Source organism: Pseudoalteromonas sp. SG44-17 (assembly GCF_014164235.1).
Classification (GTDB): Bacteria; Pseudomonadota; Gammaproteobacteria; order Enterobacterales; family Alteromonadaceae; genus Pseudoalteromonas; species Pseudoalteromonas rhizosphaerae.
Map to the genome: position 1 here is coordinate 148,852 of NZ_JACJEV010000006.1, position 50,297 is coordinate 199,148.

Annotated in this window: 42 protein-coding genes (1 of these 42 running past the window's edge); 12 read left to right on the plus strand and 30 right to left on the minus strand. The window is 39.4% G+C overall.

The features are described 5' to 3' along the window. From H5182_RS06875 to H5182_RS06900, 6 genes are all read right to left on the minus strand, one after another. Nucleotides 1-202 carry the start of a LacI family DNA-binding transcriptional regulator gene (locus H5182_RS06875; protein ID WP_145239108.1) on the minus strand. The gene continues 818 nt to the left of window position 1, outside the view, so the window shows 202 of its 1,020 coding nt (coding positions 1-202); its start codon is at nt 200-202; the stop codon falls past the left edge of the window. 190 nt (nt 203-392) lie between these two features. Then, a complete protein-coding gene (locus tag H5182_RS06880) occupies nt 393-1,694 on the minus strand; it encodes a TRAP transporter large permease (protein ID WP_165742666.1) in 1,302 nt (433 codons plus the stop codon). Then, nucleotides 1,694-2,182 (minus strand): TRAP transporter small permease, encoded by a 489-nt coding sequence (locus H5182_RS06885; RefSeq protein WP_182759772.1) that lies wholly within the window; start codon nt 2,180-2,182, stop codon nt 1,694-1,696. The genes H5182_RS06880 and H5182_RS06885 overlap by 1 nt, the downstream gene beginning before the upstream one ends. 9 nt (nt 2,183-2,191) lie before the next feature. After that, nucleotides 2,192-3,169: a TRAP transporter substrate-binding protein gene (locus H5182_RS06890; RefSeq protein WP_257326635.1), complete on the minus strand. Its 978-nt coding sequence runs from the start codon at nt 3,167-3,169 to the stop codon at nt 2,192-2,194. A 41-nt stretch (nt 3,170-3,210) separates the two neighbouring features. Continuing rightward, on the minus strand, nt 3,211-4,053 hold the full coding sequence (gene kduI, locus H5182_RS06895; RefSeq protein ID WP_145239116.1) for a 5-dehydro-4-deoxy-D-glucuronate isomerase: 843 nt from the start codon (nt 4,051-4,053) through the stop codon (nt 3,211-3,213). 23 nt (nt 4,054-4,076) lie between these two features. Then, a complete protein-coding gene (locus tag H5182_RS06900) occupies nt 4,077-4,841 on the minus strand; it encodes an SDR family oxidoreductase (protein ID WP_182735178.1) in 765 nt (254 codons plus the stop codon). 185 nt (nt 4,842-5,026) lie between these two features. Between H5182_RS06900 and H5182_RS06905 the strand changes: the two genes are divergently transcribed. Genes H5182_RS06905 through H5182_RS06915 form a run of 3 tightly spaced genes read left to right on the plus strand, consistent with a single transcriptional unit; the run spans nt 5,027 to nt 8,930 of the window. Beyond that, nucleotides 5,027-6,484 (plus strand): tagaturonate reductase, encoded by a 1,458-nt coding sequence (locus tag H5182_RS06905; protein ID WP_182735179.1) that lies wholly within the window; start codon nt 5,027-5,029, stop codon nt 6,482-6,484. A gap of 1 nt (nt 6,485) precedes the next feature. After that, on the plus strand, nt 6,486-7,973 hold the full coding sequence (locus tag H5182_RS06910) for a UxaA family hydrolase (protein ID WP_182759773.1): 1,488 nt from the start codon (nt 6,486-6,488) through the stop codon (nt 7,971-7,973). After that, on the plus strand, nt 7,974-8,930 hold the full coding sequence (locus tag H5182_RS06915) for a sugar kinase (protein WP_182731228.1): 957 nt from the start codon (nt 7,974-7,976) through the stop codon (nt 8,928-8,930). Between the two features lie 240 nt (nt 8,931-9,170). Here H5182_RS06915 and H5182_RS06920 read toward each other — a convergent pair whose 3' ends face one another. Next, nucleotides 9,171-9,923: a siderophore-interacting protein gene (locus H5182_RS06920; protein ID WP_182759774.1), complete on the minus strand. Its 753-nt coding sequence runs from the start codon at nt 9,921-9,923 to the stop codon at nt 9,171-9,173. 110 nt (nt 9,924-10,033) lie between these two features. Here H5182_RS06920 and H5182_RS06925 point away from each other — a divergent pair, with 110 nt between their 5' ends. The 3 genes from H5182_RS06925 to H5182_RS06935 all read left to right on the plus strand — a co-directional run bounded on the left by H5182_RS06925 (nt 10,034) and on the right by H5182_RS06935 (nt 12,199). Next, complete coding sequence (locus tag H5182_RS06925; protein WP_145239134.1) at nt 10,034-10,453, plus strand: MarR family winged helix-turn-helix transcriptional regulator; 420 nt, start codon at nt 10,034-10,036, stop codon at nt 10,451-10,453. Between the two features lie 82 nt (nt 10,454-10,535). Further along, nucleotides 10,536-10,949 (plus strand): LexA family transcriptional regulator, encoded by a 414-nt coding sequence (locus H5182_RS06930; RefSeq protein ID WP_145239137.1) that lies wholly within the window; start codon nt 10,536-10,538, stop codon nt 10,947-10,949. Continuing rightward, entirely contained in the window at nt 10,937-12,199 is a 1,263-nt protein-coding gene (locus tag H5182_RS06935; protein ID WP_182759775.1) for a Y-family DNA polymerase, read from the plus strand. Before H5182_RS06930 ends, H5182_RS06935 begins: the two co-directional genes overlap by 13 nt. A 22-nt stretch (nt 12,200-12,221) precedes the next feature. On the opposite strand, the gene H5182_RS06940 is transcribed toward H5182_RS06935, so the two are convergent. From H5182_RS06940 to H5182_RS06960, 5 genes are all read right to left on the minus strand, one after another. Then, complete coding sequence (locus H5182_RS06940) at nt 12,222-12,686, minus strand: hypothetical protein (protein ID WP_182735182.1); 465 nt, start codon at nt 12,684-12,686, stop codon at nt 12,222-12,224. A 106-nt stretch (nt 12,687-12,792) separates the two neighbouring features. After that, nucleotides 12,793-13,311 (minus strand): DUF4240 domain-containing protein, encoded by a 519-nt coding sequence (locus tag H5182_RS06945; protein ID WP_145239146.1) that lies wholly within the window; start codon nt 13,309-13,311, stop codon nt 12,793-12,795. Next, complete coding sequence (locus H5182_RS06950) at nt 13,308-13,502, minus strand: YwbE family protein (RefSeq protein ID WP_145239148.1); 195 nt, start codon at nt 13,500-13,502, stop codon at nt 13,308-13,310. Before H5182_RS06950 ends, H5182_RS06945 begins: the two co-directional genes overlap by 4 nt. A 180-nt stretch (nt 13,503-13,682) precedes the next feature. Continuing rightward, a complete protein-coding gene (locus H5182_RS06955) occupies nt 13,683-13,964 on the minus strand; it encodes a hypothetical protein (RefSeq protein ID WP_145239153.1) in 282 nt (93 codons plus the stop codon). Further along, nucleotides 13,957-14,202, minus strand: a complete 246-nt coding sequence (locus tag H5182_RS06960; RefSeq protein WP_182759776.1) for a hypothetical protein — start codon at nt 14,200-14,202, stop codon at nt 13,957-13,959. Before H5182_RS06960 ends, H5182_RS06955 begins: the two co-directional genes overlap by 8 nt. Before the next feature lie 102 nt (nt 14,203-14,304). Here H5182_RS06960 and H5182_RS06965 point away from each other — a divergent pair, with 102 nt between their 5' ends. Both H5182_RS06965 and H5182_RS06970 read left to right on the plus strand, forming a co-directional pair. Further along, nucleotides 14,305-15,111 (plus strand): ion transporter, encoded by an 807-nt coding sequence (locus tag H5182_RS06965; RefSeq protein WP_182731243.1) that lies wholly within the window; start codon nt 14,305-14,307, stop codon nt 15,109-15,111. Nucleotides 15,112-15,302: 191 nt separating this feature from the next. Continuing rightward, complete coding sequence (locus H5182_RS06970) at nt 15,303-17,567, plus strand: GGDEF domain-containing phosphodiesterase (RefSeq protein WP_182759777.1); 2,265 nt, start codon at nt 15,303-15,305, stop codon at nt 17,565-17,567. 125 nt (nt 17,568-17,692) lie between these two features. Here H5182_RS06970 and H5182_RS06975 read toward each other — a convergent pair whose 3' ends face one another. Continuing rightward, a complete protein-coding gene (locus H5182_RS06975; protein WP_145235555.1) occupies nt 17,693-19,651 on the minus strand; it encodes a methyl-accepting chemotaxis protein in 1,959 nt (652 codons plus the stop codon). Between the two features lie 565 nt (nt 19,652-20,216). Between H5182_RS06975 and H5182_RS06980 the strand changes: the two genes are divergently transcribed. Next, nucleotides 20,217-21,962: a PAS domain S-box protein gene (locus tag H5182_RS06980; RefSeq protein ID WP_182759778.1), complete on the plus strand. Its 1,746-nt coding sequence runs from the start codon at nt 20,217-20,219 to the stop codon at nt 21,960-21,962. A gap of 115 nt (nt 21,963-22,077) precedes the next feature. Here the strand turns inward: H5182_RS06980 and asd are convergent, their stop codons facing one another. From asd to H5182_RS07045, 13 genes are all read right to left on the minus strand, one after another. Continuing rightward, a complete protein-coding gene (gene asd / locus H5182_RS06985) occupies nt 22,078-23,220 on the minus strand; it encodes an aspartate-semialdehyde dehydrogenase (RefSeq protein WP_182731235.1) in 1,143 nt (380 codons plus the stop codon). A 987-nt stretch (nt 23,221-24,207) separates the two neighbouring features. Beyond that, a complete protein-coding gene (locus tag H5182_RS06990) occupies nt 24,208-26,931 on the minus strand; it encodes a TonB-dependent receptor plug domain-containing protein (protein ID WP_145235564.1) in 2,724 nt (907 codons plus the stop codon). A 72-nt stretch (nt 26,932-27,003) separates the two neighbouring features. After that, nucleotides 27,004-28,623: a hypothetical protein gene (locus H5182_RS06995; protein WP_145235567.1), complete on the minus strand. Its 1,620-nt coding sequence runs from the start codon at nt 28,621-28,623 to the stop codon at nt 27,004-27,006. 311 nt (nt 28,624-28,934) lie between these two features. Further along, a complete protein-coding gene (locus H5182_RS07000) occupies nt 28,935-30,242 on the minus strand; it encodes a tetratricopeptide repeat protein (RefSeq protein ID WP_145235570.1) in 1,308 nt (435 codons plus the stop codon). Nucleotides 30,243-30,275: 33 nt separating this feature from the next. Next, nucleotides 30,276-30,881: an energy transducer TonB gene (locus tag H5182_RS07005; RefSeq protein WP_149980248.1), complete on the minus strand. Its 606-nt coding sequence runs from the start codon at nt 30,879-30,881 to the stop codon at nt 30,276-30,278. Nucleotides 30,882-30,891: 10 nt separating this feature from the next. Then, the gene (locus H5182_RS07010; RefSeq protein WP_145235576.1) at nt 30,892-31,302 is read right to left on the minus strand and encodes a biopolymer transporter ExbD; all 411 of its coding nucleotides are present in this window, start codon (nt 31,300-31,302) and stop codon (nt 30,892-30,894) included. A 50-nt stretch (nt 31,303-31,352) separates the two neighbouring features. Further along, complete coding sequence (locus H5182_RS07015) at nt 31,353-31,880, minus strand: MotA/TolQ/ExbB proton channel family protein (protein ID WP_145235579.1); 528 nt, start codon at nt 31,878-31,880, stop codon at nt 31,353-31,355. 3 nt (nt 31,881-31,883) lie between these two features. Further along, the gene (locus H5182_RS07020) at nt 31,884-33,251 is read right to left on the minus strand and encodes a MotA/TolQ/ExbB proton channel family protein (protein ID WP_145235582.1); all 1,368 of its coding nucleotides are present in this window, start codon (nt 33,249-33,251) and stop codon (nt 31,884-31,886) included. Nucleotides 33,252-33,260: 9 nt separating this feature from the next. Further along, entirely contained in the window at nt 33,261-34,013 is a 753-nt protein-coding gene (locus tag H5182_RS07025) for a DUF3450 domain-containing protein (protein WP_182759779.1), read from the minus strand. Nucleotides 34,014-34,228: 215 nt separating this feature from the next. Then, nucleotides 34,229-34,846, minus strand: coding sequence for a DsbA family protein (locus H5182_RS07030; RefSeq protein ID WP_182759780.1), 618 nt, complete (start codon nt 34,844-34,846; stop codon nt 34,229-34,231). Next, nucleotides 34,836-35,948 (minus strand): GGDEF domain-containing protein, encoded by a 1,113-nt coding sequence (locus tag H5182_RS07035; protein WP_182759781.1) that lies wholly within the window; start codon nt 35,946-35,948, stop codon nt 34,836-34,838. The genes H5182_RS07030 and H5182_RS07035 overlap by 11 nt, the downstream gene beginning before the upstream one ends. 33 nt (nt 35,949-35,981) lie before the next feature. Continuing rightward, on the minus strand, nt 35,982-37,871 hold the full coding sequence (locus H5182_RS07040; RefSeq protein ID WP_182735191.1) for a methyl-accepting chemotaxis protein: 1,890 nt from the start codon (nt 37,869-37,871) through the stop codon (nt 35,982-35,984). A gap of 421 nt (nt 37,872-38,292) precedes the next feature. Then, a complete protein-coding gene (locus tag H5182_RS07045) occupies nt 38,293-39,564 on the minus strand; it encodes a sugar MFS transporter (RefSeq protein ID WP_145235602.1) in 1,272 nt (423 codons plus the stop codon). A gap of 650 nt (nt 39,565-40,214) precedes the next feature. On the opposite strand from H5182_RS07045, the gene H5182_RS07050 reads away from it, so the two are divergent. Then, entirely contained in the window at nt 40,215-41,945 is a 1,731-nt protein-coding gene (locus tag H5182_RS07050) for a hypothetical protein (RefSeq protein ID WP_182759782.1), read from the plus strand. Nucleotides 41,946-42,016: 71 nt separating this feature from the next. On the opposite strand, the gene H5182_RS07055 is transcribed toward H5182_RS07050, so the two are convergent. From H5182_RS07055 to H5182_RS07065, 3 genes are all read right to left on the minus strand, one after another. After that, nucleotides 42,017-42,517, minus strand: coding sequence for an RNA methyltransferase (locus tag H5182_RS07055; protein ID WP_145235608.1), 501 nt, complete (start codon nt 42,515-42,517; stop codon nt 42,017-42,019). Beyond that, nucleotides 42,517-43,014: a YcgN family cysteine cluster protein gene (locus tag H5182_RS07060; protein WP_149980241.1), complete on the minus strand. Its 498-nt coding sequence runs from the start codon at nt 43,012-43,014 to the stop codon at nt 42,517-42,519. The genes H5182_RS07055 and H5182_RS07060 overlap by 1 nt, the downstream gene beginning before the upstream one ends. A gap of 95 nt (nt 43,015-43,109) precedes the next feature. After that, nucleotides 43,110-44,930: a DUF885 family protein gene (locus tag H5182_RS07065; protein WP_145235614.1), complete on the minus strand. Its 1,821-nt coding sequence runs from the start codon at nt 44,928-44,930 to the stop codon at nt 43,110-43,112. Nucleotides 44,931-45,076: 146 nt separating this feature from the next. Between H5182_RS07065 and H5182_RS07070 the strand changes: the two genes are divergently transcribed. Continuing rightward, nucleotides 45,077-46,345 carry an amidohydrolase family protein gene (locus tag H5182_RS07070; RefSeq protein WP_149980239.1) on the plus strand — a complete coding sequence of 423 codons (1,269 nt, stop codon included), beginning with the start codon at nt 45,077-45,079 and terminating at the stop codon, nt 46,343-46,345. A 208-nt stretch (nt 46,346-46,553) separates the two neighbouring features. Further along, nucleotides 46,554-48,965: a TonB-dependent siderophore receptor gene (locus H5182_RS07075; protein WP_182759783.1), complete on the plus strand. Its 2,412-nt coding sequence runs from the start codon at nt 46,554-46,556 to the stop codon at nt 48,963-48,965. 47 nt (nt 48,966-49,012) lie between these two features. On the opposite strand, the gene adhP is transcribed toward H5182_RS07075, so the two are convergent. Beyond that, complete coding sequence (gene adhP, locus H5182_RS07080) at nt 49,013-50,023, minus strand: alcohol dehydrogenase AdhP (RefSeq protein ID WP_182759784.1); 1,011 nt, start codon at nt 50,021-50,023, stop codon at nt 49,013-49,015. Nucleotides 50,024-50,297 lie beyond the last annotated feature (274 nt).

Genomic DNA, 50,297 nt, shown 5'->3' on the forward strand with positions numbered 1-50,297 from the left:
CATAAATTAAACCTAATAAGTAAGAACGACTTGATGCCAGCCCCCGTGCTTGTTTGTCAGGAGAAAAACCAACTTCGCTGATAATTTTAAGCACTCGCTCCCGCGTCGCTTCACCCACAGCGGGAGAACGGTTGATCACACGTGAAACTGTGCGCTTTGAAACACCGCACAGCTTAGCTACATCATTAATCGTTACTGACATAAAAGTTCCTATTTAGGATGATTGCAAAGTTTAACACTAACCGTAGATCCATAGAAGTAGTTAGTCAGCTCTTGTTATACATTGACTACTTTGATTTAAAAGAAAAATGGAGCTGTAGAGCTCCATCACAGATTTGTTTGATTAAGTTAACCTAAACGCTGACAAATAAATTATCCTAAGTTCAGGTTAGTTACTCGATTAAACCAAATAAACGCGGTAACGTTTCACTGATTGCCGGTACATATGTGACCAACATCAAGACTAAAAACATCACAGCATACAGCGGCATCATTGGCTTAATTATTTTATGTAACGATGTTTTCGCCACCGCACAACTGACAAACAGCACACTCCCAACTGGCGGAGACACCAAGCCAATTGATAAGTTTAATACAATCATAATACCAAATTGAATCGGCGACATACCAAATTGCTCAGCTACCGGTAAAAAGATCGGTGTAAAAATCAATACCGCAGGTGTCATATCAATAAACGCGCCAACCAAAATTAAAATCAGATTGATCAACAACAAGATTAAAATCGGATTATCACTGAGTGTTAAAAAGAACTCACTGACCAGCTGTGGAATATGTGTGTATGACAATAACCACGACATGCCCGATGACGCGGCAATGATCAGCATTACAATAGCCGTTGTTTCACAAGCTTTTAGTAATATAGCGGGCATTTCAGCTATATTGATTTCTTTGTAGATAAATACCGACAGTACTAAAGCATAAATAACGGCAATAGCGCCTGCTTCAGTTGCGGTAAATACACCGCCAATAATGCCGCCAATAACAATAAAAATAAGCAATAAGCTTGGCAAAGCTGCGAGTATTTTTTTCATCACAATGTTAAATGGCAGTCTTGCTGTTACAGGGTAATTGTTGCGAATAGAGTAAATAGCGCAAACAATCATCAACGCCAGCCCCACTAAAATTCCCGGTAAGTAGCCGGCAATAAATAATGCCGCAATCGACACCCCACCACTGGCGATGGCATAGATAATTAAAATATTACTCGGTGGTATTAACATGCCCGTAGTGGCTGCACTTGCGGTAACCGCCGCAGCAAAACTGGCACTGTAACCATGTTTTTTCATTTCTGGCACCATAAAACTACCAATCGCCGATGTGGCTGCAACGGCAGATCCTGATATTGCACCAAATAACATGCACGACATTACATTTACTAGTGCCAAGCCGCCGGGTAAAAAGCCTATCATCGCCATAGCACATTCAATCAGCCGTTTAGCAATGCCGCCTTGACCCATTATCAATCCAGACAAGATAAAAAATGGGATTGCCAATAATGCGAAACTATCAATGCCACCGGCCATTTGCTGGGCTATGGTCGTGGTGGCAGGCGTAAAATCAATGTGCATTAATAGCGCTGCTAATGTTGATAGCGCAATACACAAAGAAATAGGTACATTAATAAACAATAAAGCAAAAAAGCAAATAATTAAAACGATGGCTGTTAAGTCCATTACGCTTCCTCCGTGAATGTTTGCTGTGCATAATTGATCAGGTTTTCAATGCAATTAATCACAATCAACACCCCGCTTAGCGGTAAAACGACATACACATAACCCATGTTGATCTCAAGCGCCGCTGAGGTTTGCTTTAATTCAAAGCTCAACATCATCAATTGGCAGCCACCATAAACTAAAATACTTAATGCTGTGATCAGCACGCAGATTTCGATTAAAAATGAACACTTATACCTAAGTGACGGGATCATTTTTTGATAAAACAGATCAAGTCCTAAATGTGCTTTAGTGCGATACGCGTAAGATGCGCCCAATACCCCAATCCAAATCAGTATAAAACGCGCTAACTCTTCGGTGTATGAGCTCGGTGCACGTAAAATAAACCGTGAAAAAACTTGCCAACAAACAACGGTTACTATCGCTATCATGGCCAAAATAAGTAATCGCTCTATGATGCGATTTAAGTGTGTGTTTAGATGTCGCATTGTGTGCTCCTACATGCTTTTTATTTTTTTAATGTGATCTGCAACCGCTGTATTAGCGAACGAAGCATGAAAATCAGCCACTTTATCTTGAAACGCTTGTTTGTCTGGGTAAGTCACTTGTACGCCTTCTGCAATAACTGCTTTAAGCGCCTCATCAGATGCGTTTTGCCACAGTGAACGTTGGTACTCAACAGAGTCGGCCATCGCTTGGGTTAACCACTGTTGTTGTTCGTTGTTAAGTGAGTTCCAAACTTCTAAGCTTGCTAAAATTACATCTGGAACAAAGGTATGTTCGTCCAGCGAATAATATTTAGCGATTTCGTAATGACGAGATAAGTAATAACTTGGCGGATTATTCTCTGCGCCATCAACTACACCTTGTTGCAGTGCGGCATATAATTCGCCCCATGCAATCGGTGCTGCTGCGCCGCCTAAAGCTTGCACTGTTGCAACTGCTGTAGGGCTATTTAACACGCGAATTTTTTTACCTATTAAATCATCTGGGGTATTAATCGCGCCATTAGTGGTGTAAAAGCTGCGGCTGCCTGCATCGTAATATCCCAAACCTTTAAGCCTTGCAGTGCTTACTTTATTAAGTAGCTCGGTGCCTAAGTCACTTTTAAGTACACGCCAAAAATGTTCACTATCGCGAAACAAATACGGAATGCCAAACACTTTCATCTCAGGTACAAAGCCTTCCAGCGGGCTTGCCGATACTTTAGTGATTGATAAGCTACCTATTTGCAATAGTTCAATGAGTTCACGTTCAGACCCCAACTGACCACCTGGATAGATAACAATTTCCATTGTGCCATTTGAATAAAATGCCAAACGTTCAGCCATATATTCCATTGCTTGATGCACCACATGGCGCGTGTCTAATGTATGTGCCAAAGTTAATCGCACTGTTTTTTTGTCATCAGTGCAACTAGTTAGCAAAAATAACGACAAAACTAGCATTATCTTTATGAGAAGATTTCTATTCATTATTATTTCTTCTTATCGCTATATGATCATTAAAGAGCTGATTATCTCAGCTCGCTTGGTTGATATTTATCCATATCATCATAATCGAGGTTTTCACCAGCCATGCCCCAAATAAAACTGTAGTTTTGTGTGCCAGCACCTGAGTGAATTGACCATGGTGGCGATACCACTGCTTGCTCGTTATGTACCCAAATATGGCGAGTTTCAGTCGGCTCGCCCATAAAGTGACACACCGCTTGCTGCTCTGGCACTTCAAAATAAAAATACACTTCGTTGCGACGATCATGCTGATGAGCTGGCATGGTATTCCAGACGCTGCCTGGTTTTAATTCCGTTAGCCCCATTTGTAGTTGGCATGTTTGTACTACGGTATTGATCAGCATCTGATTAATATCGCGCTCATTGGAGGTTTCAAGCGCACCTAAATGCAATACATTGGCATCATTACGTGTCACTAACTTATTTGGATATTTGTGGTGAGCTGGTGCAGAATTAAGATAAAATTTTGCCGGATTGCCACTGTCATGACTAGTAAACAGCACCTCATTGGTATCTTTACCTAAATACAAGGCATCTTTATAGCCAAGCTGAAAATCTTCTCCATCAGCAGTCACCGTGCCGCTGCCGCCAACATTGATCACACCAAGCTCTCTACCCGTTAAAAAGTTTGCTGCTTTTAAGTTGTCTACCGTTTCTAACCTAAGCGGTGCGCTGGTTGGCACCGCACTGCCCACCATAAAACGCTCGTAGTGAGTGTATAACCAATAAATGGTGTTCTCTTGCATGAGTTTGTCGACCAAAAACTCATCTCTTAACTGTTGGGTGTCATAGCCTTTAACTTCATTTGGACCAACGGCATAACGTGACTCTATTTGTGTGCTCATAACATGCTACCTAAAATTAAAAATTATCGTGCTAACCAGCCACCATCAACCGCGAGAATATGGCCATTGACATAGTCACTGGCTGTTGATGATAAAAATATGGCTGAACCAATTAAGTCTTCTGCTTCACCCCAACGCCCCGCAGGGATACGCTTTTCAATTTCACTATTACGGGCGGCATCATCTTGTAATGCTTGGGTGTTATCGGTTCTAAAATAACCTGGCGCAATAGCATTAACCTGAATATTGTGTTGCGCCCATTCGTTTGCCAGCGCTTTGGTAAGACCCGCTACCGCATGTTTGCTCGCGGTATATGCTGGGACTGTCATACCGCCGCTGTATGACAGCATTGAGGCAATATTAATTATTTTGCCAAACCCTTGTTTGATCATGTTTGGCGCAACCGCTTGGGCCAATAAAAAACTGGCATCAAGGTTTACTTTCATAACATTCTGCCATTGCTCATACGGGTAATCCACCGCAGGGCTGCGAAATATAGTGCCGCCAACATTGACCAAAATATCAATCCCGCCATGTTCAGTTAACGCTTTGTTTGCTAATGCGTTAACTGAGTCTGCATTACTTAAATCAGCAGCATAATCAAAAGCTACACCGCTACGGTCTTTGATCATCTTACACGTTGCTTGGCAGCCATGCTCTTTACTACTACTGCAAATAACCTTTGCACCAGCAGCTGCTAAACCCAGTGCAATTTGTTGACCCAGTCCGCGGCTTGCACCGGTGACGAGTGCTGTTTTTGAAGTTAGATCAAACAAGGTGGCTGTCATTTAAAATTCCTGTATAAAGTATTTATTACGTAATTACTAACTCAATGTAAATTGAATTAACTAAACTTGTTAACACCCATTCTTCGCTACCGGTGGCAGTTTGTCAAATATTATTTGCCACCGGTGGCAAATGTGGCTAAGATGTAAAAATCAATCAGCCCATATAACGTTTATAGGTTCATATTATGCAAGCACTGAATAGAAAAAACTTTAATAAAAACAAATACCCAACAAAAATAATGCAATACGGTGAGGGGAATTTCTTGCGTGCCTTTATCGATTGGCAAATTGATAAACTCAACGAAACGAGTGATCTAAACGCCGGCGTTGCGGTGATCCGCCCTATTGATTATGACGCAATTCCTTTACTTAATGTTCAAGACGGTTTGTATACCACTATTATTCGTGGCTTAAACGAGCAAGGTGAAACAGTTGCCGATCACCGTATTATTAGTTCAATCAATGAAGAAATTCCTGTCTATAAAGATTTTCCGCGTTATATGGCATTAGCTGAGAATCCGGATCTGAAAATTATTTTTTCAAATACCACTGAAGCTGGTATTGAATATATTGATACTGATAAACTCGATAACGCACCCGCTAAAGCATTCCCAGCTAAATTAACGCAGTGGCTGTTCCATCGCTTTAATCACTTTAATGGCTCAGCTGACAGCGGCATGGTGATCATCCCTTGTGAGTTAATTGACTACAACGGCGAAAAACTCAAAGAAATAGTATTTCAATACTGCCAACTTTGGCAATTACCTGAGGCGTTTTCAACCTGGTTGAATGAAGCTAACCACTTTTGCTCAAGCTTAGTTGACCGTATTGTTACAGGCTTCCCCCGTGATGAGCATCAACAACTACAAGAATCGTTAGGTTATTTAGATAACTTTATGGTAACCGCTGAGTACTTTCACTTGTTTGTTATTCAAGGACCGCAGCATCTAGCAGAATTACTATGCTTACAAAACAGCGACCTAAATATAAAAATTGTTGATGATATTTCACCTTACAAACAACAAAAAGTCGGTATTTTAAATGGTGCTCATACGGCTTTAGTGCCACTAGCTTACATGGCGAACATTGATTCTGTGGGCGATGCGCTGGCCGATCCTTTGTTTGAAAAATACCTAACACAATTAATCTTTGCTGAAATTATTCCCACTCTTGATTTACCTGAAGATGAATTAAAGCGCTTTGCCAATGATGTACTGAACCGCTTTAGAAATCCGTATATTTGCCATTTATTACTGGCTATTTCACTCAACAGTATGACTAAATTTAAGACCCGTATTTTGCCGCAGTTGCACACCTATGTGAAAACAAATAACGCCGTACCGAATATGATGGCATTGGCTATTGCAGGGCAAATTTTGATGTATAAAGGCCTACGTAATGAGCAGCAAATTGAATTGAGCGATGCACCACAATGGCTAGAACTATTTAATACCCTGTGGCATGACTTTGATAACAACACCCTATCCTTAAACACGCTTGTTGAACAAGTACTAGGGGCACAATGGCATTGGGAAAGTGATTTAAATGAACTTCCTGAATTAACTGCCACCGTTACAGCTCACCTACGTAATATGCTCACTGAAGGTGTAGCTACTACGCTTACTAACCAGTTAGGCCAATAATATGAAACCATTAATTAAACTACACCCAACTGATGATGTTGCCATTGCAATGCGTAATATCACCGCTGGTGAAATATTGCCCGTTGATGGCGAAGAGATCTTAGTCAATGAGAACATTGATAAAGGCCATAAAGTGGCGCTGCGTGATATTAATAAACAAGAGAATGTTATTAAATACGGTGCCCCCATTGGCTTTGCCCTAGAGAATATTCAAAAAGGCGGTTGGGTGCATACCCATTGCGTTAAAACCACCCTCAATGATGAACTGGATTATCAGTATATTCCTGAGTTTATTGAGCAAAGTGAAGCGACCCCTTCGCCTGAAGTAAATATTTATCGTAGACAAAACGGTGAAATTGGCATTCGTAATGAAATCTGGCTGATCCCTACGGTAGGCTGTGTTAATGGCATGATCAACCAAATGATCAAAGAGTTTAAACTGCGTCATCCACAATTAGAAATTGATGGCATTTATGCGTTTCCTCACCAGTTTGGCTGCTCTCAGCTGGGCGATGATTTAGACACAACACGGATACTGCTACAAAACATGGCACTGCATCCAAATGCTGGTGGCGCTTTAGTCGTTGGCTTAGGCTGTGAAAATAATCAATTACCGGCATTTCGTGATGGCTTAGGGGATTACGATGAAGGCCGAATTAAGTTTTTGATCACCCAACAAGCGGATGACGAAATTGAAGAAGGCGTTGCGCTACTTGAACAAATTTATGCCCAAGTAAAACAAGATAAACGTCAACCGGGTACTTTATCTGAAGTAAAGTTTGGCCTTGAATGTGGTGGCAGCGATGGTTTGTCTGGTATCACGGCGAATCCGATGCTGGGTTATTTTTCAGATTATTTAATTGCTCAAGGTGGCACAACGGTATTAACCGAAGTACCTGAAATGTTTGGCGCTGAAACTTTATTAATGTCGCGCTGTAAAGACGAAGAGACCTTTAATAAATTGGTTAGCATGGTGAATAACTTTAAAGGTTATTACAAAGCGCATAATCAACCTATTTATGAAAATCCATCACCGGGCAATAAAAAAGGCGGTATCACCACCTTAGAAGATAAATCACTGGGTTGTACGCAAAAAGCTGGCACCAGCAAAGTACAAGCGGTATTACATTATGGCGAGCGCTTACAAGTGCCAGGGTTAAACCTCTTGGATGCGCCAGGTAACGACCCGATTGCCACCAGCGCGCTCGGTGCTGCAGGTTGTCATATGGTGTTATTTACCACTGGCCGCGGTACGCCTTATGGTGGATTTGTGCCAACGTTAAAAATTGCTACTAATTCAGAACTTGCCAATAAGAAAAAACGCTGGATAGATTTTGACGCTGGCGTTTTAATTAACGATGTCTCAATGGAGCAAGTCCACGGGGAGTTTGTTGAACTGCTAGTCAACATCGTAAACGGCCAACCAACTTGCAATGAAATAAACGACATTCGTGAAGTCGCTATTTGGAAAAAAGGAGTGACGTTATAAATGACACCTAAGTCCATCGCAATTATTGGCGAATGTATGGTTGAGCTTAGCGGCCAACCATTTACTGCTATGCAACAAAATTATGGCGGCGACAGCATGAATACCGCCATTTACTTAAAAAAACTCGCAGGCAATGAAGTAAACGTCAATTACGTCAGTGCCATGGGCACTGATCCACTAAGTCGTGCACTGATTGAAAAATGGCAAGCTCACCATATTAATACTGACAATGTGCTGCTCAGTCATAACAAACAACCGGGTTTGTATATGATTCAAAACGATGTGTCAGGGGAGCGTACTTTTCAGTATTGGCGTAGCGACTCAGCCGCTAAATATTTATTGCAACATACTGATTTTAAAAAAGTACTAACCAGCCTTGCCGAAGTTGATGCTATTTATTTATCGGGGATCTCGCTGGCAATTTTAGCAGAGCAAGATTGCCATACTTTACTCAGCCATTTAGCGTTACTAAAACAGCAAGGGATAAAAATTATTTATGATAGCAACTATCGCCCTGCATTATGGTCAAGCAAAATGCACTGCCACCTTGCCAATAATAAAGCATACGCACTAGCCGATTTAGCATTAGTGACCTTTGACGATGAAGCACAATTATGGGGAGATAGTAATGTTGCGCAATGTACCGAGCGTTTGCACCAACAAGGCGCTCACGAGGTCGTTGTAAAACTCGGCGCAGATGGCTGCCAATACAGTAAAAAACACCTTGATAATTCAATTTCAGTCGAGCTGTTTAATACTGTCGCTGTAGAAAAAGTGATCGACACTACCGCCGCAGGTGACTCATTTAACGCCGGCTTTTTAGCCCAGTGGTTAACAGAGCAACCTATAAAACAATGTGCACAAGCGGGTAATTTACTGGCCGCCCAAGTGATCCAAAAGCGTGGAGCAATTGTCGAGATAGACATTGCTACAATCAAACACACAATAAAGGCTTAGCTATTTTTTCTTGCTCTACATCAAAAACTACTAATACAGTGAGCGCTTTATTTAGCCCGCTAGAATGGTTAAATACTTAAATCGATTAGTTAAGACTCTTTAACGTCTCGACACCGAACCTGAGTGCATACCTAAGTTTACTTATTCTAAAGTAAGTGCTGTGAGACGCTTATTTTGTTTAAGTAAACTTCCTCTCATGGGTATGCACTCTAATTCCCTTACTTGCTGCTAATAATGTGATTAAACCGTTAGCTTGCCATCTGCATCAACACCTTGCTTCCAATACGCTGAGCAGACAATCTTCTCACGCGGTATTGCATATTTATCAATCGCTAAATCTTTAATGGTGCGCACAATAGCAGCTTCTAGCGCCATGAAAATCAATGGTTTTTGCGTATATTGATTCAATAGCACTGAAGCCTGATCAACCACATCTATTTGCGGCTGCATTGTAATTAACCAATTTATAGTGTGTTTGCTGTGTGCTTTGATTGTATCGAGCTCGATAACATCCTGCGCGTCAGCAACATGAATGATCACATCAACATCAGCTGTTGCAGGTAGTTGCTGTAAATACCCGTTAATAGCATTAACTGAGGTTAAATCAGCAATCATCAAATACTGCGACTGACTAAAATCATCAAGCTTTTTAGGGCCAGGGCCTGCAATTGCGAGTTTATCACCAGGCTTTGCTTGTTTAGCCCAATCAGTTGCGATACCACGATGCTGATTGACGACAAAATCAAGCGTAATTGTATGGTTAATAGTATCTATAGCTCTGATTGTATATGAGCGCTTAGGTGCAGGTTCAGCTGCTTTGAGGTCAATTTCAACCTCATCTTGTCCAGCATGTGGTAATAGTACTTTTACGTACGCACCTTGTTGATCCGCAGGAAAATCATGAAACTCATCTGAGCCAACAACCAGACGCTTTAAATGCGGGGCTATCGCTGTTGTGCTTATTACGGTTGCACGACGTACTTTTCTACTCATTTTGATCTCCTCAGAAGGTTTATTTACGTGTTTAATTGCACAACGCCCCATTGGTTGATAAAATCAACTATAGCAATTTAATTGACTTTGTCAACCATTATGGATTTATTATGAACTCTTCATTGGCCAATACATTATTTGCTTTAATGCAAAATTATCGCGTTACCATACGCGAAGCTATTAATGCAGGTGAGCTTGGGTTAAACGCAATGCATGTGCGTTGCCTACATATTATTGCAGCGACAACTCACTGCACTGCTAACGATATTGTGAATCAAACCCAGCGCGATAAAGCGCAAATTGCACGCTTAGTTAAAGAACTAATTACATTAAAGCTGATTGACAAAGATGCCAGTGAGCACGATAAGCGTTGCTTTATCTTATCGTTTACCTCTGAAGGTCATGCTCTTTATGACAAACTATTAAACGCCGAACAGCATGTTAATGAGCAAATGTGCAAAAACTTAAACTCTCAACAAATCAATGACTTTTTAGATACTGCTCAAAAAATGATTAAAAATATGCAGTGATCGCAGATCCATTACTTGGCATAAGTTAACTAAAACACATATACTGTACACTTATACAGTATATGTGTTTGGTTAATTATTTATGTTTGTTATTCCTATTTATATCGAAGCGGGCGTATGCGGGTTTGAATCACCTGCCGCTCAGTATAAAGAACTTGGTTTATCACTGGATCAGCTATTGATCAAACACCCCGATGCGACGTTTATTGGTGTGGCATCCGGCTGCTCAATGCAAGAGGTCGGTATTTTTGACGGCGATTTATTATTGGTTGATCGCGCCGAAGAAGCTAAAAATGGTGATGTCATTGTAGCTAACTTAAATGGTTTATTTGTTTGTAAATTATTAGATAAAACTAATGCACGGCTACTCTCTGCATCGGACTTATATCCCCCAGTGCAACTGACTGATAGTGATGAATTTCAATTAGAAGGTGTGGTTACTCGTTCGATTCGATTACATCGCTCTAGTGCAGAGCTGCGCCAATGTATTGCTTAGTGGATGCAGTGGCGTTTTACGCCAGCGCTGAAAAAGTATTTGATCCAGCGATCCGCTCAAAACCTGTTGTAGTATTAACCAATAACGATGGCTGCATTTGTGCGATATGTCCTATCGCGCGGCGCTTAAATATCCCTAAGTTTCAGCCCTACTTTAAAGTTAAACATTTACTGGCCAAACATAAGGTGGTTATTCGCTCATCTAATTATGAGTTGTACGCGGATCTAAGCGATAAAATGATGAATGTGATCAGCCGTTTTTGCGACACCCAACATGTATATTCGATTGATGAAGCATTTTTGCAGTTTAACGGCTTTACCCCACTCATTAATGACTGGCATCAGTATGGCCAGTTAATTCGTCGCACAGTTTGGCGCGAAACAAAACTCCCTGTTGGAGTTGGCTTTGGCCCTACACCAACCCTTGCTAAAGCCGCAAATCATGCTGCTAAAAAGCTCAACGGTTTTAATGGGATTGCAGTGATTGATAGCGAACAAGCACGACAACATATTTTAGCCGCGATGGATGTAGCTGATGTATGGGGCGTTGGCAAACGTTTAGCTAAAAAACTCAAACTACTTAACATTAACAGCGCGCTTGATTTAGCCAAACAAACACCAAAACGTATGAAACGTTTATTTAGCGTAGTGCTTGAGCGTACAGTTAATGAGCTAAATGGCATTGTGTGTTTAAATTGGGATGATGTACGCCAAGATAAGCGTGAAATTTTTTCGACCCGTAGTTTTGGTGAACGTTTAACTGATCCGGTTGCATTAAAAACAGCGTTGATCAATCACAGTATTATTGTCGCTCGCAAACTACGTCAGCAACGCTCCTTAACTAAACGCCTGTTACTATTTGTGGCAAGCTCGCCCCATGAGTCACATTACTATAAAAAATCATTAGTGTATGAGTTACCCGTATCTAGCGCAGATAGCCGTGTATTTGCTAAAGCAATTAGCGAAATATTTACGCAGCTATATCAACACAACGTCCGTTTTTATAAATGTGGTGTAGGTGCACTCGAGCTTAGTTCACAACAGTTTCAACAACCCGACCTATTTGCTCCTAGCCAAGACAACATAAAACTAATGGAGTGTTTAGATTCAATTAATAAGCGATACGGCTGCGACACGCTAACTCTGGCAAGTCAACAACAAAGCCAAGCATGGCATATGAAGCGTGCATTTTTATCGCCTCAGTACACAACGCGTTGGCAGCATTTACCGAAAATAAGTTGTGATTTATAAAAAACTCACATTATCGTTAAATTTAAAGTTGTAGTTCAAACTGACAACGAACATTACTTCTCTCTACACTGTACGCAAGCGTTGTAGGCGAAATAAAACGCAGCGTTTGGCTAGTGTCTAAATTATCTGTCTCGTTTTCACAGCGAGTATGGCGTAGTGACATGGTAATGCTTTGCGTGGTGTATTTATACTTAGTAGTGACCAAACAAAAGTTAGCGACTTTATTCGTTTGTGTGCCATGGTGTAAGTTATTAAAAATAATTTCATCACCGAGCTTAAAGCCAAGATCAGGCTCATTTGCATCAAGCCATGTTAACTGTCCACCAGCACACATTTTAGCCTCACCTGATACCAATTGATAACTACCAACCTTAGTATTGAATAAACTAATAAACTGACTCTTATTACTTGGCAGCTCAGTTTTAGCACTGACAACTGTACTTAAAAAAACCGACACTAAACACAGTAATACTTTACGATAGCGCATTAAATACCTGACATTTATTGATTTATATACTCAGCATAGCATAGCTACGGTGATTAAAATAAAAACCAGCCAGTATACTGAGTCATGGTTGGTTTTTAATATTATGTTACTGCCAATATTTAGCAAATAGTTGCGGATATGCCAACTTTAAAAATTTAGGCTTATCTTTAAAGCGCTTACCTTTGGGTTGATCAAGGCCTGAAGGAGCAAAGGGTAATTCGTCTTCATTACGCTGTTCATATAATAAACCAGCGATCAAGTCATACTCATCTAAGTAAGGATAAGGCTGCTCGTTTAAATGATAAACAGGAGTGCAATCAGCCAAAGAATCAGCATTTTCAAGCGCAGCATTAAAAGCTGCTTCACCACGAGAAATTAACCAACAACGAAATTCTGAGAAACCGTATTCATCATTGCAACCGGCCATTACAAACGCAGCACCGAATAGCTCCCAAGTATAACTTTGGCGCATACAAATGCTAAATTGCTTATCAAATTCAATGAGCTGTGCATCGCTTAAATCTGTAAGTAAACCTTTTAAACGTTCACTGACTGATTCTGGCTCTGCGGTTCTATCTGCAACGGTAACTAATTGCCAGAATTCGCTTAAAGTAAGTGCACTCATGACAAAATCTCTTTCACTCGCCCTACTTGACCATCCTCTAAGCGCACTTTAATACCATGCGGATGATTGGGTGATTTAGTCAAAAGGCGCTCAACAACACCTTGCGTTAATGTGCCGCTACGCTGATCTTGTTTTAAAACGATATTAACTTCGGTGCCTGGGGTGATTTGTGAACGAGTAGGAACTGCCATAATGGATCTCTTTTACTATTTTGTTGGATTATAGCTGTATGTCATCTTGATACCAAACTAAAGCACCGTAATCGTTGTGTTTTCACGCTCTGATAGTTAACCTGAGCTTTGCTTGTGCAATAAACAATCAGTCTGGATTTTGATTATTGATTACATTAGACACATCGATTTTCCTTAAATTTAATCAGCTAAAAACAGAACCTCTTGAGGGGTTAAGTTAATAACAGCCAGCTCTGTTACTATAATACTTTCGACTAACGCTAGCTGTTGCTTTTGTTTTGCCTGCTCAAGTGCAAGCGCATCAATAAAATAACATCTGACTTTAAGTGATGTAGCTGGTTTTTTTAAATCTATATGATGAGTTAACCAACTAAAGTCTGTTAGATGATCTTTGATCTGCTCGCATGCGCCAGTTAAAGTAGCGCGCAATAATTTATCGAGCTGCTTTTGCGTTTTAGTCATTTTTAGTGGTGTGCTCTTGGCTTAAGTCGTTCTCTGGGACTATATCTTGCTGCTGTTTAAATTCTTTGTAACCGTCTTCTTGGCGCTTTATACATTGATGGTATTCTTTATCTGCCATATGACTACATTCGCCTAAGCGAGCAGCTTGAACTTCGTGATAGCGGGCATCAGTACTACAAGCGGTTAAAAACAGAACCACGAAGGCACTTACAACCCATTTTAGCCTATTGAAAAGCATTAAAAATTCCTTACATTTTAAACTGGAAAAGTAATTCATCCGTGACGATTTTGCTGTATATTGCAAACGTTTTATATCTATAACCGTTAAGGGCTAATTATGATGTTGTCGCAGTTACAAGAGCTGTTCCAGCGTATCGATAAAAGTAAACTATTTCAATCATTTGTTATCGCCGTTATTGTCGTATCAGCGCTCACTGTTGGTGCACACACTTATTCGTTACACCCCACTGTTGAATTTGCTTTACATTGGATGGACGTTGGCATCACGGTGTTTTTCTTAATAGAACTAATTATCCGCTATGTTGCAAGTAAAGGCTTAAAAGCCTTTTTTAGCAAAGGCTGGAATATTTTTGACTTTATAATCGTTATTGGCAGTTTATACCCAGCTGCAGGTTCGACCATTTTTATAGCCCGTTTATTACGAATATTCCGTGTACTACGTTTAGTCTCTATGGTGCCAGAACTGCGTTTATTGGTTAATTCATTATTAAAAGCCATACCGCAAATGGGCTACATTGCACTATTAATGTTTGTTATTTTCTATATTTATGCCGCAACTGGTAGCATGTTATTTTCTGATATAAACCCAGTCCTATGGGGAGACGTATCAATTTCAATGTTAACTCTGTTCAGAATAGCAACCTTTGAAGATTGGACCGACGTCATGTACGAAACCATGGCTGTCTATAAGTTGAGTTGGATTTACTACCTTACCTTTATATTCTTAACCGCTTTCGTATTTTTAAACATGATGGTAGGCGCTATTTTAGAAGTTATGTCAGAGGAGCATCGCAATGCCCGCGAAGAGCAAGCCGATGTAGATTCATTGCCCGCAACCCAAGGGCAAATAAATGAGTTAAAAGCGCAAATAGCAGAACTAAAAACACTATTAAAACCCAAAAGCTAAGTATTGATAAACTAGCACCTAAGGATATAAAGGCTTAGGTGCTACCGCCATTATAATTAAGCTGCTCTGTAGTTTCCTCCCTCCTAAACCAAGCATTTATTCTTAGTAAAGGATTTAAAAACTAATAAATTATTGCTTTTAGCTATTTATCAATGGTCTAATAAAAAAATGATAAATCTACACCAACTATAATGCATTACTTAAGTCGCTACTTTTTACTATCAGATCACGTTAATTCAAACGTTCTAGTACCTAACTGGCGTATCAGTGCACTACGCATTATTTTAACCGCTGGTGTAATTTTATGTTTCTCAGTATTTTGCCATACTTTAAACGCCGCAATTGAGTTCAACTTAATATATATTATTGTGCTTGCTGCAAGCTTTTCTGTGACAATGGCCACCTTACTAATTGCTAGCCGTAAATACTTTACTTTATGTGCACATGCCCTGCTATTAAGTATTGTTGCCGCAACAATCTCAATGAATGTATTTTTAACAGACATCAACCTTGCAAAGGTAGGCTCTATGTATATGTATGCATGCCCTATTATTGCATTGATGCTGTTAGGTGTGAGGACCGCGCTAGGTTATGCAATTTTAAATATCGTGCCTTTTTACTTTATAATAAACAACGTTGATATTTCATCTCTGACTTCTATAAATACACAACTACCAAATTCAGACTGGTATATATCAGGGCTATTATTTTTATTCTTTAATATCTGTATTCCGCTCGCAGTTGCGCGAACCATTGTTGCTGCAAAACGCTTAAATCAAACCATGGCAGAATCAAATAGTCATCTAGCAGCAAAAAAAGAGCTTTATAGAACGTTTTTTACTGAATCAAGTATTGCAAAAATAATTATCGATAGTGATAACACCGTTATAGATTTTAACAGCCAAGCGAAAACGTTATTTGGTTTCAAAGCAACAGTTAAAAACAGCACCGTTAAACTCGATAAATTATTACCTAATCTAGTAATTGTAGCTAACCAACATAAGGACCAAGTATTTAAATATAAAAACACCTATAAAACTGTACATTGCCAGCAAGTTACTAACTCTAATTACTGTGTGCTGCGCTTTGATGACTGCACTGAACAACATCAAATAAAACAAAACTTATTAGCAATGGAGCAAGAAAACAAACGTTTACGTTACAGCGATGGTCAAACACACCTCCCCAATAGAGAATGGTTTGAGCTTCAGTGTGAAAGATTTGTAGCAAAGTACCAAGGCGATTTCTATATTGTGGTCACCCAGAGTGCGAATAATGAATATTTAAATCTCAAATACAGTAAAGCAGATGCAAAAGCACACTTAGTATCTGCTTATAAGCGCTTAAAAGACTCTAATGAAGCCCTCGTTCTGTGCGCTCATGTAGGTAATAATAAATTAGCATTTATAATAACTACAAGCACTACTAACGAAATAGAACATAAGCTCTTAAACGAGATTAAACATGTGGTTGATGAACCTTATATAATCCGGGGCGAAAAATACCAACAGTCATTTTTATTTGGTTTTTCCAACTTTCCAAGACAAGGAAAAAGCAGTGCTAATGTATTAAACAATGCAATTGAGGCATTAAAACTTGCTGATAATCATCGCCCTATTAATGGTTATGATGAAAAACGCTCACAAGAATTTTTAGAAAAACACGAAATATCAATGTTATTGGACGAAGCACTTCATAACGGCGAGTTAGAGTTACACTATCAACCTAAAGTAACACATGACGGCAAGTGCATTGGACTTGAAGCATTGGCACGCTGGAACAGTCAAACTCTTGGTGTTGTATCACCCGCGGTGTTTATTCCGATCGCAGAGGAATACCGTATGATCAGTCGGCTAACAGATTTAATAATTCAAAAGGTATGTGCTCAAATTGCAACTTGGAGCAAAGATGAAATCCAACTAGTGCCTGTTGCAATAAATATATCATTGCTTGATTTTGGCCAAAGCGATTTCATGTCAAAATTAGTAAAATACTTAGCGGACTTTAATGTCAAACCAAGTCAAATTGAATTAGAACTGACCGAAACATCATTAGAAGCGAACCAAGAATATTCATTGGCGTTGATGCAAAACCTACAATCATGGGGATTCACAATTTCCGTAGATGACTTTGGCGTAGGCTATTCAAATATTGCGCGCTTAGCCGAATATCCTATAAATAAGCTAAAACTTGATCGCTCGCTAATAAGCCAAGTTACAAGCTCAACAAGGCAGAAGAGCTTAGTAAAAGCAATTCACGTCATGTGTGATGAACTTGGAATAAAATGCGTATCTGAGGGAGTTGAAACACAACAACAAGTCGAAATTATGGCAAATATGGGGTGTAAAGAATTTCAAGGCTTTTATTTCTCAAAACCATTATCTGCCTCCCACTATAACGACCACATAAAACAACAAGGTTTGAATTTCAACCCCAAAAAAATACCAGAAAATTAATGCAGCACATAGAATAAAATCACTATTATAAAGCAGACAACACTCATTAGCATTGCAAAATAATGAGTTCAATTGTCAAAGAATGGCTATATGTTGATTATTCTTTATTTTAGACGCTGTTATTATTACACTTTAAATTTACCAACTAAATCAGTAAGAACGTGCGATAAGGCTTTTAATTTATCTCCATTATTACTGGTATTAGCGGCAATATCGCTAACATCATCAGCCGCATTTTTAATTTCTATAACATTGCGATTTATATCTTCAGCGACATGCTGCTGCTCTTCTGCTGCGGTTGCTATCTGCGTATTTAAGTCACTAATATTAACAATAGACGCTGTTATTTCCGTAAATTGTTGCTGTGCAGCATGGGATAGTTCAACCGTTTTATTAGTGCTGTCTAAACTGCGTTTCATTTCAGTAGTGACTTGACCAGACATGCTGCGTAGTTTATCTAATTGCGTAGCAATCTCTTCTGTGGATTCAGACGTACGTTGCGACAGTGCACGCACTTCATCTGCAACGACAGCAAAACCACGACCATGATCACCCGCTCGAGCAGCTTCTATTGCAGCATTTAAAGCAAGCAAATTAGTTTGCTCAGCAATGCCTCTTATAACGCCTAAAATCGACATGATATTTTCACTTTCAGTGTCAAGTTGCGATATATCATCCGTTGCTTTACTTATAACTTCGCTCAAAACAACCACGCTTTGAACGGTCTCGGTGATCACTGTTTGACCTATCTCTGATGCCTGTTGCGTTTGCATAGCCAGATCTGCCGCATTAGCACAACTTGAAGCTACTTCGTTGGCTGTCGCAGCCATTTGATTAATTGCGGTTGCCGCCATTTCCAATGCTTGCTGTTGTTGTGAGGTAGAACAAGTTAATTGCGATGCTTGTGTAGACGTTTGCTCTGACGTACCGCTCACATTTAGTGCACATTCGTTGATCTGTCTTACTAAATCAGCAATCAAGTTTAAGAATAGGTTAAAACTATTGGCCAGCTTAGCCGTTTCATCTTTTGTCTTAATTGTGAGTCGTCGAGTTAGATCACCACCACCTTGTGCAATTTCAGTCAGACCATCACTGACTTCAACTATAGGCGAAGAAATTACTTTTGAAATGTAACTTGCGATTAAAATGAATACAATAATTAGCACCGTACTAATAATTATAATTGTCAATGTCATGGTGTTTGCAGCGCTCATCACCTCTGACTTTTCAACTAAACCAATAAATTTCCAGCCCAACTTAGCTGAAGTATATATATTGGCAATAAAATCTTTGTTATTGATGACAATTTCAAACTGACCTTGAGTATTTGCAGCTAACTGTTTGTATTTACCATCCGCAATATCTGCCAAACGTTTAAAACGAAAATTTTCATTTTTAACATCAACAAGTACATTTCCCGTATCTTCAATCAACATTAAGTAACCGGTTTCACCCAGCTTAATATTAGCAATAATTTCTGTCAGTCCTTGCAAAGAAACATCCATTCCCTGTACACCGATAATTTGTCCATTATCTTTTATTGCTTTTACAGTAGAGACAATAACCATATCGTCAGCTGCCCAATAATAAGCACTAGTGCGAACCGTTTTACCACTTGCAGATTTACCTGTTAAATACCAAGGTCGAGATCGTGGGTCATAATTAGCATTAACTTCTCCCGCTGGCCACTGAATATAACCACCTTGTTCATTACCCATATAAATATAAGCAAGCCCAGGGTGAGTTTGGCCGAAGTGATCAAACTGTTGAAATGCGGCACGCTCAACACTGCTGCCTTGGAGATGTTTCAGCATCACTGGATTATTTGTGTCAACATGAGCTTTGACATCTTGTTTAGCAGCTAAGACCATTTGATGTGAAGCTAGATAATCAACATTTTTTTCTATTTCAGAAAAAAACATAGCAATACCATTATCTATTTGCCGTGCTTCTCTTTCGCTCATTTGCGCAAAGTTATCAAGCGCTTGGTCTCTTGTTTGCGTGATCACTAGCGCCGCAATAATAAAAAGAGGTAAGGCGATAGCTGAGGCAAAAGATAGTTTTAACTTTTTTGATATATTCATAACAGAAGGCCAAATAAATACTCTCATAAATATAGTAAGCTGTTGAGTATTCAGCAAGAAACTATCAAGCTAATTAAACCGTAACAAAACTAAAGCGAGGTAAAGACAACAATAAAAATAATGCTAATGGCGAGTTTAATTACTGCGTTTTCGAGAAAGTTAGCTATATATCAATCAAGGGTCTATAATTCAATGAGTGTTTGAGAATTTCATCCTCTTGTCCTCTTGATGTCACCCTATTGCTGAAAATAATTATAGCTGCGACTGATCCAATAGTTCATTCAGAACGTTTGACGGGTAGGAGTTACGCTAAATAACTCAGACTAATGTTTGTAAAGCTTGTTTAGGATGTATCTACTATCTGAGTAATGTATTTTATAACTAATTTTATTTTCAAATGAATTACGCTCGTTATATGGCTAACCCTGCTACTTAACTTCTCTTTCTCTTATCTAATATTTCATCGCTCTTAGAAAGCGAATACACACTGCTAATAAACAGCCTGAATACGCCTAATGGCATCTGCAAACTGGTGTGTTAATACACTAAAATGAAAAGGTTTTTCATGTTTTTCAAAAATAATGATTTGTCTAAACGTTCTATGGACCAAACTGTTATCGCAGTTATAACCATTAATGATAATAATGACGTTGTATACATCAACCATGCTGCCGAGACACTCTGGGGATATAAAGCTGAAGAAGTACTTGGTAAAAATGTTCGTATGCTAGTACCAAAAGTTCATCAAAAAAACCATGATAGTTATGTAAATCGCCACCGTGCAACTAACGAAGATCGGATTGTTGGCTCTGCCGTTGAACTGCAAATAGAGCGTAAAGATGGTTCAACAACCTGGATCAATATAACTTTATCTCAAGTAAAAATGGGCAAAAAGCTTTACTACACAGCGTTTGCCCGCGATTGCAGTAAAGAGCGTGATGAGCGCTCAATGACTGAACAAGTTCTAGAGCAAGCTCACGATGGTGTAATAACTATCGACAGTCAAAACTTGATCATTTTTGCTAATCCTGCGGCTGAGAAAATATGGGGCTATAGCCGTGAGGAAATGATCGGTCAAAATATTAAAATGTTGGTAGCACCAGAGCACCGCAGCAAACACGACAGTTACGTCAATCGTAACCGTGATACCGGGGTTAATCGGCTAATTGGTAAGCCAATAGAATTACCAATTCATACTCGCGAAAAGACTATTCGCTGGGGCTTAATTACTTTAGCTAAAGTCGTTGTCGGCGATGAGATTTTATATACTGCGTTTGTAAAAGATGTCACCGATGAAGTATCGAAACGCGAAGAAGTTGAAATGTTATCGCTAGTGGCTAATGAGACCAGTAACGCCGTTGTTATTACTAATGGACAAGGTGAAATTCTTTATGTAAATAATGGTTTTCAAACAATGACAGGTTACCAACTCGATGAAGTAAAAGGGAAAATACCTGGTAAATTCTTGCAGGGCAATGACACCGATCCCCAAACCATTGCAAATATTCGCAATAAGCTTAGCCAAAAGCAGCCCTTTTATGAAGAGATATTAAATTATAATAAACAAGGCAAACCATATTGGATTGCTATGTCAATTAATCCTGTATTTAACGAACAAGGAAAAGTACATCGTTATGTCTCTGTGCAAGCTGACATTACTGTAACTAAACAATCAGCCAAAGACTCTCTTGATCGATTAGCCCTCATTAATGGGTCGTTAATGGTTGTTGAATTTCAGCCTACAGGTGAGCTCGTGAATATGAATAAACTGTTCCTTGAAAAAGTGGGCAGTAACGAGGCAGCAAAAGTAGCAGCGAATACCATATGGCAACAACTTCAAAAGCAGCAGAGCACAACTATCAATCAAGACGAGCAACTAAGTTTGGTCGTTGAATTTACAGATAAACAACAAGTTCAACGTTCGTTCGATGCACAGGTTTGTGAATTGAAGGATTTTTCTGATCAAGTAACACGTTACGTAGTGTTTGGTGTAGATATTACTGATCGTCAAATTGCACTAAAAGAAACACATCAGGCAATGCAAGAACTCTTAAAAGTGGGTAATCAAATCGGTGACATTGTTGGCAGTATTTCTGGTATTGCAGGACAAACAAACCTACTAGCTTTGAATGCCGCTATTGAAGCTGCTCGTGCTGGTGATGCTGGCCGAGGTTTTGCCGTAGTCGCATCAGAAGTTAGAGAGCTGGCAAGTCGTTCGTCAGGATCAGCTGATCAGATCAGTGATTTAGTAGATGCAACACGGACCCGAATTGACCAATTAGCAGACTCACTTGAACGCATTAATCGTTAATTAACATCGTACTATATTTGCTGGCTATTCACGCGCAACTAAGTGTGTTTAAAAGTAAAAGGGCTGGCACATTGCCAGCCCTCCATATTAACTGTAATAAATGGCAGCTAATAAACTAATGTTTATTATCAACAATAATGCGTAGCATACGACGCAGTGGCTCTGCAGCACCCCATAATAACTGATCGCCAACGGTAAAAGCACTAATATATTTAGGTCCCATTGCTAACTTACGAATACGCCCTACAGGAATACTTAATGTACCAGTTACTTTAACTGGGGTTAAATCCGTAGCAGTGATATCACGCTCATTAGGGATAACTTTAACCCACTCATTGTGTGAGGCTAAAATCTGTTCTATTTTCTCGACGCTAATATCTTCACGTAGTTTAATGGTCATAGCTTGGCTATGACAGCGCATTGCACCAATGCGCACACATAAACCGTCAATAGGCACAGGCTGTTTAGATGAACCTAAAATTTTGTTCGCTTCAACTTGCGCTTTCCATTCTTCTTTAGATTGCCCGGATGGCATTGGCACATCAATCCATGGGATAAGACTGCCTGCTAACGGCACACCAAATTGCTCTTGCGGTAAATCGCTTGAGGCTATTTGCTGTGTGACTAGTTTATCAATTTCTAAAATAGCGGCTTGTGGATCAGCTAGCTTGTCAGCCACACTTGCATGAATAGAGCCCATTTGCGCAATGAGCTCTTTCATATTGCGAGCACCGGCACCCGATGCAGCTTGATAAGTCATTGGGCTTACCCACTCAATCAAGTCTTGCTCAAATAAACCACCCAATGCTAATAACATGAGTGACACTGTGCAGTTACCACCCACATAGGTTTTTACGCCTTGCTCAAGACCTTGTTCAATCACATCTTTATTGACCGGATCAAGTACAATAATACTGTCATCGCTCATACGCAGTGCTGATGCCGCATCAATCCAATAGCCGTCCCAACCTGCTTCACGTAATTGTGGATACACAGCTTTGGTATAATCGCCACCTTGACAGGTGATAATAATATCCATTTTTGCCAGCGATTCAAAATCCATTGCATTAAGTAATGGTTTTGCAGGACCCGCTAAATCAGGGCCAAGCTGACCGGTTTGTGAGGTGGTAAAAAAAGTGGTGTCGATATGAGCAAAATCATTTTCTTGTTGCATACGCTCTAATAACACTGAGCCAACCATGCCCCGCCATCCGACCAATCCTACTTTTTTCATTGTTTGTTCCACTGTTTGAGTCATAAGAAATACCTAATACGTTAAAAATTAAAATTCATTGCGTGAGATTTAATTTTTAGAACGAACAATCTAGCACTGTGATCGAGGCAACACCAGTGTTACTCATAGAACATAAAATTTTTTCATCTTGAGTCAATAATCATATTTCTAATAGTTATGATTATTGTGCGTCATTGTAAAAGACCGGTGTTTTTGACATCCAACTGATTCATCTGTTGCTATTTTTTTGCAATATGAAACTGACTATCTGTACATAAGTAAGTTACTAAGAATGCAATAAACAAGATTTATAATCATTTCGCATTTTATAGTCAGATGTATTGTGTATTATTTTATTTATTAAAAGGAATCAAAAAAAATGAAAACATTATACTTTTCTATCTTTAGGTGTATCTGCAAATATTAACGAAATCAATGTAGAATCGAATACTTCTTTTGCCAGTGTTGAACACACATCGGGCTCAACAAAAAGCTTATCTACATCAACCCTACCCTACCGTAATAGTTGATAATAGTTATAGCAACTTCTTTGTCAGTTTTATATCGGGAAATCAATTCTGTAAAGAGCGAGGTCATAAGCGAGAAATCACTGGCAGCACAGTGTGGTGAGGATGAATATGAGTATGCGGAATATGACTGGTATGGTAGCGCATGGGTTTCAAAAAATACTGGTAGTAAAAATCAGTGTTATCCATTGTACGCTAGTATAAAGTGCGGTAACTAACGTAAACAAACAGCTCAGTAACAACTGAGCTCTTATTCCATGGCGCAAAAGTTCCTCCAATTAATATCAACATAGTTCAACTCATCATTAATCACATATCATCATTAAAATAATAGCCTTATATCAATTTGCATTAAATGATCACTTCTTTAATAACACAGATATTACACAACCATTAGTTTTACAAATAGCAGATATTAAAAAGCCCTGCATTTGGCAGGGCTGAGATAATAAAGACTTATGTAATTTGCCTTTATTAGATGACTTTAAAACTCGTAGCTAAAGCTCACGCTTAATTCTCTAGGCGTTTCTTGAGAACGAATTAGCACATCATTTTGTTCTACTTCAAAGTTTTGTCCCAACATATTTTTCACTTTAAGTGTTAATGTGGTATTAAACGTTGGGTAATAACTATAAACCATGTCTAACGAGTTTAAAGGTTGTTCGTAAGCGTCATCAAAGTTATTAACACCCGCAGCTAAAATACGATCACCAAATACATTGTAGATAACAGATGCTTGATGCATGCCATCATGTGAATCGTAATTCAGTTGCAAGTTGGCAACATACTTTGAATGGCCCGTCATACGTCGCTTTAGGTTCGTGAGATCGCCGCGCTGTTCTTCTGCAATTTCAACTTCTGAATCACTGAGCGTTATATTTCCAGAAGTAAAAAAAGCGCCCCCTAATAAATCACTGTGCAACTCAGTTAACCATTCAGCTTCAATACCGTAAACATAGGCTGTTTCTGCATTGTCAAACTGCAGAGTAAAACGGCCGTCGCTTTCTGTTAATAGTGCTTCGATTGGTTTATCGATATCTTTATAGAATGCGCCAACTGAGTAATTATCGCCATTGTCCATATAAAACTCGATACGTGCATCAAAGTTATCTAGGTAACTAGATTCTAAGAATGGATTACCAAGCGTTCGATAACCGGTCAGCGGATCTTGGAATTGAACAGGGCTTAGCTCTCGCAAATCAGGGCGTACAACCGTGTTGCCATAACCAAAACGAACTTGATACGATTGCTGACTATATGTCATAGATAACGAAGTAAAATACTCATCTTCCATCACACTTGCTTGTTCTATCGCATCTGCACTTAATTTATCAGCCAATAAAGCAGGATCGAATGCTGAGCGAGAAAAAGCAAGCGCAACTTGGCGGAAGTCCTCGTAACGCACACCACCGCTTAAACGCCAATCTTGAGCAAACGTAACGTCAAAAGAGCCGTAGTAAGCATCAATCATTTGCGCTGCTAAGTAATCATCAGCTGTTGGTTCTTGGAACAATAACTCGACATCCGTTGAATCAACAACAGCATCGTTAGCAAAAAAACTACCGATTGACAGTGCTTCTTCTTCACTTTGTGCTAGATCTAAAGACTGAGTTTGGTTAAAACGATAGTTAAAAAAGTCAGTGCGGTAATCACGTGTTTTTTCAACAAAATAACCACCACCCGCAATTTCTACTTCGGCGTTATCAAAGTAAAAAACTTTGTTTACATTAACGCCCCAGTTTTCTACATCGTCTTCTAGCTCTACAAATCGATACAAATAAGGATTACCACCTAAGCTACCATTGTAAAAAGTACGTTGATATTTGCCATCTAAGTACTCATCACGAACCGTTACTTTAAGCTCACCAGGTATACTTGTAGTCGCTGTTGAGTCAGTATACTGCCAATCTACACCAACACCTTCAAGAAAACCCCAATCTAAATTGTGCATTCCACGAAGCTGAAGTATTTCAAGTTCTCGTTCCTCAAAAGAGGTTAAGTGACTACGCTGCAACTGCCCAGCATCAATACTTAATGACTTTGAAGGTTCTTGGTAAAGCGCAACAGAGGCTTCATCTTCAGAATCTCGTAACATCATATAAGTTGCTGTTAAATCATGACCTCCAATTTTATAACCTAAATTTAGAGAGCTATTTAACTTTATATTATGCTTGGTTGACACTTCTTTCTCTGTTGCAGAGTAACAAGTAAAGTCATCTTGTGAACATGAGGACTCAGATGCGTCAACAGAAGAAAGTACAGCGCTAAACTTCTCAGCATTGGACCATTCATTTTCATAGGCAACTGACGCTAAGAAACCAAACGAGCCGTCTAAGCCAAATAAGTTATCAAAACGGTCGCCATACACAGCTTTAATACCGGCATCAGGATTTAAACTTTCTTTTTCCAAGCCAAAATCTCTTGGCAATGCTTTTGCTAAACTTTTATTTAAGTCTATCGCGGCAGCTTGACCAATATCAGCCCCCTGACGTTTTGACTCTACATCTCTGATATTTCTATACGAAATATCAGACAGGCCATTGATATAGGTATTTAACGCAGTCTTAACTGAACCGGGTAATGCGCGTGTACCATCATCTTTACCTAACCAATCATCACTGCCACCATTATATGTATAGCCTTCGTCGTTTGTATCTTTATAACTGGCACCAATTTCGACTTTAAATAAAGTATCATTTGGAATGCTCTTGGTTCTGATATTAACGTCACCACCACCAAAAGCCGCAGGCATATTTGGTGAATAGGCTTTTTGTACAGCCAAGGATTCAATAATACTTGATGGGAAGATATCAAGTGGAATTACATTTCGTGTTAGATCCGGGCTTGGAACTACCGCGCCATTTAAACGTACGCTAGAGTAACGCTCACCTAATCCACGGACATAGATAAACTTATCGTTAACTAATGATAAGCCTGTAACACGGCGAAGTGCCGAAGCTGCATCACTATCACCCGTTCTAGATATTTGCTCTGAACCCATTATATCAGCGACAAACGCCTGATTTTTACGCTCATCAATTACGGCACTAGCACTGCCTTTAAGGCGCGTACCTGTTGCAACAACTTCTTCTATCGCGTCTTCATTTATTATTTCTTGTGCCTGATCAGCGAAAGAATGAAATGAAGAAAAAAGGGAGAGCAGAGATAAAGTTATTAGATTGGTTTTAAACTGCTTTTGATGTTTCATATTTATATCCTCTAAACCTAAAATTCCCTTAAAAAAGGCGCCGTAGCGCCTTATAATTAGAGCCGGTCTAGATTAATTACTAGCGCGTTGTAAAGATGCGGCAACAAAATCAGCCCACTCACTTGATTCACCTTCTTTAAGTGCACCAATATAGCCTGCGTTAGTAAAGAAAGAGTTAACTTCACTCATGTCTTTAGCTGTTGTAGCTACTGCAGTGCCTTGTGAATCAGTAATAGTGGCAGCTGTTGAAACACCATCAGCACCAAGTACATTTGCAAAATCAGCAAAACCAATTAACTGGTTATTCTCGCCACCAGTAAACCAAGAAGCAATATCAAAACTTGCTAATGCGCCAGTTAAAGGTGTATTTACGTCTTCAAAATTCTTACCACAAGCAAATATTGAGCTCATAAATGCGATATCGCCATTATTTGCATTCGCATGCACACCAGCATCCCCTGATTGGTCTTTTTCATTATATAAATCAAGACAACCAGCACCATCTACAGATGAAGAGTTTACAAATAGCATATTAGCTAATTGCGCTTTACCCCATTCTTTCATTTCCATACCAGCACCAGTACGACGCCCTTCAGCACCTTGGTCGCCAGTAGTTACAACCGTTGCATTAGCAATTGTTGGATTAGAAACAGTTGTTACTAAATCTTGTGCATCTGCTGATAATGGATCTACCTTAGCGCCATCTGTTTCAAAGCCATGGTTTCCATATTCATTTGAACGTACAAGAATAAATTGTCCATAGCCTTTCCAGCCTTCATCCCAATCAATACCATCATCACCTGTATCAGTAATAACAATATGTTTAAGGTTAACGCTACCACCAAAAAGCTCTATACCATCATCGAAACCATTATGAACATGCACGTAATCAATCGTTGTGCCTGAACCTACAGCATTAAGGGTTAAACCATTGAGCTCATCGCCTTCAACACCAAAACCCGCATATTTTATAACTATATGCTTAAGGATACCGCTGCTATCTTGCGGATCATTACCACCATAATACGATACAATACCTTCGGCAGCGTGGTTACACATATCTTGTGCCGCAGCCGCAGCCGTACAACGGATAGAATGGCCTCGGCCATTTACCTGAACGCCACCCCAATCACCAATTTGTGCGGTTGTTGCATCATCGCCATCAACTTCTTTGATGCTTGTGAAAATAATTGGCTTATCTACTTCACCAATTGCTTCAATATTTGCACCACGTGCAATACGAATAAAACTCTCAGGCTTAGTAAAAGCTATCGTCGCGCCAGCTTCAATAGACAATGTAGGACCATTGCCATCAATTGTAGCGCCTGTTGATGTGTCTACATCATCACCAATAAATAATGCACCTTCAAATACATGTGCGCCGCCACTGCTTAATGCAGGGATAACAAAAGAGCTGGTAATTTCTTTCGCATTACTTGCAAATGCTTGACTGTAAACACAGTTAACACCCTTTGCTTCACCTGTAAATGTAGCTCCATCTAATGTATATGTAGCGCAACTTAATGTATCACCACCATTATCACCACCTGGGTTAGTCACTGAGTTGTCTACACTATTATCTACACTGTTATCAACTGTTGTAGGTGTAACATTAATATCACCACCGCCACAGCCAGCGAGTGTAATTGCAGTAGCCACAAGGCTGACTTTAAATAAACCAGATAATTTCATTGTTCACTCCGTTAAAGTATTTAATTATTTTGTTAGCGCATTAAGTAAAACTCAAGTCACTTTAAAACACGAAAAACATGCTTTAAGGTCACTTGAGCTTTAGAACGAGGACTACAATACTGGAGGTGTATGACAATACAGTTACACTTTAATAAACATAAAGTGACAATCTAATTTATTTAAATAACAATTTGTTAGGAATATTTAGAACGAAAAAAACCGCCCTGAGGCGGTTTTGGTGTTGCGATTATAAAACGAGTTTTTTAATAAAACCGTTAAAGTTAAAATAGCGTTTCTTAACGCATATTTACTTATAACAAAGCAGTGCGTAATGTTTCAGCATGCAATTTTTCACGTTTCACGTATTTGATCCATTGTTCAGCTAATCGCTGCGATTTTTTATGCTTCTCGGCTTGTTCGAATGCTAAAATAGACGCGTCAAAGTTTTGTAAACTATATTGCGCCATACCTAAAGCAACATAAGCATTTGATTCAAAATCTAGTGAACCTTTATCAAGCGCTTTACGCGCTGCATCAGCTGCATCTTCATACTTTTCAAGATTCACATACACTTCGGCTAAACGTTGCTCGTACTTTCCATGGCTTGAAAGATCAGCTGCTTTTGCAAAATAACTAACAGATTTTTCATCTTCTTTTGCTTGTATCATGGCTTCTGCAATAAATGCGTAATTTTTAGCTGACTTTTCCGCAATACCAGATGCAACAGCTTTACTCATCACATCGGCAGCTTTAAAAGCTAAACCATTGTATAAATAAACTTGTGCTAGTTGACGCAAGTCTGATTTAGAAGTCAAAAAACCTTGCTGGTAAGCGGCTTCGAGTATTGCTAACTGCTGTTTTTCTTTACCTGTTTCGCCATACATACCACCGAGCTGAACCCAATACTCAGGCTTATTGTAAAGTTTGACCATACGTTCAAGTACAGCAACTACATTCTCAGTTTGATTAAGTGAATAATACATAGCACGCAGTAACACTAACCAGTTCTCTTTTGGCTGTTTGCCTTCACTATCACTTTGCGCGATAGCCAAGTTAATGTTATCAATACCATTTTGGTAATCTTTTAGCTGATAGTAAGCTTGCGACTTAAGCACATAGTAAGCATCCGTTTTAGGCTTAGTGTTGATTGCATCCCATTGCGCTAAAAAGTCTAACACTTTGTTGTAATCGCTATTCGCCATTGCAAGCTGCGCTAAACTAAAGCTGGTACTTAATCGTAAAGACTCAGGGATCTCTTCTTCAGCAACGACTTTTTCAAACGACGCGATCGCTTTCGGTAAATCATTCTCGTTGTAATAAATAAAACCATAAAAATTATACATCATGGCTTTTTCATACGAGTTCATACTGGATGAACGTTCATTAATATTATCAAGCGCAGCAAGGCCCGCTTTTGCATCACCATCATCAGCTAACTTTTGCGCACGAGCCAATTGGCTATATACTTTTTCACGCAGTGCCGGCACGCGCTTTGTTTTTACTTCCTCTGCATAGGCCGTTGCTAAATTAACACCTGGCAACAAACTTACTACGCTTGGTAAAGCAACACTAGCACTTAGTGCTAACGAGCAAAATAATGCTGTTTTTAATAATTTCATAATCGCCTCGTTTCTCTATCCATTTATTCAGTGCTAACCATTTATTTGGAAAGAAATTTTATTCTGTACACCCGCAACTTCAACAGCTTCACCGTCTACTACGCGAGGTTTGTATTTAAATTTAAGTGCGGCATCCATGGCTGCTTGATCAAACAATGATTCAGGCTCAGCTTTTACTACCTTTGCATCACGAACAGTACCTTGCTTAGTCACTGTAAACTCAACAATCACATAGCCTTCAATGCCCCGTGACAATGCTCGACGCGGGTAAACAGGTGCTACTTTTACAATCGGTAGATATTCACCATCACTAGAGTCAAGAGCTAGACCACCACTGAGACTCACGTCAGCATCAACACTGGCACCAAAGTCAAAGTTAGACGCTGCTGCATTTGGATCACTATTTTGCATTTGCGGTGAATCCATTGGCGGCGGAGGCTCTTTCGGCGTTGGCGGCTTTTGTGGTTTACGTTCTTTCTTTTGTACCGTTTCTTCTTTTTTAAGCCTTACAAAATCAAGTACATTGCCTTTTGCAGGCTCAGTCATCGCCCCTTCACCACCGGTGATAAGCGCTTGCATGCCCAAAAACAACATAAAGGTCACAACACCGGCAACTAATAATGCTACTAAATAACGCATTATGGCTTCCTTAGGCTTCTTGTGCCGCGATAGACACATCAAATACACCTGCGGCGCGTGCTGCATCCATCACTTTAATAAGGGTATCTGTAGTGGCTTTTTTGTCAGCCTGAATAACCACACTACCTTGTGGATTTTCTGCTTTTAAACGCTCAATGTTTGCTTGCACAGCACGCACATCGATTTGACGTTTATTGATCCAAATTTCACCTTGATCTGAAATCGCAACTAGAATATTTGCACGCTCTTTCTTAACGGCTGTTGCCGCTTCTGGGCGATTTACATCGATACCTGACTCTTTAACAAAAGAGGCGGTTACAATGAAGAAAATAAGCATGATGAACACAACATCAAGCATCGGGGTCATGTTTATTTCTTCAGCTTCATCTTCTTGAAAAAGGCTTCCTAATGGGGCTCTCATTTTATTCTCCTGATTGTATGTGGCTTTCGCCACATACTAAAAATTGTTGTTTAATGGTCTAAAACCATGCTGTCTTCAAGTAGGGCTACTTCGCGCTTTGCTTTGCGTTGTAAGTACGTAGAAGCAAATACACCAGATAACGCACCAACCATGCCTGCCATTGTCGGGATAGTCGCTTTCGATACACCTGATGCCATTGAACGCGCACTGCCCGTTCCGGTAATCGCCATCACATCAAACACTTCTATCATACCTGTTACCGTACCGAGTAACCCCAGCAGCGGACACAAGGCAACCATCACATTGATCAGCGCTAAGTTGTTGTTTAACTTCATCCCAGCGCGTGAAATAGTTGCTTGGCGTATTTGCTCAGCGTTCCAGCTATTACGCTCATCGCGCCCTGTCCAACTACTTTTAATGGCATGTTTGTAACTACGAAAACCATTAAAAAAATAAATAAATCGCTCGAGTATCAATAACCACATCGCGAAGATTAACACTCCGATGACCAACAGAACTTGGCCACCAGTGTCGAGAAAATCACGGATAGCATTGATTGAGTCAATCAATAGCACCATGGGTTATGCTCCCTTTTCGCTACGCTCAGCGATAATACCTGCGCTTTGTTCTTGCAAAATAAGCAGCAAGTTTTTAGAGCGGGTATTCAATAAGGTGTATAAAAATACTGTTGGGATTGCCACAACTAAGCCAAGTACCGTAGTAACAAGCGCTTGTGAAATACCACCAGCCATTAATTTAGGGTCACCTGTACCAAACAAGGTGATTGCTTGGAAGGTATTGATCATACCGGTTACCGTACCAAGAAGACCTAACAATGGAGCAACGACCGAGATAATCTTAATGAGCGTTAAGTTGCGGGTGATTTTTGGCATTTCACGTAAAATCGCTTCACTTAATTTAAGCTCTAAGGTGTCGTATGCTACATCTGGGTATTGATCTTTGACTTTCATTACACGACCAAGTGGATTGTCATCACGTGGCACTGAGTCTTTAAGTTGACGACGGATTTTGCTGCCCATTAGCATCAATGAAACAAATCGTTCAATAGCGATAATTAAAGCAAGTAAGCCAACGCCTAAAATAACGTAACCTACTGCACCACCTTGATGTACTTGCTCTGAAGTATCAGGTGCTTGTACCAATAAACCAAGGATAGAGCCACCGGTTGGGTCAAGCGCAAATTGTACAGTGCCTGATTTAGCTTGTTGTAAATCATTCGCCGTTGAGGTGTAACGGCCAACAGGCTGACGGGTAAGCTCGCTTAACGTATTAGTGCTGGTGTTATAATCAAGGTACTTACCTTCTGAAATTAAGTTAAAAGCCCCCACTCGCATAACTTCTTGTTTAGCTTTGTTGCCGCCTTCTACAATTACATCTGTTGTAAAACGTGACACTTTACCTTGCTCAGTCATTTCGCGTTGCAGTTCAAACCATACTTTTTCAATGTCTTCGATTGATGCAAGTTTAGAAGTCGAGCCCATTTTTTGAGCCAATTCATCCATAAAAGCACCACGACCAGGTAGCTGTGCAGACACTACTGACGTTGCAAATTTATTACTTGAATCGCCAGCCACTTGTTGCAGCACACCAAAAAGTTCTTTCAATGAACCCATACGCTTAGATAATGTATCGGTTAGGTTAGCAAGTTTTACTTCATTTTCTTCGAACTGTGTTTCAAGACGCTCAGACTCAACCAGCATTTGATTACGTTTTGCTTGAGTGTTTTTAAGCATTTGCACTTGTTCATTTTGACGTGCAGCAAATTCTTGCTCGCGTTGTTTATTTTGTGCTGATTGCTGTGTTTTACCTTGCTCAAGTGTTTTTAATAACGAGTCTAAATCCATAGCTTCAGCAGCAACGCTGTTGCCCGCAAAACCAAGGGTGGCACCAAATAAAGCAATTTTGGTCATTTTTGTAAAAAGTTTCATTTTAACCTCTTAATCCGCAGCGTGTACTGGCAGTGTTAACATATCTGGGGCAAGTTGCTTACGTGCAATACGTAAACCTTTACTAATTTGGCTGATTGTTGAGTCATCCAGGGCAACAAACTGTTTGCTTGTTGTATCCCATGAGCCTGCTTTTTTACCATCGCGAGTAAGGTAAATAAGTTCTAAACGACCAATGCGTAAGAAATCGACTTCACGCTCTTGACCATCAACATCTAATAACGCGGTATAGGCTTCGATGGTACGGCCGTAATCAACTTCAACTTGGTACGCTTCTAAAACACGGCGGAATTTTTCACTTGAATTAATGTCAGCACGGTTCATCATGTCTTTTAATGACGCTAAACGCTTTTCACGTTCATCGGTTAGAAACGGCACATCAAGAGCAACAAATTGCTCAAGCCCTGTGATCATGCGTAGCATTAATGGAGTAATTTGACGTTCAATAATAGACACTTGATCCATAGATAAGTTAATGGCTTCCATTTCACTCACTTGGTTACTAAGCTGTTTGCTTAGTTGTGCGTTATAAACTGTCAAACCATCAATTTCTTTATTAAGGGTTTTAAACTGTTGTAAACGACCCTGCATAGAGTCTGCAATCTTGTCTATTTTTGTTTGTGATTGCGCAGCTGACTGGTTAATTTCACTGCTTTTATCGATAACCTTATTTAAATCACTTGCTTGCACTGTTGCACTCATGGCTACAATACCAGCTAATATCAATGGTTTAACGCCTTTCATCGCATACACCTTTACTCGTTAAATTAGCGGATTTGCTAGTTGCTTAATATCAATGAACGAGATTCTATAGGTGAAAAATGACAGAGGTGTTGCGCTAAAAAGTCCTTTTTATGACAACTGCCATAAATACAGCTTTTTACCTTAGATAAAGCAATAGTTTTTAATATTTAACAAGCGTATACGCTTGAATGATGAGTGAAGTGAGATTAAATAAATTAATCAGCAAGTATGCAATGAATGGTGCTGATCATAGCATTTGCGTTGGTATAATTTACGGCGATAGCAAAGTACTGCTGTTTATGACAAAGAACTAACGATGGAAAACCCTGCACGGGTAACTGCTGAACATACGCTAACTCTTGTTGAAACGCCTGTTCAAGTTGTTCACTTTGCAATATAGCTAAAAACTCATCAGCAGCAATACCTATTTGCTGTGCACAGCTAACGAGTGTATTAAGATCCGAAGGATTTTGTGCCGATAAATAATACCCCTGCTGGATAGCGCCAAGCATAACCCGCTCTTTATTGAAATAACGTGCTGCAATAACCGCCCGACACGCAGGATAAGTGCTGCGGCGTGGTTGACAGTTTTGCCAAAAATCAAAGTTAAATTTAGCACCGGTTTGCTGGCCAATACGCTGCCAAGTTTGTTGTAAAAACTGTTGCATACTTACTGGCATTGGCTGATCGGAATCAACAGCAAGGCCACCTACTTTATAAATAATATCAACTTCATTCGCTAAGGCGTCTTGGATTTTTTGCCAGCACTTTTGAAAACCCCAACACCAACTGCACATTGGGTCGTACACATATATAAGCTGACTATTGTTCATTATTGGCCTGTTGCTGTTCACTGGAAACAACGTTATTTCGCCCTAGGCGTTTTGCTTGGTACAAGTATTCATCAGCTAGTTTAACTGTTTGGTTAAACGTTTCGATATGACTAACTTGTGCAGCCCCTATGCTACAAGTGACAGAGGTAGATTGATGCTCATTAAACACTATTACTTGTGCAGCTACGTATTCTCTAAATTTATCGGCTACGGCATAGGCGTCAGTAATTACTGTTTTTGGTAATATCACCATAAACTCTTCACCACCGTAGCGAACTTTAATATCTGATGAGCGTAACTGTGTTTCAAGCATCCTACTAAAATCGATTAATGCTTGATCGCCAAAATCATGCCCAAAATTATCATTAATATTTTTAAACAAATCCAGATCGATTAACAACACTGTAAAAGGTAAATACTGCTCAGAGTTCAATTTTGCAAACGGCAAAAAATGGCTGCTAATAAAGCGCCGATTGGCAAGGCCTGTTAACTGATCAGTATAGGCGTCTTGCTTTTGTAACAAAGTAATGCGTGCAATTTCTAAGTGGCTTTTATTACGGAAATACTCGCCTATAAAAGCAAATAAAAACACCAAAATAAATGAGGCGGTAAAACGAACTTTTTCAGCATTACCATACATCACTTGCCCTATGTCAGGACCATAAAGAAACAAACAGGTAAGTGCTAATAGCGATGACACGGCTAAAAATCCAACTCTTAGGCCGAGTGTAGAAAACGAGACAACTGGGTAAAACATCAGCCAATAAAGCGCTGTATTTTCCTTGCCCCCGGTGTACACCAATGCTAAACATAATACACAAATAACACTCAGTACGAGTATTGCAACCCCAGTTAAACGCCCAGTACGCAAAAAATACACTGCGCATATAAAAAAGGTTAAGTCGGATAGCACTAACATAATAGTCAGAAGTTTTGCATAAACCGAGTAGTTAACTGTGACTAAAGTTGTGATCAATACAACCGCAATGAATATCATAGTAAAAAATGTAAACGCACGACGCTGTTTTTCAGCGCTGTAAACACTGTCTATATTAACTAAGTTAAGCCAACTAGGTTGGCTTTCAGGTGATTCAGGCGTCATTTATTATATCTTTTTAGTTATCGCTGATTGCATTTAGACTTTAAAACGTAGCACCATTTTTTCAAGTTCATCAAATTGCAGTTTTAAACGAGTACACTCAGCTAAGGTGTTATTTAAGTTTAGCTGGCCTTGTTGAGATAACTCACTAATTGTATGAATATCATTATCTAAAGATTGTATTACCTGATTTTGTTCAGTGGTTGCATTTGCAACACTATGATTTACATCATCAATTGCTTTTATAGCTTTGGTTACTCCTGCCATTTGCTCACCGGCTGCTTGCGCTTGTTTTACAGTATTTTCGCTTTCAACTAAACTAGCCTTCATAACTGAAACAGCAGTGTCCGAGCCTTGCTGTAATTGGCTAACAGTATTTTCTATTTCTTGAGTTGATTGCTGAGTACGGTGAGCTAACTGGCGCACCTCATCTGCAACAACTGCAAATCCACGACCAGCCTCACCGGCACGAGCGGCTTCAATTGCAGCATTAAGCGCAAGTAGATTAGTTTGCTCGCTGACTCCTTTAATAACTTCGAGTACTTGACCAATACTTGCAGAGTGTTCAGCAACACTACTTATAATTTGTTGTGCTTGTTCCATATTTTGCGATAACACACCAATGGCATTGATATTATCATTTAACGTGCTTTGACTTTGCACTGACTGTGAATTCGCATCGGTAGCAAGGGTTGATGCATGGCTTGCACTGCCTGATATTTCAATCGCACTTGATGACAGCTGATTAATCGCTGTTGCAACGCTGTCTGTGCGTTTAGTTTGGTCACTGTACATCGTTAGCGTCGACTCTGTTTGCTCAACTAAGCTTTCCACTGAACGTTCAAGTTCAACCGTGGTCGTTTTTACTTGCTCAATTGAGGTATGAATTTTATCTATAAAGGCATTAAAGTAACCTGAAAGTTCACCAAATTCGTCATCGTTTTCAATCTCTAAACGACGAGTTAAATCCCCCTCACCTTGGGCAATATCTTTAATTGCATCGTTTAAACGCTGCATAGGCCGCATCAAATAACGCAGTGAAAATTGCATCATTAATATCGTCGCGATAACACCCAAACACATATATATTGCAGCCATATTTCTAAATGAAGCAACAGATGAATAAGCAATATCTTTGTTGATCACCACACCTAAATACCAATCTACATTTTCAATACCTTTGATATGTGTAAATGATACAAGATGATCAATACCAGCAATTTCCTGCTCGACAAATTCAGCTTTTAAAGCAAGCTTTTTACCAAACAGCTTCGCCATACTCTGATCGTTTAGTTTGATATCTGGATGGCTCAGAATTCGACCGTCACTGTCTAATAGAAAACCATAACCAAAACCTAAAAAATCAATTTCGTTGACTATTTGAGTAATGGTTTGCATATCAATATCGGCACCTGCGACACCACTAAAACGGCCATTATTTAAAATGGGCGCAACCGCTGAAATAGTTAGCTCATTGGTGGTTACGTCGATATAAGGAGTCGTAAACGCTGTGGTGGTTTTATTTTCTACCAGCTTATACCAAGGACGGATTGTGGCATCATAATCAGCTGGTAATACAACAGTTTGATCATTGAGTACAAAAGTACCATCAGGTTTGCCTATATAGGTGTTTTTAAACTTACCTGCCATTTCTGCGCTATTGAGTTGACTAAGAGTTAATTCCTTAGTGTCATTTTGCTGATGCGTTTTCGCAACAGACTGAACAATAGCTAATTTATTATTGAGCCAATTAGCAATATTTTGTGAAACCGATTGAGAGCTTTCTTGTAATATTAGAGACAGTTGCTGCTGCGTTTGTGAGCGCATTGAAATAAAGTTATTGATGGTAAATAACCCCAGCACCAACACTAATACTACAGACGCTGCGATAGTTACCTTGGTGGTAAATTTTAGCGAGCTTTGCATGACACACCTATTTATCTTTTATCGTTGTTAGCTAACTACTTTTTAACAAAAATAACGCTATTTGTCTTATCTTATCGCCAACAGTTGCTATGTTATAGCCAAAAACAATAATAAAGCATGGTAAAAAATTAAGTGTAGCACTTATTAATACAACAAATTAATAACGTAATTCATTGTCAGTTAAAGTTAGCCAATTTCGTAATTACACAGAAAAATAACAAACTCAAAATTGGAAGCTTCCAATTAATATTATAAGCAATAGCGATTGAATACGTATTCAGTGCATATAAGTCGTTATTTTGTAATGAACATAACTGAGAGGTTTTCACTTTAGAGTGCGGCTAATTAATTGAGAATAATAAGTAGATAAATGCATTAACAGTGCTGCAAATGCATTTATCTGAAGAGGTTTACGATTAGCTTAGTTTATTTTTTGTTGCCACTTGCTCGCAAGTTTTACAACATTTAATCCATACCAAGCGATAAAACAATAGCAAAGTGCTGGGATGATAAAACTAACTTGAATATTCATTGCATCAGCAACAATACCTTGAATTAAGGGTATTAATGCACCACCAACAATCGCTAAACAAAGCCAACCTGATCCTTTACTAGTTAATGAACCTAGCCCTTGAATGGCGACTGAGAAAATTGTTGGAAACAAAATTGAATTAAATAAACCAATCGACAGTACAGCATACAAAGCAACGTCACCTTCGGTGAAGATTGTAATTAGAAGTAACGCAATTACCGCAAATGCATTAAAAGCAATTGCTTTTGATGGTGCAATTTTTTGTAATGCAGCAGAGCCAATAAAGCGTCCTACCATCGCCCCGCCCCAATAATAGGCAATTAATGACGCGGCGGCATGCTCTTCAAGTCCTGCAATGTGAGCTTCACCAAAAAAGTTAACTAAAAAGCTGCCTATTGCCACTTCTCCACCAACATAACAAAAGATACCTAACACCCCCATAACTAAATGCGGGGCTTGCGTTAAAGAATGATCTTTTGCTTTGCAATCAAGTTCTTCTTTATGTGATTTGATTTCAGGCAGTTTTAAAAATGCAAATACGACTGCAATAGTAAGCAGTGCTGCAGCAAGCATTAAATAAGGGACTTTTACCGATTCAGCAGTCGCCGCAGATGCCGTCAATGTGCCTGCGGCACCAAAGAACAATATACCACCAACATAGGGCCCAATAGTAGTTCCCAATGAATTAAGCGCTTGCGCTAAATTTAACCGAGACGAAGCTGTTTTTTCAGGCCCAAGCGCCACAACGTAAGGGTTAGCTGATACTTGCAATACGGTAATACCACCAGCTAGAACAAATAATGCGGTTAAAAATAGCCAATACTCATGTACGACTACAGCAGGGTAAAATAACATACAGCCGATAGAAGCCACGATAAGACCGCTAAGCACACCATTTTTATAACCAAATTTCTTAACCAATATTCCCGCAGGTAAAGAAACAATAAAGTAAGCGCCAAAGAAGCAGAACTGCACTAACATCGCTTCAGTATAACTAAGATCAAACACCCCTTTTAAACGCGGGATCAGTACATCATTTAGTACTGTGATAAAACCCCATAAAAAAAATAGAGTTGTCATTGCAGTCAAAGGTAACAGGTAATTATTATTTTGCTGCGACTGCTCAGTGACAAACGTTTTATTTGTATTTATTTCACTCACGTGATTTTCACTCCATTAACAAGTTGTGTTTGATTCTACACACTCCAATAAAAAGATCACAAACTAATATTTGGACCGTTCCATACTTTTTATTCAATGGTATCGCTATTTAACGAATTTAATTAACTAGAAATGGACATAGATGCTGGCTAATTTCCAAAGCAGTGATTTTTTTTCAAGGACATATCAAAACCAGTTTAAATTTTTATCACCTAAATTGTGTTGACAAACAAGATCAGGAAGGCTTTTAGCACTTCCATAAAGACGATGGCGCCATTTTTGATTTTTTGATAAATAGACTCGCTACTTAGCCTCTTGTACACATTTTATATTTAACTATGCAATGGCCTATTTAGGTGAGATTAACAGTGGCTTTGCTATTGTAGATGATTACCAAGGGCAAAATGCCAACATATATTTATGCGAAGTGTTGCTATTTCGCTGCCATTGCTAGCGCATCTGCATCTTAACCAACTATTGCCGATTTATCGCAGTAAAAATTAATAATTTTATATAATACCGTGCCCTCATTACAACCAACACTAATAGTGCTTTTCCTCGCTAGACTACGCACTTTTATGATATCGTTTTACAAAACATAAATACTACAGAACGTACCGCTTGGTACTGATACAAAAAGGAATTTCCAAATGAACACCAAACTACTTGCTGGTTGCGCAGTTGCTGTAGCGGCCGGTGCAATAATCTATACACAAACTGACAGTTCAACAGCCTCATTAGAACTTGCTCAACTTGATTACGTCCCTGCTGATACTGCTTTATTTTATGGTCAGCTAAAACCATTTCCCTATAGTAAATATTTCAATTTGATTCCAGATCAAATGAAAGGTGCAGACGATTTTACGCCATTGATCGAAAATTTAGCGGCAAGTAACGATAACAATGCACAGTTTTTAGCGTCTCTATTAGATCAATATCAAACATCATTGGCATCTTATGAAACACTAAAAGCAGCCTGGGGATTCGCCGATGATTATAAAGCTCTAGCCTATACGATTGGTCTAATGCCAGTATTACGTTATCAACTTGAAGATGAAACGGCTTTATTTAATACAATTAATAGCTCAGCTGATAAAGCGGGAATTAACTTCACAACACAAACCATCGAAGGTGTTGACTACAACACGTACCCTTTAGTACTTGAAAATGACATTACATTAAACTTAATTGTGTCTGTTAAAGATAACTGGGCTACCATCACGTTTGATACAAAACTTAATACAATTAAAGATTTACGTCTTGCTTTAGCAATTGATAAACCAACAAAATCATTAACGCAAACCGCTAAACTTGAAAACTATATTGCTAATTATTCATTTGATGGCCACTCTATTGCGTATATAGACCATGTTGAGATTGCTAATGCTATTACCGCTAGAACACCATCACGCCTAGGTGAAATGCTTGATGAACTATTAAAAGAATTGGGTGATCCAAATGCTTTAGAGGTAGCTAGAACACCACAGTGCCAAAATGACATTACCAATCTTGTTAGTTATTGGCCTGCATCAGTAACCGGTAGCACGTACATACAAGTAACAAACTCTGATGCTCATTTTAAAGCTGATGCTATTTTCCAAAGCACTGCTACAGATATTATTAAAACATTAAAATCTGTGCGAGGTTTTGTTCCTGAGCATACAACTAAACTTGACGGGCAAATGCTAAGCTTTGCTTATGGTGCGGATATTTCAAAAATTCCACCGCTTTTAAATATACTCTCAAGTACATTTAAAAAAGCTGAATTTGAGTGTGCACCTCTTGTTGCTTTACAGCAACAAACTCAAGACTCAAATTTAGCTGCACTATCAATGATGACCGCTATGGCTAATGGTATTCAAGGTGTCAGTGTAAGTATTCAAGATCTTGCTTTAGAAGCTGATGCAAATCAACTGCCACAACTAAAAGCTTTAGACGCGCTAATCACACTTTCTGCGACAGATCCTGATAATTTACTTTTTACTGCTAAAGGATTTTTACCTGCATTAGCGGAGCTTGAAATACCAGAAAACGGCGATGCAATTAGTGTCAATGCTGCAATTCCTTATCCTTTACCTGCTGGCCTTGATATTAGATTAGCTAAAAAAGGAAAGCATATTGTTTTATTCACTGGTGAAAAATCAGCGGCTATTGCAAATACATTATCAGAACAAGAGCTTGAAAAAAATGGATTTTTAACTTCCGCAGTTGACCTCAGCTCATTAATGACTCCTGTCATCGAAGTATTTAAAATGACAGGACAAGTGCTCCCGGAAGAACTTGAACAATTAAAAAATCAAACAATGTCTGTGTATTTTGCAACAGATATAAAAGATGAAGGGATTGTTATTAATTCAGAGATCAAAATTACTAAAAAGTAATAACTTTTTTGGAATTAAACGAAAAAAGGGGCATTAATTGCCCCTTTTTCAATTGTTCAATTCAGTTTGTACTATTTCTGCCATATCATTTTATTATTGGTGTCGCGGCTTTGAATAATCGTTTGATCAGAACTTTCTACTCCACCGAGTTTCGCTTGTCGATCGTAAAGAACCACATTACAGGTAGCTGCTAAATTCATACAACCGATTGTGGGGATATACACCACTTCATCGCACCAGTTCAGTACATCTTTGCTAATAGAGCCATCTTCAGGGCCAAAAATATAAAATGCGTTTTCAGGATGAACAAACTCAGGCAAAGGTGTTGCACCTTCTATTAGTTCAATCACCACAACAGTCGCACCTGCGGGCTTTGCTGTTGCTAAATCGTCAACGCAAGTCAGTGGGATGCGTTCAACAACATTTTTTGTGTCGGTATGAAACTTTTTAGCATTTAAATAACGCGTGCCTGTAAAAAATACTTGTTCAGCCCCATAGCAACCCGCAGCTCTTAACACTGCGCCAACGTTAGAGGGGCTTTTAGGATTGATCAAACCAATCTTCGCAGTCATTAATCGCAATCCCTCGTTGGCCAATCAGCTTCATACAGATCAAAGTCATCTAGAGCTACATCACAATCTTTTACTGTTTTGTCTTTTACAGAAATACCCAATGTATGCATTAGTTCTTTGCTGCCACCGTTATTTAGTGGATGCCAAGACGCTAAACCACGGCCTTCGTGCAAACGGCGGTAACTACAACTTTGCGGCATGAAGAAAATGCTGTCGAGGTTTTCTTTAGTTAATTTTACACATGACGGGACTAATGTTTGTCGATTTTCATACTCACTACAACCACACGTATTATTATCTAAGTATTGGCAAACAATATTAGTAAAAATGAGTTCTTCACCATCGCGAAGTTGATCTGTGGCGGTAAACTCATCTTCATCTTCGCTGTCTATAAAGGTATTTAAACAGCATTTTCCACAGCCATCGCAAATGGCTTCCCACTCATTTTGTGACATTTGCTCAAGTGATTTCTCAAGCCAAAATTGGTTTTCAAACATGGTATAACTCGGTGCCCCTAATAGCGCGCATTTTAGCTTAATTGAGCACCGCGCGCAAAGCTACATTCAGCTTTGCGCTATTTCAAGTTTAAAAGTTAGCGCTGCGTATCAACCCAACGTTTAATTTTCGCTTCTAGTATTGGCATCGGCAAAGCACCATCAATTAAAATTTGCGTATGAAACTCTTTAATATCAAATTTATCACCTAATGCTTGTTTACAATAATCTCGCAGTTCTTGAATTTTAAATTGCCCTAATTTATACGACAATGCTTGTCCTGGCCAAGCTATATAGCGCTCAACTTCTGCGGTTACATCACTTAAAGCCATTGAGGAATTAGCCAGCATGTAATCAATACCTTGTTGACGAGTCCAGCCCTTAGCATGGAAACCTGTATCGAGCACTAATCGCATAGCGCGTAATTGCTCATCAGATAAACGGCCATACCACATATATGGGTCGGTAAATAAACCCAATTCTTTACCTAGACTTTCAGCATATAATGCCCAACCTTCGGCGAACACTGTGTAACCACCAAATTTTCGAAACTCAGGTAATGACTGAACTTCTTGCTGTAAGGCGATTTGAAAATGGTGTCCTGGGGCTGCTTCATGGATTGACAATGTTTCGAGTAGAAACTTAGGCTGCGCTTTTAAATTAAAGGTATTAATATAAAAAATTCCCGGACGAGAGCCATCCGGTGCTGGTGATTGATAAGATGCTCCTGCCGCAGACTCAGCACGAAAATCTTCAACCGCTTTTACAACGTAATCAGCTTTGGGGACAATGTTAAATAATTTAGGTACACGCGCATCAATTTTTAACTTTACGGCTTCATAGGCCGCAATTAATTGCTCAGGTGTATCAAAATAAAACTCATCAGAATCTCGTAAATGAGTAAAAAACTCACTTAAACTGCCTTTAAAACCAACGGTTTCCTTTACTTTTTTCATTTCATTAAGGATACGCGATACTTCTTTTAAACCAATTTCATGAATTTCATCTGCAGATAAACTCAAGGTGGTGTTTTTCTTTATTTGGTATTCATACCATGCTTTACCATTTGGTAAATCGCTATAACCTACTGTTGCACGGCTATTTGGTATATAAGTGGTTGCTAAAAACTCGCTCATTTTTGTATAAGCTGGGACCAACTTATCCATAATAAGTGCACTATATTGGTCAGTGAGTTGTTGCTTTTGCGCTGCTGTGAATTGCTCTGGAAGCTGCTTTATCGGACTATAAAATAAAGATTGTTCTGCACTGGTAACTATATGAGCTTGAAATTGCGGTAATAACTTTTCAGCTAATGGCTTTGGTAAAACAATGCCTTCATTTACCCCTTGCTGCATAGCATCTTGCACACTGCTTAACCAAGTTACAAAACCTTCAGCACGCGCGACGAAATTTTCATAATCTTGGTAATTTGCAAATGGCTGCGCACTTTGCGCCGATCCAAAGCCTGCAAACGTATTGTGAGCGCCAGACATTTGGTTAATTGGTAATAAGTAACTCGGGAATTGAAAACCTTCGATTGTTAATGCTAAATCCCGTGCCAGTATTTCATAACTTAACAAGGCTTGACCGGTTAACTGCTGCTGGTCAATCGCCGCTAAACGTTGCTGATAATCTTTATAAAAAGCAAGCTGCTGAGCTCGGTTTTGCGCAGTACTCGGTGCTGTAAATTGGTTATTGTATTGATTATAACCAATATAAGTGGCGCCAAGAGGGCTAAATTGCAACGAATCCACAAAGTACTGCTCAACCAAGCTATTTAATTGTTGTGTTGTTGCGCTGGCAGTTTCACTTGTTAATGCTGCTTGTGGCTTATTTAAATTATTATTAGCCGTATTTGAACACGCAGACAAAGCGCTGAGTACACCAGCGACAAGCAAGGTTAACTTAAATTTTTTCATAATGATCCCTGAGTATAAGTAGTTAGCGCAAGTATGCAGCTTTCAAATCGCTAAATAAAGAAAATACGATACTTATCGCGTTTTGTTTACAGCCTAAAAACTGCTTGCTACATTGCTATATTAAATAATCAAAAATTAGAAAATAAATGAATAAATTATCACTTTCTGTCCCTTTGGGCTTACTGTGTGTCAGCGCTTTTAGCGCGCAAGCAACAACATACGTTAGTGCTAAAGCAATGCTAGACGTAAATAATGGCAAGCTTATTAATGCGCCGCTTATTCAAATCGATGACGGTATTATTACTAAAATCAGTAGTGGCACCATGCCAACCCTACAACAAGGTGATGACCATATTAAGTTGCCCGAGTTAACCATTCTGCCTGGCCTGATGGATATGCACGTACACTTAACCAGCGATCCAACAGTCCCTCGTAGTGAACGTATCGGTCAGTCAGTGCCACGTAAAGCGATTAAAGCGGCCTATTTTGCAGAAAAAACCTTAAAAGCGGGTTTTACAACCTTACGTAACGTGGGCGCCGAAGGTTACAGTGTCATTGCAGTACGTGACGGCATTAATGCAGGCGATATTATTGGCCCACGCATCTGGGCTGCTGGTCCCTCTTTGGGTGTAACGGGTGGTCACTGTGACAACAACCGTCTACCTCCTGAAATGAAATACACTGCCGAAGGTGTGGCTGATGGCCCATGGGCTGTTCGTGCAAAAGTACGCGAAAACATCAAGTACGGTGCCAATGTTATTAAGTTTTGCGCCACTGGCGGAGTATTTTCCAAGGGCACAAAAGTAGGTATTCAACAGTATTCATTAGAAGAAATGACTGCCATTGTTGATGAAGCACATATGCGCGGTTTAACGGTTGCTGCACATGCACATGGTACCAGTGGTATTACCGCAGCCATTAAAGCCGGTGTAGACAGTGTTGAACATGTCAGTTTTGTTGACGATGAAGCAATTAAACTGGCTAAAAAACACGGCACTTGGTTTTCAATGGATATTTATAACACTGAATATACCCTCACGTTTGGTGAGCAAAATGGTGTAGCAGAAGAAAACTTAGCAAAAGAACGTCAAGTATCTAAAAAGCAACGCGACAGCTTTAGCCGTGCCGTAAAAGCGGGTGTCAACATGGTATTTGGTACCGATGCCGCAATTTACCCACATGGTGATAATGCAAAACAATTCTCGCGAATGGTTGAGTTTGGTATGACCCCTCTGCAAGCAATACAAGCTGCAACAATCAACAGTGCTAAATTGTTGAAAGTTGACACTCAGTTAGGGCAACTCAAAACGGGCTTTGCCGCAGATATCATCGCAGTCAAAGGCAATCCACTGCAAGACATAACCTTGCTAGAAAATGTAGCATTTGTGATGAAAGCAGGTGTTTCTTATAAATAAATGTGTGGAGTTAGCGTTAAGCTAACTCCATCATTAAGCAAGGGTTAAACTAACAGCTAACTAAATACGTTGTTAATATATTAATATTTTGAAAGCAAAAGGTAAGCAGCTTGGGGTAGGTTTAAATAATTGCCTTTTTTAGGTAATTAAAACTTGAAATACAAATGCCACACATTATCATTACGAAAATTTTTTAATGGTAATGACTATGACAACGCATAAATTCTCTCTAATTACCCTAGCCTGTTTAACAGCATATAATGCAACTGCGGCCGAACAATCCGATCTTGAGCACATCACAGTTTATCAAAAACAAAATCATGTTGTATTAAACTCGGGTTTAGCAACAAAATCTGATATGTCGTTAATGGAAACACCTGCGCCTATAGTTATCGTCGATCAGGAACTTATAAACTCGCAAGGCGTTGATAACTTACAAGACTTAGCGCGTAATATCAGTGGTGTAACCCAAGCAGGTAATAACTACGGAATTGGCGACAATTTAGTGATCCGTGGCCTTGGTGCAAATTATACTTATGATGGTATGTATGGCGGTGCGGGCCTAGGAAACACATTCAATCCAACTCGATCACTAACCAATGTGGAGGCCGTAGAAGTATTAAAAGGTCCCGCCACTGGTTTATATGGCATGGGCAGCGCAGGTGGTGTTATTAACTTGATTGAAAAAAAGCCACAGTTTACAGAGCAGCACAACATACAAGCGGAAATTGGTCAATGGAATACCTATTCATTATCAATTGATAGCACCAACGCAGTTACCGAAAATCTAGCATACAGAGTTAATGCAAAAACAGCACGCAGTGATGGCTACCGTGATTTAAAAGATGACCGCGATGAAATCTACGGCGCATTAAAATATGTGTTCAATGACCGCCAAAATATTATGATCTCAGCCGCTTATATTAAAGATGCCATTGCAGTTGATTCAATTGGCCACCCTATCCGTATTTATAATGCGCAGTCGGTAAATGGCAAAACCGCCGGCCAAGTGACTGCGGATGATTTAGTCAATGATCCAACCACTGCTGGGCTGCAATTATCTGATGCACAGCGCCAACAATTAGCGAATTCACTTGCAGCGTCTGATGGTTTAACACCGTATAAATTTGGTCATCGCGGTATTATCTCACCCATGGCAAAAGATAATAAAGGTGAAGAACTGCGTTTTAAACTCACTCATAATTACTACATAACTGACAATTTATTTTTAAATCAACAGTTACAATACCGTAATTATGAGTCAAGTTTTGCACGTCAAACAGGCGCCTATAATTATGTCTATTGGCAAAGAAATGGCGTGATCAATGCTGATCCTCGTGCGCCATTGGTAGTTGATGATGTACTTTATCCATTTGCTGCACGCCGTCAAGAATATCGCCAAGTAGAGGCTGATGAAAAGTCATGGCAATACTTTGCAGATTTACGCTATGACTTTAGTTTCGGTGATATAGAAAACGAATTTTTGGTCAATGCTAATTATGAAGACCGCGATATACGCTTCACTCAGTATTCTATTTGGGATAAAGACTATATTCTCAAAGATAAAAATGGCGATATAACCTATCAAGGCTCTTTACCCTATATTCTAGATATTCGTACACCGGTTTGGTCAGACGGGCAATTTAGCGACTATGATCCGCTTAAAACCAGTAACTATAGTAAAAAAGTGCAAGCATGGGGCTTAGGACTGCAACATGTTGCTTATATCAATGACAGCTTCACAACCCGTATTGGTGTTGCATACAACGAAATTACTCAAAAATATGAACATTTAGGTGTTGATGCACGTTACCGCGCAAGTGCCGCTGCTGCAACGCCAGAAGCAAGTACCTCGGATAATGGTTTAACCTATAATTTAGGCGCGACATACAAACCGACTGATGACCTGTCTATATTTATAAACCATTCGAAGGGTCGCACTGCGTATAGCGTTTTAGGCTCTGTTTTAGGCAATGAAGCTGACCGTGATGATGCGCAGTCTCTTAGTACTGATTTAGGTATAAGAGTAAAAGCCTTTGATGATCAGGTACTCGCCTCATTCGTGGTATTTGACACTGCACGTACTAACTTAGAATATGCAAACCCTGCCTATGATGATACAAAGCCAGATCCATCGGTCCCAAAAAATTACTTTAATGGTGAAGAAAAAACCCGTGGTGTCGAGCTTGATCTAAATGCCTATTTAAATGATCAATGGAAGGTCAATCTCAATGGTGTTTATCAAGATGCGCGTGAACAGAAAAACCCTAATGTGAGCACATTTGCTGCGCGTCAAAAAGGTGTGCCTTATGTAACAGCAAGCACATGGTTAACATACAGTGCTCAGTGGTTTGAACTAGCCCAGCCACTAAAATTAAGTGCGGGCGTAAAGTATGTTGATGATCGCAGTACTAATTCGTCATCATTCGGCATTCCTGATGGTTATGTACCAAGCTATACTATTTATGATGCTGCGTTAAGTTATAACACTGATAAATGGGGCTTACAGCTAAATTTAAATAATTTGTTTAATAAAGTTTATTACTCAAAAGCAATGTTTTTAGGTGGTATGCCAGGCGAAGAACGCAATGCGAAGCTAACTTTGAGCTATAAGCTTTAAGTTATAAGCTGTAAAAGCGCACAAAATGCTTGTGCGCTTTTTTACGTTTACATAGTGACTACTATACGGCCATTAATTTCACCTTTGAGCATATCGTCAAATATGTCATTGATATCTTCAAGACGTTTTTCTTCAATAATTGCTTTAACTTTGCCCTGTGCAGCAAACTCTAAACATTCTTGTAAATCTCTACGTGTGCCAACAATTGAGCCAACAACAGAAACGCCATTGAGTACAGTATCAAAAATAGGCAACGGCATATCCTCTGGAGGCAGACCAACTAACACGCATTTTCCACCACGGCGAACACTCTTATAAGCTTGCTCAAACCCCGGCTTGGATACAGCGGTACATACCACAGCATGTGCGCCCCCTACCTGCTCAAATATAGCCTCACTAGGCACACATTCTTTAAAGTCCAGTGTGATATCTGCACCTAACTCTTTTGCTAAAGCCAGTTTATCAACACCAGTATCCACTGCAATTACATTAAAGCCCATTGCCTTTGCATATTGTACCGCAAGATGCCCAAGCCCACCTACACCAACAATAGCGACCCATTGTCCTGGCTTAGCACCTGACACTTTTAGCGCTTTATAGGTTGTAACACCGGCACAAAATAATGGCGCAGCTTCTGAAAAACCTAAGCCTTCAGGGATCTTTACAACATAGTTCCCATCGGCTAAGCAATATTCTGCGTAACTACCATCAACTGAGTAACCCGTATTATGCTGTGAAAGACATAAGGTCTCTTTACCTTCTAAACAAAATTCACAATAACCACATGCACTGTATAGCCAAGGAATGCCAACACGATCACCAATTTCTAAATGAGTAATATTGCTACCCAGCTGTTCGATCACTCCAACACCTTCATGCCCTGGAACTAACGGCATTTTAGGCTTTACTGGCCAATCACCATGACAGGCATGTAAATCAGTATGACACACACCACATGCGGCTATTTTAACTAAAACATCATTGACTCCAACGGTTGGAATGGGTAAGTCTGAAATTTCTAATTTGCCTTTGTAAGTACTATTAACGGCTGCTTTCATTGCTCGTTCCTTGTTGTTGCGAAGTTGTTATTGAGTAGTTGTTGTTAAGAAATTAGTTGTCGTAATTTAGTGTACACCTTACGCGACTCTAGATGAGTAAAAATTAATCTAAATCAAACTTTAGTGATATAACTTGTTCTGAACGACATTAGGGCGTGTTGACCTTTTGTGATTAATTTTGCAGCAGTGTGTTTGGTATTTAGGCAAGGCAGAGCCTATGTAGTGTGGTTGTTCCCCATAAATAGGCGATAACGCAGCATCAATGCCAAACACG

What these genes read in the sequence shown, in the direction of transcription:
- H5182_RS06930 (WP_145239137.1), top strand. Translation starts at nt 10,536, where the DNA reads ATGTTTGTTATTCCTATTTATATCGAAGCGGGCGTATGCGGGTTTGAA.
- H5182_RS06975 (WP_145235555.1), bottom strand. Translation starts at nt 19,651, where the DNA reads ATGAATATATCAAAAAAGTTAAAACTATCTTTTGCCTCAGCTATCGCC.
- H5182_RS06935 (WP_182759775.1), top strand. Translation starts at nt 10,937, where the DNA reads ATGTATTGCTTAGTGGATGCAGTGGCGTTTTACGCCAGCGCTGAAAAA.
- H5182_RS06945 (WP_145239146.1), bottom strand. Translation starts at nt 13,311, where the DNA reads ATGAGTGCACTTACTTTAAGCGAATTCTGGCAATTAGTTACCGTTGCA.
- H5182_RS06965 (WP_182731243.1), top strand. Translation starts at nt 14,305, where the DNA reads ATGTTGTCGCAGTTACAAGAGCTGTTCCAGCGTATCGATAAAAGTAAA.
- H5182_RS07060 (WP_149980241.1), bottom strand. Translation starts at nt 43,014, where the DNA reads ATGTTTGAAAACCAATTTTGGCTTGAGAAATCACTTGAGCAAATGTCA.
- H5182_RS07035 (WP_182759781.1), bottom strand. Translation starts at nt 35,948, where the DNA reads ATGACGCCTGAATCACCTGAAAGCCAACCTAGTTGGCTTAACTTAGTT.
- H5182_RS06955 (WP_145239153.1), bottom strand. Translation starts at nt 13,964, where the DNA reads ATGACTAAAACGCAAAAGCAGCTCGATAAATTATTGCGCGCTACTTTA.
- H5182_RS07070 (WP_149980239.1), top strand. Translation starts at nt 45,077, where the DNA reads ATGAATAAATTATCACTTTCTGTCCCTTTGGGCTTACTGTGTGTCAGC.
- H5182_RS06960 (WP_182759776.1), bottom strand. Translation starts at nt 14,202, where the DNA reads ATGCTTTTCAATAGGCTAAAATGGGTTGTAAGTGCCTTCGTGGTTCTG.
- H5182_RS06990 (WP_145235564.1), bottom strand. Translation starts at nt 26,931, where the DNA reads ATGAAACATCAAAAGCAGTTTAAAACCAATCTAATAACTTTATCTCTG.
- H5182_RS06880 (WP_165742666.1), bottom strand. Translation starts at nt 1,694, where the DNA reads ATGGACTTAACAGCCATCGTTTTAATTATTTGCTTTTTTGCTTTATTG.
- H5182_RS06980 (WP_182759778.1), top strand. Translation starts at nt 20,217, where the DNA reads ATGTTTTTCAAAAATAATGATTTGTCTAAACGTTCTATGGACCAAACT.
- H5182_RS07040 (WP_182735191.1), bottom strand. Translation starts at nt 37,871, where the DNA reads ATGCAAAGCTCGCTAAAATTTACCACCAAGGTAACTATCGCAGCGTCT.
- H5182_RS07010 (WP_145235576.1), bottom strand. Translation starts at nt 31,302, where the DNA reads ATGAGAGCCCCATTAGGAAGCCTTTTTCAAGAAGATGAAGCTGAAGAA.
- H5182_RS07075 (WP_182759783.1), top strand. Translation starts at nt 46,554, where the DNA reads ATGACAACGCATAAATTCTCTCTAATTACCCTAGCCTGTTTAACAGCA.
- H5182_RS06925 (WP_145239134.1), top strand. Translation starts at nt 10,034, where the DNA reads ATGAACTCTTCATTGGCCAATACATTATTTGCTTTAATGCAAAATTAT.
- H5182_RS06905 (WP_182735179.1), top strand. Translation starts at nt 5,027, where the DNA reads ATGCAAGCACTGAATAGAAAAAACTTTAATAAAAACAAATACCCAACA.
- kduI (WP_145239116.1), bottom strand. Translation starts at nt 4,053, where the DNA reads ATGAGCACACAAATAGAGTCACGTTATGCCGTTGGTCCAAATGAAGTT.
- H5182_RS06890 (WP_257326635.1), bottom strand. Translation starts at nt 3,169, where the DNA reads ATGAATAGAAATCTTCTCATAAAGATAATGCTAGTTTTGTCGTTATTT.
- H5182_RS07055 (WP_145235608.1), bottom strand. Translation starts at nt 42,517, where the DNA reads ATGACTGCGAAGATTGGTTTGATCAATCCTAAAAGCCCCTCTAACGTT.
- H5182_RS07020 (WP_145235582.1), bottom strand. Translation starts at nt 33,251, where the DNA reads ATGAAACTTTTTACAAAAATGACCAAAATTGCTTTATTTGGTGCCACC.
- H5182_RS07000 (WP_145235570.1), bottom strand. Translation starts at nt 30,242, where the DNA reads ATGAAATTATTAAAAACAGCATTATTTTGCTCGTTAGCACTAAGTGCT.
- asd (WP_182731235.1), bottom strand. Translation starts at nt 23,220, where the DNA reads ATGACTCAAACAGTGGAACAAACAATGAAAAAAGTAGGATTGGTCGGA.
- H5182_RS06995 (WP_145235567.1), bottom strand. Translation starts at nt 28,623, where the DNA reads ATGAAATTATCTGGTTTATTTAAAGTCAGCCTTGTGGCTACTGCAATT.
- H5182_RS06940 (WP_182735182.1), bottom strand. Translation starts at nt 12,686, where the DNA reads ATGCGCTATCGTAAAGTATTACTGTGTTTAGTGTCGGTTTTTTTAAGT.
- H5182_RS07065 (WP_145235614.1), bottom strand. Translation starts at nt 44,930, where the DNA reads ATGAAAAAATTTAAGTTAACCTTGCTTGTCGCTGGTGTACTCAGCGCT.
- H5182_RS07005 (WP_149980248.1), bottom strand. Translation starts at nt 30,881, where the DNA reads ATGCGTTATTTAGTAGCATTATTAGTTGCCGGTGTTGTGACCTTTATG.
- H5182_RS06885 (WP_182759772.1), bottom strand. Translation starts at nt 2,182, where the DNA reads ATGCGACATCTAAACACACACTTAAATCGCATCATAGAGCGATTACTT.
- H5182_RS07030 (WP_182759780.1), bottom strand. Translation starts at nt 34,846, where the DNA reads ATGAACAATAGTCAGCTTATATATGTGTACGACCCAATGTGCAGTTGG.
- H5182_RS06915 (WP_182731228.1), top strand. Translation starts at nt 7,974, where the DNA reads ATGACACCTAAGTCCATCGCAATTATTGGCGAATGTATGGTTGAGCTT.
- H5182_RS06970 (WP_182759777.1), top strand. Translation starts at nt 15,303, where the DNA reads ATGCATTACTTAAGTCGCTACTTTTTACTATCAGATCACGTTAATTCA.
- H5182_RS07050 (WP_182759782.1), top strand. Translation starts at nt 40,215, where the DNA reads ATGAACACCAAACTACTTGCTGGTTGCGCAGTTGCTGTAGCGGCCGGT.
- H5182_RS07025 (WP_182759779.1), bottom strand. Translation starts at nt 34,013, where the DNA reads ATGAAAGGCGTTAAACCATTGATATTAGCTGGTATTGTAGCCATGAGT.
- H5182_RS06920 (WP_182759774.1), bottom strand. Translation starts at nt 9,923, where the DNA reads ATGAGTAGAAAAGTACGTCGTGCAACCGTAATAAGCACAACAGCGATA.
- adhP (WP_182759784.1), bottom strand. Translation starts at nt 50,023, where the DNA reads ATGAAAGCAGCCGTTAATAGTACTTACAAAGGCAAATTAGAAATTTCA.
- H5182_RS06900 (WP_182735178.1), bottom strand. Translation starts at nt 4,841, where the DNA reads ATGACAGCCACCTTGTTTGATCTAACTTCAAAAACAGCACTCGTCACC.
- H5182_RS06950 (WP_145239148.1), bottom strand. Translation starts at nt 13,502, where the DNA reads ATGGCAGTTCCTACTCGTTCACAAATCACCCCAGGCACCGAAGTTAAT.
- H5182_RS06910 (WP_182759773.1), top strand. Translation starts at nt 6,486, where the DNA reads ATGAAACCATTAATTAAACTACACCCAACTGATGATGTTGCCATTGCA.
- H5182_RS07015 (WP_145235579.1), bottom strand. Translation starts at nt 31,880, where the DNA reads ATGGTGCTATTGATTGACTCAATCAATGCTATCCGTGATTTTCTCGAC.